The 57,671-nt window shown below is 64.0% G+C and carries 36 protein-coding genes and 1 rRNA gene (1 of these 37 running past the window's edge); 14 read left to right on the top strand and 23 right to left on the bottom strand.

Features of this window, described 5'->3' with window-relative positions:
• The 17 genes from ACQ4W4_RS22150 to ACQ4W4_RS22070 form a co-directional block, all read right to left on the bottom strand.
• On the bottom strand, nt 1-3,607 hold the 5' portion of the coding sequence (locus ACQ4W4_RS22150) for a glutamate synthase-related protein (RefSeq protein ID WP_436543800.1). It extends 1,094 nt beyond the left edge of the window; 3,607 of the gene's 4,701 nt are visible here — the first part of the coding sequence; its start codon is at nt 3,605-3,607; its stop codon lies beyond the left edge, outside the window.
• Between the two features lie 194 nt (nt 3,608-3,801).
• A complete protein-coding gene (locus ACQ4W4_RS22145) occupies nt 3,802-4,509 on the bottom strand; it encodes a transposase (RefSeq protein WP_436543799.1) in 708 nt (235 codons plus the stop codon).
• A 133-nt stretch (nt 4,510-4,642) separates the two neighbouring features.
• Entirely contained in the window at nt 4,643-4,789 is a 147-nt protein-coding gene (locus tag ACQ4W4_RS22140; protein WP_436543798.1) for a hypothetical protein, read from the bottom strand.
• A gap of 18 nt (nt 4,790-4,807) precedes the next feature.
• Complete coding sequence (locus ACQ4W4_RS22135; protein ID WP_034753797.1) at nt 4,808-5,488, bottom strand: response regulator transcription factor; 681 nt, start codon at nt 5,486-5,488, stop codon at nt 4,808-4,810.
• 137 nt (nt 5,489-5,625) lie between these two features.
• Nucleotides 5,626-6,756: a PAS domain-containing sensor histidine kinase gene (locus tag ACQ4W4_RS22130; protein ID WP_436543797.1), complete on the bottom strand. Its 1,131-nt coding sequence runs from the start codon at nt 6,754-6,756 to the stop codon at nt 5,626-5,628.
• Between the two features lie 49 nt (nt 6,757-6,805).
• A complete protein-coding gene (locus ACQ4W4_RS22125; RefSeq protein WP_436543796.1) occupies nt 6,806-9,910 on the bottom strand; it encodes a DEAD/DEAH box helicase in 3,105 nt (1,034 codons plus the stop codon).
• 209 nt (nt 9,911-10,119) lie between these two features.
• On the bottom strand, nt 10,120-10,608 hold the full coding sequence (locus ACQ4W4_RS22120) for a YbjN domain-containing protein (RefSeq protein WP_436543795.1): 489 nt from the start codon (nt 10,606-10,608) through the stop codon (nt 10,120-10,122).
• A 25-nt stretch (nt 10,609-10,633) separates the two neighbouring features.
• Nucleotides 10,634-11,320: a hypothetical protein gene (locus tag ACQ4W4_RS22115; RefSeq protein ID WP_436543794.1), complete on the bottom strand. Its 687-nt coding sequence runs from the start codon at nt 11,318-11,320 to the stop codon at nt 10,634-10,636.
• A 9-nt stretch (nt 11,321-11,329) separates the two neighbouring features.
• Nucleotides 11,330-13,066, bottom strand: coding sequence for a putative porin (locus ACQ4W4_RS22110; RefSeq protein WP_436543793.1), 1,737 nt, complete (start codon nt 13,064-13,066; stop codon nt 11,330-11,332).
• 37 nt (nt 13,067-13,103) lie between these two features.
• Complete coding sequence (locus tag ACQ4W4_RS22105; protein WP_436543792.1) at nt 13,104-13,820, bottom strand: energy transducer TonB family protein; 717 nt, start codon at nt 13,818-13,820, stop codon at nt 13,104-13,106.
• A gap of 10 nt (nt 13,821-13,830) precedes the next feature.
• The gene (locus tag ACQ4W4_RS22100) at nt 13,831-14,241 is read right to left on the bottom strand and encodes an ExbD/TolR family protein (protein ID WP_034753784.1); all 411 of its coding nucleotides are present in this window, start codon (nt 14,239-14,241) and stop codon (nt 13,831-13,833) included.
• 13 nt (nt 14,242-14,254) lie between these two features.
• A complete protein-coding gene (locus tag ACQ4W4_RS22095; RefSeq protein WP_436543791.1) occupies nt 14,255-16,036 on the bottom strand; it encodes a DUF2341 domain-containing protein in 1,782 nt (593 codons plus the stop codon).
• 56 nt (nt 16,037-16,092) lie between these two features.
• Nucleotides 16,093-17,730: a ShlB/FhaC/HecB family hemolysin secretion/activation protein gene (locus ACQ4W4_RS22090; protein WP_436543790.1), complete on the bottom strand. Its 1,638-nt coding sequence runs from the start codon at nt 17,728-17,730 to the stop codon at nt 16,093-16,095.
• Between the two features lie 146 nt (nt 17,731-17,876).
• The gene (locus ACQ4W4_RS22085; protein WP_436543789.1) at nt 17,877-31,526 is read right to left on the bottom strand and encodes a filamentous hemagglutinin family protein; all 13,650 of its coding nucleotides are present in this window, start codon (nt 31,524-31,526) and stop codon (nt 17,877-17,879) included.
• A gap of 180 nt (nt 31,527-31,706) precedes the next feature.
• Nucleotides 31,707-32,654, bottom strand: coding sequence for a FecR family protein (locus ACQ4W4_RS22080; protein WP_436543788.1), 948 nt, complete (start codon nt 32,652-32,654; stop codon nt 31,707-31,709).
• Nucleotides 32,647-33,204, bottom strand: coding sequence for an RNA polymerase sigma factor (locus tag ACQ4W4_RS22075; protein WP_070221741.1), 558 nt, complete (start codon nt 33,202-33,204; stop codon nt 32,647-32,649). The genes ACQ4W4_RS22080 and ACQ4W4_RS22075 overlap by 8 nt, the downstream gene beginning before the upstream one ends.
• A 2-nt stretch (nt 33,205-33,206) precedes the next feature.
• Nucleotides 33,207-33,869, bottom strand: a complete 663-nt coding sequence (locus ACQ4W4_RS22070; protein ID WP_436543787.1) for a secretin and TonB N-terminal domain-containing protein — start codon at nt 33,867-33,869, stop codon at nt 33,207-33,209.
• A gap of 259 nt (nt 33,870-34,128) precedes the next feature.
• Here ACQ4W4_RS22070 and ACQ4W4_RS22065 point away from each other — a divergent pair, with 259 nt between their 5' ends.
• The 6 genes from ACQ4W4_RS22065 (at nt 34,129) to ACQ4W4_RS22040 (ending at nt 38,952) form a co-directional block, all read left to right on the top strand.
• Entirely contained in the window at nt 34,129-34,494 is a 366-nt protein-coding gene (locus tag ACQ4W4_RS22065; RefSeq protein WP_436543786.1) for a hypothetical protein, read from the top strand.
• A gap of 94 nt (nt 34,495-34,588) precedes the next feature.
• A complete protein-coding gene (locus tag ACQ4W4_RS22060; protein ID WP_436543785.1) occupies nt 34,589-36,937 on the top strand; it encodes a Tex family protein in 2,349 nt (782 codons plus the stop codon).
• A 4-nt stretch (nt 36,938-36,941) separates the two neighbouring features.
• Entirely contained in the window at nt 36,942-37,412 is a 471-nt protein-coding gene (locus ACQ4W4_RS22055) for a GNAT family N-acetyltransferase (RefSeq protein WP_436543784.1), read from the top strand.
• Nucleotides 37,413-37,517: 105 nt separating this feature from the next.
• Nucleotides 37,518-37,829 carry a Grx4 family monothiol glutaredoxin gene (grxD, locus tag ACQ4W4_RS22050; RefSeq protein ID WP_034753766.1) on the top strand — a complete coding sequence of 104 codons (312 nt, stop codon included), beginning with the start codon at nt 37,518-37,520 and terminating at the stop codon, nt 37,827-37,829.
• Complete coding sequence (locus tag ACQ4W4_RS22045; RefSeq protein ID WP_436543783.1) at nt 37,822-38,424, top strand: UbiX family flavin prenyltransferase; 603 nt, start codon at nt 37,822-37,824, stop codon at nt 38,422-38,424. The genes grxD and ACQ4W4_RS22045 overlap by 8 nt, the downstream gene beginning before the upstream one ends.
• Before the next feature lie 156 nt (nt 38,425-38,580).
• Nucleotides 38,581-38,952, top strand: a complete 372-nt coding sequence (locus tag ACQ4W4_RS22040; RefSeq protein ID WP_436543857.1) for a hypothetical protein — start codon at nt 38,581-38,583, stop codon at nt 38,950-38,952.
• 62 nt (nt 38,953-39,014) lie between these two features.
• Here ACQ4W4_RS22040 and ACQ4W4_RS22035 read toward each other — a convergent pair whose 3' ends face one another.
• Nucleotides 39,015-39,422 (bottom strand): hypothetical protein, encoded by a 408-nt coding sequence (locus tag ACQ4W4_RS22035; RefSeq protein ID WP_034753756.1) that lies wholly within the window; start codon nt 39,420-39,422, stop codon nt 39,015-39,017.
• 711 nt (nt 39,423-40,133) lie between these two features.
• Here ACQ4W4_RS22035 and ACQ4W4_RS22030 point away from each other — a divergent pair.
• The 6 genes from ACQ4W4_RS22030 to ACQ4W4_RS22005 all read left to right on the top strand — a co-directional run bounded on the left by ACQ4W4_RS22030 (nt 40,134) and on the right by ACQ4W4_RS22005 (nt 46,801).
• Nucleotides 40,134-40,538, top strand: coding sequence for a MerR family transcriptional regulator (locus ACQ4W4_RS22030; protein WP_099761464.1), 405 nt, complete (start codon nt 40,134-40,136; stop codon nt 40,536-40,538).
• Between the two features lie 122 nt (nt 40,539-40,660).
• The gene (locus tag ACQ4W4_RS22025; RefSeq protein WP_076569510.1) at nt 40,661-41,845 is read left to right on the top strand and encodes an isovaleryl-CoA dehydrogenase; all 1,185 of its coding nucleotides are present in this window, start codon (nt 40,661-40,663) and stop codon (nt 41,843-41,845) included.
• A gap of 53 nt (nt 41,846-41,898) precedes the next feature.
• Entirely contained in the window at nt 41,899-43,698 is a 1,800-nt protein-coding gene (aceK, locus tag ACQ4W4_RS22020) for a bifunctional isocitrate dehydrogenase kinase/phosphatase (RefSeq protein WP_436543782.1), read from the top strand.
• Nucleotides 43,695-44,891: an acetyl-CoA C-acyltransferase gene (locus tag ACQ4W4_RS22015; RefSeq protein WP_152285190.1), complete on the top strand. Its 1,197-nt coding sequence runs from the start codon at nt 43,695-43,697 to the stop codon at nt 44,889-44,891. The genes aceK and ACQ4W4_RS22015 overlap by 4 nt, the downstream gene beginning before the upstream one ends.
• 74 nt (nt 44,892-44,965) lie before the next feature.
• Nucleotides 44,966-45,634, top strand: a complete 669-nt coding sequence (locus ACQ4W4_RS22010; RefSeq protein WP_436543781.1) for an SDR family oxidoreductase — start codon at nt 44,966-44,968, stop codon at nt 45,632-45,634.
• A gap of 39 nt (nt 45,635-45,673) precedes the next feature.
• Nucleotides 45,674-46,801 (top strand): acyl-CoA dehydrogenase family protein, encoded by a 1,128-nt coding sequence (locus tag ACQ4W4_RS22005; protein ID WP_436543780.1) that lies wholly within the window; start codon nt 45,674-45,676, stop codon nt 46,799-46,801.
• Nucleotides 46,802-47,279: 478 nt separating this feature from the next.
• On the opposite strand, the gene ACQ4W4_RS22000 is transcribed toward ACQ4W4_RS22005, so the two are convergent.
• The 4 genes from ACQ4W4_RS22000 to ACQ4W4_RS21985 form a co-directional block, all read right to left on the bottom strand.
• Entirely contained in the window at nt 47,280-48,173 is an 894-nt protein-coding gene (locus ACQ4W4_RS22000; protein WP_436543854.1) for a YihY/virulence factor BrkB family protein, read from the bottom strand.
• An 85-nt stretch (nt 48,174-48,258) separates the two neighbouring features.
• The gene (locus ACQ4W4_RS21995) at nt 48,259-49,338 is read right to left on the bottom strand and encodes a S66 peptidase family protein (protein WP_436543779.1); all 1,080 of its coding nucleotides are present in this window, start codon (nt 49,336-49,338) and stop codon (nt 48,259-48,261) included.
• Nucleotides 49,339-49,426: 88 nt separating this feature from the next.
• Nucleotides 49,427-52,219, bottom strand: a complete 2,793-nt coding sequence (locus ACQ4W4_RS21990; RefSeq protein WP_436543778.1) for a TonB-dependent receptor — start codon at nt 52,217-52,219, stop codon at nt 49,427-49,429.
• Nucleotides 52,220-52,437: 218 nt separating this feature from the next.
• The gene (locus ACQ4W4_RS21985) at nt 52,438-54,240 is read right to left on the bottom strand and encodes an ABC transporter substrate-binding protein (protein ID WP_436543853.1); all 1,803 of its coding nucleotides are present in this window, start codon (nt 54,238-54,240) and stop codon (nt 52,438-52,440) included.
• Between the two features lie 217 nt (nt 54,241-54,457).
• Here ACQ4W4_RS21985 and ACQ4W4_RS21980 point away from each other — a divergent pair, with 217 nt between their 5' ends.
• Both ACQ4W4_RS21980 and dacB read left to right on the top strand, forming a co-directional pair.
• A complete protein-coding gene (locus ACQ4W4_RS21980; RefSeq protein WP_436543777.1) occupies nt 54,458-55,696 on the top strand; it encodes a nucleoside recognition domain-containing protein in 1,239 nt (412 codons plus the stop codon).
• An 8-nt stretch (nt 55,697-55,704) separates the two neighbouring features.
• Nucleotides 55,705-57,207 carry a D-alanyl-D-alanine carboxypeptidase/D-alanyl-D-alanine endopeptidase gene (dacB, locus tag ACQ4W4_RS21975; protein ID WP_436543776.1) on the top strand — a complete coding sequence of 501 codons (1,503 nt, stop codon included), beginning with the start codon at nt 55,705-55,707 and terminating at the stop codon, nt 57,205-57,207.
• Between the two features lie 354 nt (nt 57,208-57,561).
• Here the strand turns inward: dacB and rrf are convergent.
• A 5S ribosomal RNA gene (gene rrf, locus ACQ4W4_RS21970) occupies nt 57,562-57,671 on the bottom strand; the annotation flags it as partial.

The raw sequence follows: 57,671 nt of genomic DNA, 5'->3' as shown, positions 1-57,671 counted from the left end.
AGAAGAAGTAGTTGACGACATACTCGGGCTTGCCCGAGAACTTGGCGCGCAGCACCGGATCTTGCGTGGCCACGCCCACCGGGCACGTATTCAAGTGGCATTTGCGCATCATGATGCAGCCTTCGACCACCAGCGGTGCCGTGGCGAAACCGATCTCGTCGGCGCCCAGCAGGGCGGCGATGACCACGTCGCGGCCCGTCTTCATCTGGCCGTCGGCCTGCACGCGGATACGGCTGCGCAAGCCGTTCAAGACCAGGGTTTGTTGCGTTTCGGCCAGACCCAGCTCCCACGGCGTGCCCGCATGTTTCACGGACGACAATGGCGAAGCGCCCGTGCCGCCGTCGTGGCCGGCGACGACCACGTGGTCGGCTTTCGCCTTGGTGACGCCGGCAGCCACAGTGCCGATACCCACTTCCGACACCAGTTTCACGGAAATCGAGGCGCGCGGATTGGCGTTCTTCAAATCATGGATCAGCTGCGCCAGATCTTCGATCGAATAGATGTCATGGTGCGGCGGCGGCGAAATCAGGCCCACGCCCGGCACGGAAAAGCGCAGGCTGGCGATGTATTCCGACACCTTATGGCCCGGCAACTGGCCGCCTTCGCCCGGTTTGGCGCCCTGCGCCATCTTGATCTGGATCTGGTCGGCCGAGTTCAGGTAAGCGGCCGTGACGCCGAAACGTCCCGACGCCACCTGCTTGATGCGCGAGCGCATGGAATCGCCTTCCTGCAGCGGAATATCGACGACGATCTGCTCGGCGCCCACGACGGAAGCCATCGTGTCGCCCTGGCGGATCGGGATGCCCTTCAATTCCTGCGTGTAGCGGTTCGGATCTTCGCCGCCCTCGCCCGTGTTCGACTTGCCGCCGATGCGGTTCATGGCGACCGCAAGCGTTGCGTGCGCTTCCGTGCTGATGGAACCGAGCGACATGGCGCCCGTGGCGAAGCGCTTGACGATTTCCTTGGCCGGTTCCACTTCATCGAGCGGGATGGCCTTGGTCGGGTCGAGCTTGAACTCGAACAGGCCGCGCAGGGTCAGGTGGCGACGGCTCTGGTCGTTGATGATTTGCGCGTACTCCTTATAGCTGGAGAAATTGTTGCTGCGCGTGGAATGCTGCAGCTTCGCAATCGCGTCCGGCGTCCACATGTGGTCTTCGCCGCGCACGCGGAACGCGTACTCGCCGCCCGCGTCGAGCTTATCGATCAGCACGGGATCGTTGCCGAAGGCAAGCGCGTGCAGGCGCAGCGCTTCTTCCGCCACTTCAAACACGCCGATGCCTTCCACGTTCGAGGCCGTGCCCTTGAAGTATTTGTCGACCAGCGACTTGTTCAGGCCGATGGCTTCGAAGATTTGCGCGCCGCAGTAGGACATATACGTCGAAATGCCCATCTTCGACATGACCTTCATCAAGCCCTTGCCCACGGCCTTGGTGTAGTTGTAGATGGCTTTCTCGGCGGACAAATCGCCCGGCAAGCCGTGCGCCATCTCGGCCAGGGTTTCCATGGCCAGATACGGGTGGACGGCTTCCGCGCCATAGCCTGCCAGCAAGGCGAAGTGGTGCGTTTCGCGGGCCGAGCCCGTTTCCACGACGAGGCCGGTGGAGGCGCGCAAGCCCTTGCTCACCAGGTGCTGGTGCACGGTGGAGGTGGCCAGCAGCGCGGGGATCGCCACCTGGTCGGCGCAGATGGCGCGGTCCGAGACGATGAGGATGTTGTGGCCCGACTTGACGGCGTCGACGGCTTCCGCACACAGCGAGGCCAGGCACGCTTCCACGCCTTCCTTGCCCCAGGCCAGCGGGTAGCAGATGTCCAGTTCATACGACTTGAACTTGCCGCCCGTGTGGGCGCTGATGTTGCGCAGGCGCGCCATGTCGTCAAAGCCCAGCACGGGCTGCGCCACTTCCAGGCGCATCGGCGGATTGACGTTGTTGGTGTCGAGCAAGTTCGGTTTCGGGCCGATGAAGGACACGAGCGACATCACCATCGCTTCGCGGATCGGGTCGATCGGCGGATTCGTCACTTGCGCGAACAATTGCTTGAAGTAGTTATACAGCGGCTTCAATTTGTTCGACATGACGGCCAACGGCGAGTCATTGCCCATCGAGCCCGTCGCCTCTTCGCCGGCCAGTGCCATCGGCGCCATGAGGAATTTCAAGTCTTCCTGCGTGTAGCCGAACGCCTGCTGGCGGTCCAGCAACGATGGCTGGGCCTTTTCGCCCTGGGCGCGGTCCTGTTTCGCTTGTCCTTCGGCCAGCTTGATCTCGTCGAGCTTGATGCGCACCGAGTTGATCCACGCTTTATACGGCTTGGCGTTGGCGTAAGTGTTTTTCAGTTCCTGGTCGTCGATGATGCGGCCCGCTTCCAGGTCGATCAGGAACATTTTGCCAGGCTGCAAGCGCCATTTCTGGATGATCTTCGACTCGGGAATCGGCAGCACGCCCGATTCCGACGCCATCACCACCAGGTCGTCGTCCGTGACGATGTAGCGGGCCGGACGCAAGCCGTTGCGGTCCAGGGTGCCGCCGATGTGGCGGCCGTCCGTGAACGCCATGGCGGCGGGGCCATCCCACGGTTCCATCATGGCCGCGTGGTATTCATAGAAGGCGCGGCGGTTGTCATCCATGGTCGTGTGGTTTTCCCACGCTTCCGGAATCATCATCATCATCGCCTGGGCGATCGGGTAGCCGGCCATCAGCAGCAGTTCCAGCGCATTGTCGAAGCACGCCGTGTCGGACTGGCCTTCATAGATCAGAGGAAACAGCTTTTGCAGGTCGTCGCCCAGCACGGCCGACTTCATCACGCCTTCACGGGCGCGCATCCAGTTGAAGTTGCCTTTCACCGTGTTGATCTCGCCGTTATGGGCGATCAGGCGGTACGGGTGGGCCAGCGGCCATTCCGGGAAGGTATTCGTCGAGAAACGCTGGTGCACGAGGGCCAGGGCCGAGATGCAGCGCGCATCCTGCAAGTCCTTGTAGTACACGCCCACCTGGTCGGCCAGCAGCAAGCCTTTATAGACGATGGTACGGGCCGACATCGACGGCACGAAAAATTCCTTGCCGTGCAGCAGTTTCAAGGCCTGGATGGCGTGGCCCGACGATTTGCGGATCACATACAGTTTGCGCTCGAGCGCGTCGGTGACCATGATGTCCGGGCCGCGGCCGATGAAGATCTGGCGGATGACCGGTTCCTTGGCGCGCACGGTGGGCGACATCGGCATATCCGTATCGATGGGCACGTTGCGCCAGCCCAGCACGACTTGGCCCTCGATGCGCACGGCGCGTTCGATTTCCTGTTCGCAAGCGATGCGCGACGCGTGTTCCTTCGGCAGGAAGACCATGCCCACGCCGTATTCGCCAGGCGGCGGCAATTCCACGCCCTGCTTGGCCATTTCTTCGCGGTAGTACTGGTCGGGAATCTGGATCAGGATGCCGGCGCCATCGCCCATCAGCGCATCGGCGCCGACGGCGCCCCGGTGATCGAGGTTTTTCAGAATCAGCAAACCCTGTTCGACGATCGAATGGGTCTTGTTGCCCTTGATATGGGCGACGAAACCGACGCCGCAGGCATCGTGTTCATTGGCTGGGTCGTACAGGCCTTGCGCTTTCATGGGCTTCTCCGCTGCATATGACTATCGAAAAACTAGAGTAGTGCAACGCAACAAAAAACTCAACCAGAACAATTAGGGTCGGAGTCGAATTAAATTCGATTCCGTCGCTCTAAAAATTTAATAGGGACATAGTCGAAGCCATTTCAATAAAACGTCAGAAAGAAACCGTTTTTTGTTTTAAATGCGAATGCCTGTCAATTGGCGTCCGCAGCGGCCACGATTTTGCGGGGACGACCGCGCTTGGCCGGCAACACTTGCCGCTGCATTTTCTGCTCCAGCGCCTGCTTGAACGCGTCGGAACCCAGCGGCCAGCCCTTCAATACAGCCTGTTCCACCACTTTCACCTGGCTGCTGCCCAGGCCTTGCTCGAATAGGCGCAGATACGCCGCCTCGCGGTCGAACGGCGTGTTGCCCAGCGCCCAGTACAGCGCATGGTCGGTGATGACGGGATCGGGCCGCACGCCGGCATGGTGGGCATAGCTGGACCAGCTGTAATCGAGCGCCTGGCCCGCCAGGCCCGTTTGCACGGGCACGCATTCCAGATAGCGGCAGCACGTGAGGAAGAAATTGTCGGGATCGATGACGGAAGTTTTGTAGCGTCCCTGCCACAAGGCACCTTCGCGGCCGTATTTCTGGTTGAAATACGGCACGTAATAGCGTCCCAGCCACTGCATCAGCTGCCCCAGACCCGTCGCATCGGCCGGCGTGGCCAACAAATGTAGTTGATCCGGCAACAAAACATAGGCGTGGATGGCCACCTTGAACATTTTTGCGCCCGTTTTCAGCCAGGACAAACATTGCGCGTAGTCCGCCGCGTCCTGGAATACGGGCTGGCGGTTGCTGCCGCGCTGGATCACGTAATGGGGCAGTGCTGGAATGATGAGGCGGGGCAAACGGGCCATGGCAGAATCGGTAAAAAGAAGGCTAAGGCCTTGATTTTACACAGTATGCGTGCCGGACGCGACTCTGACCCTGTTTTATTTGAAATGCTGGAAAAGGCGGCTGACTCTGTCCCTTAATTTTGCGACAGGGCGTTCATGCGCCTTCACAAACAGCCTGCGGGTAATTCCAGCGGCCGCCCTTGTCGAGGCAGCTGTCGATTTTCCATTCCTGACGTAGCCACAGAGCAGCACAGGACAAGCCAACGATCAACAGCAGCCCAAGCAGAACACGCCATTTCATCAGGACCGCCTCTGCTGGTCAGGACAAATTGAAACTGGCCGACAGGCTGTAGCCCTCGCCATACGCGCTGCGCAGCGGCAAGTCCTGGCCCAGGCCCGTCTTGGCTTTCTTGCGCAGGCGGTACACGAGCATGTCGACCCGGCGGCCCGCATCGGGATCTTCGCCGCCCATGCCGGCCACGATGACGTCGCGCGGCACGGGGCGGGTGTTGATGGTGAGCAGGTGCAGGAAGTTGAATTCTTTTTCAGTCAGGGCGATGACGGCGCCCATCAGTTCAAGTTGGCGAGCGCTTACTTTCAAGGTCCACTTGCCCGGCTCGGGCACGGGATCTTGCGGACCGACGCGGCGGTCGAGCGCCTCGATGTGGGCGGCCAGTTCGGGGAACTTGATCGGCTTGGTCAGATAATGGTCGGCGCCCAGGCGCAAGCCCAGGATGCGGCTGTCGAAGGCGACGCGCCCCGTCAGCACCAGCACGCCGATTTGCGGATACAGCTGGCGCATGCGGGGGATGACGTTGAAGCCGTCCTCATCGGGCAAGCCCAGGTCCAGCACGACCACCCCAACATTGCCATGGCTCAACGCCGTCCACATGCCCCCAGCGGAGCTGGTGATATGAACTTCGTGTTCGAGCTCAACGAGAAACTCCGCCATGTCTTCGGCGTAGTCCAGATTGTCTTCGACGATCAGTATTTTCGTCATTGCAACGCCATTCTTCCATTAGTGAGCTACCGTGGGCAAACCATGCCATTCACTTCTGCACCATGATGGACGGCACAATAGGTTTACGTCAAGGAATTATCACGGTTGGCTTCAGCGGAAGCAAGGCTTTTCCTTGTCTAGACAGGAAGCGGCAGCCAAATCCGGAAAAGCGCCCCACCTTCGGGCAGATTATGCCCCTGTAAACTCCCGCCATGTACGTCCACCACGGCGCGCGCCATGTACAGGCCCAGGCCCGCACCGGGATGCGTGGCATCGATTCCACGGCGTCCTTTCTCGAACAGCTGGGCCAGTTCTTCTTCCCGCAAGCCGGGTCCCGCATCGCGCACGCACAGGGCCACGCCGCCTTCGGGCACCAGCCTGGCCGACACGGTGATGACGCCGCCCGGCGGGCTGAACTTGACGGCGTTGTCGAGCAGGATTTTCAGGCACAGGGCCATGCCGGGCACGTCGCAGCGCAGCCGGGCCGGCAAGTCTTCATCGAGTTCCAGTTGCACGCGGTGGCTGGCCGGCACGGTGGCGGCCGCCTGCTGCAGCAAGGCCAGCGGCGCGATGCCGTCGGCGGCCCGTTCGCGGCCGATAGCCGCCATGCGCTCGGGCGACAGGTAATCGTCGATCATGGCCAGCAGGCGGTCGACGGCCGTCTGGATTTTCACGTAGCGCTTGCGCGTGGCCTCGTCGGCGTCTTGCGACGTCGAGACGAGGCGCTGGATGGCGCCGTCGATGGTGGCGAGCGGCGTGCGGAATTCGTGCGACAGCATCGAAGCGAAGCGCTTCTGCTCCTTTTCCCGCTCGGCTTCCTGCGCGTGGGCGGCGCTGACGTCGCGCACCGTGCCCACGATAGTGACGCCCCGCTCGCTCGCCGATGCGGGCACGATGGTCGAGCTGATTTCCAGCGCCAGCAGGCGGCCGTCGGCGTGCGGCAATTCCACTTCGCGCAGCAGGGTCAAGCGGCTGGTATCGCCGTCGCGCCAGCGCTGCAGCCGGGCCGGCACGTCGGCCGCCAGCTGCGCCGCGTGTTCGCGCAAGGCAGGCACATCATGGCCCGTCAGGCGCTGCGCGGCGGGGCTGATGTAGAGCAATTCGAGGGTGGTGGCGTCGAGCAGGAACGCCGCGTCGCGCCCGTGCTCGGCCAGCAGGCGGAACTGCGCTTCGCCCGCCCGCGCGCGCAGCAGGGCGCGGCGCAACTGGACGAAACGCAGCGCCATGAGGACGGCGCCGGCAAGCAGCAGGAGGAAAATGGGCAGCATGCGTTATACCTGGCAGGAAAGAAGCGCCAAGTATACGCGTGCCACGCCGTTAATCCTCCAGCGGGGCGAAAATCTGCTGCAAGTCTTCCTGCGTGAGCGCCATCTTCTGCGATTCGCCTTCGGCCAGGATCGATTGCGCCAGCTCCGATTTCTTTTGCTGCAGCAACTGGATTTTTTCTTCCAGCGTGCCCTTCGCGATCAATTTGTAGACGAACACGGGCTTGTCCTGGCCGATGCGCCAGGCGCGGTCCGTGGCCTGGTTTTCCGCCGCCGGATTCCACCACGGATCGTAGTGGATGACCGTGTCGGCGGCCGTCAGGTTCAGTCCCACGCCGCCCGCTTTCAGGCTGATCAGGAAGATGGGCACGGCGCCCTGCTGGAAGGCCGCCACCTGCGCGCCCCGGTCCTTCGTCTCGCCCGTCAGCAGGGCATACGGGATGTCGCGCGATTCGAGTTCTTCCTCGATCAATTCCAGCATGCTGGTAAATTGCGAGAAGACGAGTATCTTGCGCCCTTCGTCGAGCAAGTCTTCCACCATCTGCATCAGGTCGAGCAGCTTGGCCGAACCGGCCGACTGCTTCTTCGCCGGCAAGGATTTCACCAGGCGGGGGTCGCAACACACCTGGCGCAGTTTCAGCAGCGCTTCGAGGATGACGATCTGGCTGCGCGCCACGCCCTTCTTGTCGATTTCTTCGCGGACCTTTTGATCCATCGCCAGGCGCACGGTTTCATACAGATCGCGTTGCGGGCCCGTCAGTTCCACCTTGCGCACCATCTCCGTCTTCGGCGGCAGCTCCTTGGCCACATTGTCCTTCGTGCGGCGCAGCAGGAACGGCTTGATGCGGCGGTTCAGCAGCATGCGGCGCAACGGATCGTCCTGGCGCTCGATCGGGTGGCGGAACTGGGTGTTGAAGGTCTTTTCGTCGCCCAGCAAGCCCGGCAGCAGGAAGTGGAATTGCGACCACAGCTCGCCCAGATGATTTTCCAGCGGCGTGCCGGACAGGCACAGGCGATGGCGCGCGCGCAGCAGGCCCGCGCTTTGCGCCGCCTTGCTGCGCGTATTCTTGATGTAATGCGATTCGTCGAGGATGACCAGGTGGAAATCGTGCTCGCGCAAGGTTTCCTCGTCGCGCGGCAGCAGCGCATACGTCGTCAGCACCAGGTCGCACTGGTCGATCTGGTCGAATTGCTGGGCGCGGTCCTTGCCTTGCAGCAGCAACACCTTCAGGCTGGGCGCAAATTTTGCCGCCTCGTCCTGCCAGTTGCCCATCAAGCTAGTCGGTGCGATGACGAGGGCCGGATGCGTGAGACGGCCCGCTTCCTTTTCCACCAGAATATGCGCCAGCGTCTGCACGGTTTTCCCGAGGCCCATGTCATCGGCGAGGATGCCCGCCAGGTCATGGTCGCGCAGGAATTGCATCCACGCCAGGCCGTCGGCCTGGTAGTCGCGCAGGGTCGCCTGCAAGCCCGCGGGTGCCGCCACTTTTTGCACGGAACCGAACTGGCTCAGCTTGCGGCCCATGGCGCGCAGCTGCTCGCCGCCCGTCCACTGCATCTCCAGGCCCCGCGCCAGCTCTTCCAGGCGTGCCGCGTCCAGGGTCGACATGCGCACGGCATGCCTGATCTTGTCGCTGAAATACAGCTCACCCAGCGTGTTCAGGATGGGGCGCACTCTGCCCCACGGCAGGGCGACGCGCGTGCCGTCCGGCAAGGTCGCCAGCATCTGGTCATCGTCCGCATGCGCTTCGATGACTTTCGGATTGAAATCGTTGGGCGCGTTGCGGATCAGCTGCACCAGCACGGGCAGCAGCGGCACGCGCTCGTGGTTGACGACGATGCCCAGCTCCAGCTCGAACCAGGCGTTGCCGCTGTCCGGGTCCTGGTCGTCGATCTCCGCGTACCAGTCGCCCACGTCGCTCACGTCGTAGCGGTACTTGGCCGTCTTTTCCACGATCCAGCCCTGCTCCAGCAAGGCGTCGATCCCGGACTCGGCAAAACGCAGCCATTCCGCCTGGGAAGGCAGCAGCAAGGCGCCCTTCAAGCCGCTCAAGGGAGCGGAGCCCGGCTTCTTGAATTGCAGCTCGGCCAGCGTGGCCAGCGCGCGCGCTTCATCGACCGTGTTTCTCTGGATAATTTCCGTCACCTCGCCCACTTGCCGCACGACGCGCTGCGACGGGTCGAACGAGACTCTTTCGCCATCGTAGTCGTAGGACAGCACGGCGAAATCGCTCCAGCGCTGCGCGCTGCCGTCGGCCAGCATGGCGCTGTCCAGCAGCAACACCGGTTGCGCCGGCACATCCTTGCGCAAGCGCTGCGGCAACGGTTGCGGCAGCGGCATCAAATGCTGCAAGCCTTGCGCCAGCAGCAGTTGCGACACGCGCACCTTGTCGTTCGCATTCAACGGCGGCGCCTGCGCCACCAGCGCCTGCAGGTCGGCCAGGGAAATATCGGAGCCGCCCTGGTTCAGTTCCAGCACGCCGCACGACAGATTGTCGATGTACCACGGCGGATCGGTGGGCAGCATGTAATCGATCTGGTCGGCGCCATGGTGCTTCGCGCCTTCCGGCGGGTCCACTTGCCAGCCCAGACGCATGGTCTTGCCTTCGTCGCGCCAGAACAGGCGCGCCGGGCGCACGGGACCTTCCTTCAACGGATAGACGAGGCCATTGCCGACATCGGCCCAGGAATTGGCCCACAACAATTTATCCTGCTCGGCCAGCATTTTCAGCAGGGCCGCGCCCACCTTGCCCTTCGGCTCCGTGGCGCTGCCCGTCTGCGAATTCTGCCCGCTGCGCATGGCCACGAAGAAGCGCACGAGGTCTTCGTCGGCCGGCGTCAAGAACGTGGGCGGCGCCGACAGCAGGGAAAAGATTTCGCTGATGGGAGACGCCGCCGCCACGTCGCCGTTTGGCCGCAGCCGCGCCTTGTACAGGCACAGCGCCACGTGGCGACCACCGCTGGTGGGCGCCAGCACGTAGATCAGGCGGTGCTGGTTGAGTTTGGGATCGGGCTCGGCAATCGTCAGCACGGCCTTCGGATGGGCGGCAGCCTCCACCCGCTGCAGCCAGGTGGCGACGGCATACGGCAAAGGCGCTCCCGGCGCGCTGGCCGGGGCAACTGGGGTTTCACTGGTCTCGTCGCGGGTAAAATCCATGGGGCGCATTTTTGTGTAAAGGTCGTATCCAAATCGGCAACAGGCAATATTATCCGCCATACAGGCCTTGCTGGCTTGATTCACACACGCTCTTTGAGCAGTTTTCATGCGCGATGCCTAAAAAATAAGTATTTAATACGACACTTGGGACCCGCCAATGGCAAAAAAGGCCCGTCATGGGCCTTTTTTTACCGCCTGTGGATGGCTTATCAGGCCGGCACAGTTTCTTCTTCGGCCACGCTGACGGCCTCGACTACCGGTGCCGTGCTCGTATCGGCCGGCGTAAAGTTGCGCAAAAACAAGAAGAACTGGCCCATCATCTGCGTCCACAGTTGCAGATTGATATTCAGGTACTCCTTGCTGACGCCGCCGGCGACCAGCACATCCATTTCCAGCACGACGAAATCGCCATGCTGGGCCACGCGCGCGAAGCGCTTGCTGCGGTGCCATTCGGCCAGCAAGCCGGCCGGCAAGTCGCCGCCCTGCACGCGCAGCGGGCAGCTCAAGGTCAGGTCCGCATATTGGCCAGGCGCGGCTTCATTACCCCACAGCACCTGGAAACCGATGCCATGGCTGGCGCTGTGCAGGCGCACGACACCGTCGTGTTCAATGCTGGTCACGGCGCAGCCGGCAGCCTTGATGGCCTCGGCCGTTTGTTCCGCATTCAGGGTGGTCAGCAAGTTGTTGGTATTTTCCATCGTCGTTCCATTCATTTCAAAAAAATTATTGGGGGGCCGGCGCGGGCGCGGCAGGTGTTTCTGTTTGACGCGCATCGAAGCGGCCCTGGTACAGCTGGTCGCCGTACTGCTGCGCGATTTGCTCGAGTTTCACTCTGCTTTGCGCGGCGAACGGCTGGCGCGCCTTCATGACGTCCAGCACATTCAACGACTCGTACGCTTGCAGGATTTCCTGCCCGGCCGCATACAGCTGGGCATTCTTGCTTTCGCAGCGCGCCAGGGCGCCGCGCTGGGCCGTCACTTCGCCGTCCAGGCGTGCACGTTCCGCTTCCTGCTGCTTGCCCGTGGCGGCCAGCCGCTCGCTGGCCTGGCGGTACTGCGCCAGGCTGGCGGCGGCCTCCTGTGCGGCAGCCGCGCCGCGCTGCTGCTCGGCTGCCAGCTTTTCCCGCTGCGCGCGTTCCTGCGCCAGCTGCGACTGGCTGCGCGCCAGCTCTTTTTTCAAGCCATCGCTGGCAGGCGCGGCGGCGGCGGGCGCCGCCTTGGCGGCAGGCACGCCCTTGGCTTTGAGCGCGTCCAGCTCGCCGCGCGTCTGCTGCAATTGCGCCGTGACATTGCGCAGCTCGGCACGCAGACGCTCTTCCATGCTCTGGCCCTTCTGTCCCTGCGCCTGGGCGCCGCCGGCCAGCAAGCTCAGCAGCAATAAAGGCAGGCGCATTTTGTTGGATATCAACATCATGGCTCCTTAAAAACGCGCGTTCAATTCGATTTGCAGAGTGTCGATCGACAGCGCCGAACCGAACACTTCGCGGCTCGACGTCCAGCGGCCGTTCAGCCAGGTATTCTTGTCGAGCGCATACGCGCCGCCCAGGTAATACCCGCGCGCATTCGTGCCGCCCAGGTGGAAGGTGGAATCGTTGTAGGCGTCAGGCAAGGCGTCCGGTTCGATGCGCTTGTATCCCAGTAAAACGTTCCAGTCGCCGCGCGCCGCCGGGCTGGCCTTGCCCAGGGTTGCCTGCAGCATGTAGGCATTGCCGCCGCTCCTGAAATCGGCTTGCGAGACGCCGCCCGTGCCGCCGAAGTTGTTCATGATGCCGCCCTTGGCGCGCGCCCACATGGCGTTCTTGTCGTAAGCCATGTTGCGCACATAATCGCCTTCGATGCGCAAGTCCGTGCCGCCGGCCACCTTGCTATCCCAGCGCGCATTCAGGTTTGCCAGGCGGAATTTCGAGGCCAGGCCCACGTACTGCGGCTGCGGTGTATTCGCCGGGTCCAGCGGGTTCAGAGCGATATTGCGCAGCAACATCAAGCTATTGCCCTTTTGCATGCTCGATGGACGCGACCAGTCCGTGCTGCAGCCATCGGCGCCCGCGTACAGCGCGCACGGCTGCGAATACTCGCCGCTGATATTGCGGAAGTTGTAGTAGGCCAGCGCGCCGCGCAACTGATGGTCGCTATTGATCTTCCACGACGCGCCCACTTGCGCGCCCAGCAGCCATTTGTTTTCGCTCGACATTTTTGCCTGGCTGCGGCTAGGCGCATTGTCGGACGAATACTCGAGCGGAATCAGGCCCAGGGTACCGAACACGGTGACGTCCTTGCTCTCGCCCACCGGCTGCTGCACCTTGGCGGCGATGCCGTCGAAATTGAGTTCGCTGGAAAACAATTCGTCGCCGGACACGAACGGATTGTCGAAGCGGCCCGCCGTCAGTTTCAGCCACGAAGCGGGCTGGTAGGACAGCCAGGCCTGGTCCAGCCAGATGTTCTTCTTGCCCAGGCCGCCGCCCAGGGTTTGCGTGGTGGACACCGGGCTGTCGTCATTGCCGCTGGCCAGGCGGATGCCCGCTTGCGTGGTGTCGGAAATGTCGGCCAGGATACCAAGGCGGGCACGGGCGCGCAGCAAGTGCTTGCGGTCTTCGCGCGTGTTCAGCAGCGCCGGCAGGGCCAGGTTGGTGTTCGAATTGACGTCGTAGCCGCTGCCGCTGTTGAGCGAGCGCCAGTCGATCTCGATATTGCTGTTGGCCATGTCGTAATAGCGCGATTCGTAGCGTGCGCGCACGTCGCCTTCGACGCGGATGCGCTTGCTCCAGGCCGGCGTTTCATTCGGCGCCGCCCAGCCGCCCGCCTTCGCCTCGGCCAACACTTGTCCCTTGATCTCGTCGCGGATCTGTTCGCGCACGGTTTGCGAAATATACGGCACGCGCACGTCGCCCGGCTGCACCTGCGCCAGGGCGGCCGGTGCGGCGGCAGGACGGGCTTGCGCCGCGGCCAGCGCTTCGCTCTGCGCCTGCGCCAGCAAGGCTTCGCCGGCATCCTTGTTCAGGGCGCCGCTCTGGATCAGGCCGCGGATCAGCTTGACCATGGTGCTGTCGGCCGGGACGGCCTGCGCCTGTACCGCACCTGCCGCCACACTCAGGGCGAAGGCGGCCAGCGCCAGCGGAAGGCGGCGCAGGCGCTGTGGGGAAGAAAATAAGGAATTCATTGTTTCTCTCGAAAAAAATTAATATGAGTTGGGGGCGCTATGGCCGGCGGCCTTTAATGGAAACGCGGGCCGGGAAACGCAGGGACGCCGGCGGCCGCTCATCGGCGCGGAAGTCGCGCACCATGGCCAGCACTTGCTCATCCGTCTGCGCATTGCCCGTGCCTTGCACAAGGTGGACCTTCGACGTCCGGCCTTCCGTATCTAGCCACAGGTCGACGCGGATGTCGGCAAAGGCCAGCTGGCGCGTGCGCGGATCGCGGGCAAAAGCCAGCTGCAGCGCGTTGGCCACGTAGCGGCCATACGATCCCGCGCCGAGTCCGCCGCCACCGCCGCCGCCCGTCATGCCGCCGCCGCGCCCGGCCTGGATGCCGAACGCGTCGCTGCCGGCCTGCGCCGCGCCGTCGATGGTGACGGGGTCGCCCTTGTCCGGCGACGGGCTTTCCGGCGCGTCATCCATGGGCTTGTCGGCCGGCGTCGGTTCCGGCTCGGACACTTCCGGCACCACCTTGTCGGGCGTCGGTTCCGGCAGTTTTTCCGGTTCCGGCGGCGGTGGCGGCGGCGGTGGCAGCATCAGCATCGGCGGCGCCGCCACTTCGCGCTTGGTGGCCGCCGTATCGGACAGCAAATACCAGACCAGCGCGGCCAGCGCACCGGCCAGCAGCGCGCCGCCGGCCACGCCGCCCCAGCGGCGCCACCACTGCGCCGCGCCTGACGCTTCCGGGGCGGCCGTCTTCATCATGTCGTCACGCTTCACCTTGCGCTCCTCATGCCGGCTTGCCGGTCACCAGGCCCACCTGGTTCAGGTCGATCCGGCGCAGCAAATCGAGCACTTCGACCACTTTCGCGTATTGCACGGCGGCGTCGCCGCGCACGATCACGGGGAAGTCGGGCGTCAGCGCCTTTTCCGTGCGCAAGCGCTCTTCCAGTTCGGGCAAGGTGACGGGATAGGCGTCGAGGAAGACCTGGCCCGCGTTGTCGATGGTGATGGCCTTGGTCTTCGGCTTTTCCAGCGCCATGGCCGAGCTGGCCTTGGGCAGGTCGACCTTGATGCCGGGAATGCTGGCATTGCTGGTCAGGATGAAGATCACCAGCACCACCAGCAGCACGTCGACGAAGGGCGTGATGTTGATGCCGCCGCTACGCTTGCGGGGGGTAAACTTGGCGGAGGTGGCCATGGTTATGCGCCCCTCACGCCTGATGCAGCGCGGGACGCATCTGGCGTCCGTCGCCCTGCTCTTCCGCCAGACGCGTGGCGAATTCATCGACGAAGACAGCCATGTCGGCAACGATGGCGTCCGAACGCGACGACAGCCAGTTGTAGCCGAACAGGGCGGGAATCGCCACGCCCAGGCCGGCAGCCGTACACAGCAGCGCTGCCGCCATGCCCGGCGCCACCGAGTTGATGTCCACGGCGCCGGCCATGGCCGCCACGACGAACACCAGCATGATGCCGATCACGGTACCGAACAGGCCGACGTACGGCGCGCCTTCGATGGTGGTGGATAACCAGATCATGCGCTTGGACATGCGCTCGCTTTCGCGCACCATCACGCCATCCATGGCGGCGCGGATGGCGCCGATCGTCGCGTTCGACACGGCGTTCAGGTCGTAGCCGCGGTCGTGGCGGCGGCGCATCTCGTCGATGGCCACGTCATACAGACGCCACAGCGAGGAATCCGTCTTCACGGAAGCGCTCAGCTTGCCGTTGCGCGCCAAGTGATCGAGCGGCGCGCCGGCCGCTTCGTGGAACGATTGCATGAATTGCGCATTCGCGCGCGAGATGGCGCCATAGCTGCGGCCCTTGCCGATCATGATGATCCACGACAAGACCATCATCAGGCCCAACACGCCGACGACGATCCAGGCGTCGAGCGGCATGGCGGCGATGATGAAGCCGAAATGGCTTTTGCCGGCCTGCTGTTCATCGGCGCCAAACACGGCCAGGCGCGATTCGGAACCTTGCGAGACGGCGTCGGCCAGCAGCAGGGCGTCGGGACGGGCCGTGCGCGACAGGCGCAGCTCGTCGATGGCGCCCGTGAAGTTGGCCAGGGTGGCGGCGCCCGAGGCGACCGGCGCCGCATCGGCGCCTACCGAGGCGGCCGTGGCGAAGGCTGGCAAGGCGGTGGCCAGCGAGACGGCGGGACGGCCGCCCACGTACAGGGCCACGTTGGCTTTATCGGCCTTGACGGCCAGGTGCGACCATTGCGCGGCCTGGATCGGCTGGCCCGGCTTGCTGCGCTGGCCATTCACTTGCACGAAGGGCACGCCCTGGTCCACGCCGATCAGCAATTCATTGGCGCCGTCGCGGCGCGCATACAGCACTTGCTGCGCGCCCAGGTTGTCGGGACGCACCCAGGCGGAAAAGGTGAACGGCGCGCCGGCGGCCAGCGCCAGCGAAGGCGAGGCGGGCAGCATCAGCGGCGTGGTGCCCAGGCGGGCGCCGGCGCCGATGACGGCACCGTCGAGCGCCGGCACGGCCGTCTGGGCATGGTTGCCGTAGGCGGTGCTGTCGCGCGAAGGCACGCCAGGTTCGGTGAAGTGGTACACGAGGCTGTAATCGGGATCGAAGGTGCGCTGGCCGTTGCCGGAAGCAGGCGCCTTCGGATTGCCGTAATACATCCACAGCTGCTGCTGCGTACCGGCCGTCAGGGCCGGCACGTCGACCCAGATCAGGGCGATGCCCAGCAGCGGATTGAATTGCTCGATCTGGTGGTTCAGCACCGTCTTGTCGTCGCCCGCCACGAAGCGCAGGTCGGCGCCGTTGTCGCTGACGCCCTCGAAGTTGAAATTACCCGAATGCAAGCGCAGCAGCACGGGAATGCGGCCCGGATCGCCGCCCACGGCGCCCGCCTTCGGGCCGGCGTCGACGGTGACGGGTTTGCGGTAAGCCCAGTCGGGCTGCCACCAGGCATGCGCCAGGCCGGGAACGAGCGTGCCCAGGATCGTGAGCAGGAAAAGAAAACGTTGCATGACAGTGATTCTCCGAAGAAAAGTCTAAAAAAGTGCAGTGCTGTTGAGCTGGCCCGTCAGTAGCTGGCCGACAGGTTGAAATTGATGCGGCGCACGTGTTTGTGCGTGCGCGGGCCATCGCGCAGCGGATACGAAAAGTCGATGCGGCCGTTCAGGTAGCGCAGGAACTGGAAGCTGCTGCCCACACCCACGGACGCCAGGCCGAACAGGTCTTTCTGCTCGATCATCGGATCGCGCAGGCGCAGGCGCGCGCCATCGGCAAAGGCGAACAGGCGCCAGTTTTCCAGGCGGCTGAAATACGTCAGCTGGGGCGTGCGCCATTCGACGGTGCCGGACACGCCATAGTCGCCCGTCGCTTCGGCCGACAGGTAGCCGCGCACGGAATTGGCGCCGCCGGCCGCCATCTGCTCGCCCGACACGAGCGCCGCGTCGGCCAGCTGGCCCGACATGCGCCCGTGCAGCTGCGCGCCGCTGCCCAGGGTGTAAGTGGCGTTGGCGTCGCCCTTCAGCACGAGGAAGCTGGGCGAAGCCTTGTAGCGCTTGTTGTCGTAGGCGGCGCTGTCGCTGCCGTAGCCGAACGCGGCGCGCGTGCCGGCCACCAGCGACAGGCCCAGGCCGTACGTCGCCGCGTCCGTCTGCGCAAAGCCGTTATACGACACGCTCAGGGGCACGTACTTGAGCGGAATATTGCTGCCCGTGCCATTGAGCTTCAAGGCTTCCTGGTTATCCTTGAAATCGATGCCGGCAGAAAAGCTGTGCCACCAGATGCCGCTGTTGGGCACCGTGTAGTTGAGCTTCATGCCCAGCGCGTGGCCCTTGCCCAGCACGCTGGTGCCGCCCGTGCTGGCCACGTTGCTGTTCGACTGGTATCCCGTCGCTTCCACGCTCCAGCCCTGCGTGCCGATGGGCGCCACGTACGAGGCGGACCACACCTTGGTCTGGTTCAGGTCGCCCGGCGTGCCGAAAAAGCTGATGGTGGCGCTATGCCCCAGCTGCCACAGATTGTCGTGCCCCACCGACATGCTGGTGCGCAGCTTTTTCGTGTCGGCGCTGTAATCGTTGTTCAAGCCCACGCTGGCGCGCCACGGGCTGCTGTCCTCGACTTTCAAGTCCACGTCCATGGTGCCGGGCAGGCTGCCCTGCTTGACCAGCGGCATCACCTGGCGCTTGGGGCCGCGGTTCAAGGCCGTCAGTTCCACTTGCGCCTGGGTAAAGTCCGGCACCTTGCCTTCCGTCAGGGCCGGCACTTGCTGGCGCACATCGAGCGGCGAGTTGTATTGCGCGCCGACCACGCGCAAGCGCCCCACCTTCGTTTCGCTCACCTGCAGCACCACCACACCCTGCTCCACCTGCTGCTCCGGCAAGTCCACGTAGACGGACTGGTAGCCGCGCGCCTGATAGGCCGCAACGAGGGCGTCGCGCGCCCCTTCCACGTCCTTCAGGGTGCGGCCCGGCCCCAGGAAGGGCGTGACCGCCTCTTCGATGGCGCGCGCATCGAGCACGGTATTGCCGCGCACCAGGTATTCCTCGATCGTCACCTGCCGTTCCGGCGCGGCCACGGGAGCGGCCGCCGGGACCGCGTCCTGCGCGCGCGCCATGCCGGGCAGCGCCAGCATGGCCAGGCACAGCATCGTCAAGGCGGTTGCAGGCGCCGCTGGCGGCACGCCCCTGCCCTTGGTTGTCATTTCACGCATCTTCCATTCACCTTAAAATCAAACGGTTGCCCTGTGTTGCGGCGCTGGGCCGGCGTTTTTTTGTTGCTGATGTTCATCTACTGATGCCTAGACAGCCGCCGCGCGCGGCGACTGCCGAATGTCATCAAATGTTCATAAAACTCCGCTCAAGGCTGTAAACCGCGCCGCTCGTTCGGCGTGAGCGCCTGCAGCTGCGGCGCCGTCAAGGGCCCCGCCCCCAGCACCTGCACCACGCCGGCCGGCTGGTAGCTGGACGCCTGCGGCTCGCCCCCCTTGTGCTTGCCGACACCGTCCTCGTCCGCCTGCTCGTTGCCAAAGCCCAGCACCTTCACCGTGAACAGCGATGGCTGCGCCTGGCGGGTGGCGGCCCGTTCGCGCTGCAGCACGTCCTGCGCCGCCGTGACGGCTTGCGAGGCGGCCGCGCTGGCGTTGCTGAGCGCGCCCACGTTGACCGAGGCGATGGTTGGCACGCCCGTGGCCTTGCCCTGTACCTGGATGTTTTCCGCGTTGACCACCTGCAAGGCCGCCAGGTTGACGTTGCCCGACACGCGAATGCCCGCCTCGCCCGCGTCGATGCTGCCCAGCGGGGCGATCAGGTCGATGTCGCCGGGCGGCACCTCGGGGATCGGATTCAGGGTGGCGATGCCGGCGCCCGTGCTTGGCGTGCTCGGCGACAGGCTGACCAGGCCGATGCTGTCGTACGCGCGGCGCTGCGGCGTGTAGACGACGGTGGACTTGGTGCCGCGGCCCGCGTTGATGTCGCCCGTGGCCGACCAGGCCAGGATGTTGCCGCCGAAGGTGGTGAAGATGCGGCTCTGGCCCAGCAGGATGCTGTCTTTCGCATACATCTGGATGTCGCCCTGTCCCTGCGTTAGCACGCCCGAACCTTCGCCCGGCGCATAGCCGCCGTCGACGCCGATCAGCGCGCGCCCGCCCGGCACCGTGATGCCGATGTCGCCGCCGAAATCCGTGTGGATGCCGGCATCGTTGACGATCACGTGCGGCACGTTGACGGTCGGACGCCCCGCCTCGGCCCATTCCTGCGGACTCAGGTAGCGCACGCCCGCGACCGGCCGCTTGGTATAGATGCCGTCGTAGTCGTTGACCGTGTACAGCGCGCTGCTGAACATCGTCAGGTCGCCCTTGTACTCGATCTTCTTGCCCGCCTTGTCCTGCGCCGGGAACAGGGTGGCGATGGCTTCGCGGCCGCGCAGGTAGCTGCCGCGGCGCATGCCGTCCGGATCGTTGTATTCGCGCCCGGCCGCCTTCAGTTCGGCAAAGTAGACATTGCTCAGGTACACCTGCTGCTGTTCCTTCGGCAAGGCGGCAAAGAAGCTGCGCGCATCGGTGGCCGGGTCGTAACGGATGCCCAGGCCGCTGTCGCCACCAAAGCGCGTTGTCAGCCAGTTCACCAGGTGCAACTGGCTGACCTGCGCGTATTCGCGCGCCAGGTCGCGCCGCACGCCGCCCGTTTGCTGGCCGGCCTTTTCCAGTTCCACCTGTTTCGTGCCGAGGAAGGCGGCAGCGCCCGCCTCGTCGCCTTTGTAGCCGAACTGGCCGCGCAGCCAGTCGGCCAGGGTCAGCTTGCCGCCGTAGACATACACGGCGCTGCCGGCCTGGTCGGCCAGCGGACGGCCCGGGTCGGCCAGCTTGGCCGGGTCCAGGTAGCGCGCCGCGAAGGCCGCATAGTCGGGACCGTTGCGGCCCACGCCGGCGGCCACGCTGATGCCGGCGCCATTGCCCCGTTCGGCAGCGCCGACATTCACGATGGAACCGAGGCTGCGCAGCTCGCCCTTGTCGGCCATGTACAGGTCGCGTCCGGCGCTCACATTGAGCTGGCCGGGTCCCGCCACATAGAAGGTGCTGTAGCGGATATCACGCCCGGCGCTGACGACGGAAACGTCATCGGCATGGCGGTGCACGAACAGGTTGCCGCGCGCGGAAGAGCCGCCCGAGACGACCGGCTTGTCCGGAAAATCGGGCCGGCCGACAAAGGCCTGGCTGGTCCATCCCGCCGCGCCGTCCGGCACGCTCTCGACACTGCCGAGCGGCGTGCCCGAGTTGACGATATCGCGTCCGGCGCGCACGGCCACGGCGCCGCCGCCTTCGTACCACAGGCCCAACGCGCCGCTGACGCCCTTCAGGTTGCCCCGGTACACGATGCCGCCCGTGCGCAGACCGACGATGTCGCCGCTGTTGGCATAGAAATGCGCGGGCAGCTGGCCTGCCGGCACATAGTCGGACACCGTCGGCGGCGTCATGCTGAACAGCGGATACAGTTGTTGCCCGGCATCGCTGGCACCGTTCGGGGTCGAGCCGAACCATTTCAGCGCACCGGGCGCCAGCGCATTCGCGCTGACGTTGTGCAGCGGTAGCAGGCCGTACCAGACTTGATCCAGGGCGCCGATGAAGCCCGGATTGAACGGGTTCGGCAGCAGGCGCGGGTCGGCGCCCGATGGGGTGATCGGATAGCCGGCCGCATGGATGGAATCGGCGGCCAGCATTTCCAGCTGGCCCGTGCCCGTCTTGACAAATTGCGGCGCCACCGGCGACGGCGCCAGGATCACGCCGTTTTGCGGCATGTCCACCTTGCCGCCATCACCACCCAGCCTGCCCAGGCTGGCATTGCCGTAGTACAAGCTGCCGCTGGCGGCCACGGCGCGCAGCACGGACGGCATGACGAAGCGTGCATCCGTCGGCGCGTGGTTGTCGCCGATCGTCGCATTGATCCAGGACGAGGTGGGCGTCAAGTTGCCGCCCGCGCTGAACAGGTCGATGGCGGTGGCCGGCGTCCACAGCGAGAACCAGCTCCAGCCTTCGCCGGTGCGCGCCACGCCCTGGTAGTTGAACGGCGAACCGTTGCCCAGCTGCTTCACGCGGCCCGCATCGGCCGTGCCGCCCAGCACCAGGTCGCCGCGCGCATCGATGCGCACGCCGCTGTCGCCCGGCACCAGGACAGGTCCGCCGCTGGCAATCGCCGTGCCCGCCGTATAGGTTTCGTACGGCCGCGATTCCGTCGGATCGGCGCGGTCGAAACGCAGTTCGACGCCGCCTACGGCGCCCGCCTCCATGCGCAGCGCGCCACGCAGGTTGGTGAAAGTGCTGTTGAGCGTGGGATACTGGCGCTCGAAGCGCGTATCGGCATTCGCGAAGTCGCCGTTGCGGTCGAAACTGCGCACCGCGGCGACCGGATTGAGGCCGCCGCCGATGCGGATGTCGAGGTCGCCTCCGCCCGTCAGCAGCAACTTGCCGTCCGGCGTCACCCTGCCCGTGCTGCCCACGGCCACGTTCAGGCCCTGGCTGCGCGGCGCGAATTCGCCGGCCGGATCGGCGCGCGAGGTCAGCATGCCGGCGTCGCCGCCCGCCTGCAGCAGCACATTGCCGCCGCCCAGGGTGCCGATGCCCGTAAAGCCCGACAGCACCGGCAAACCGGCAAACAGGTCGGGACCTTCGGGGCGCGCGACGTAGGTGCCGAAATTGATCCACCACGCCGTCGGCACGCCCGCGCCCGTGCTGCCGCTGCCCTGGCGCCACAGCCAGCTGCCGATATCGCTGGTGTCCTGCTGCGCGTTGAGGAAGCCGATGGCATCCTCGCGGCGTTGCGTGGAGGTGCCCAGGGTATCGCCCTTGACGTCGCCCTGGGTGCGCAGCAGCAGATTGCCGCCGTGCTCGGGATACCAGGCGCGGTACAGGCTCTGGCTGCCGCCATCGACAAACGCTGTAAAGTCCTTGCCCAGCGCACCGAGTAACTGGCCCTTGGCGTTCAGGCCGCGCGGCAAGTTGAACAGATCCTTGCCATCGACCAGCGGCGAGGCCGACTGCGTGCCCGCCGTGTAGACGCCATACAGCGAACGCATGTCGAAGTCGCCCGCGGCCAGCAAGTCGAGGTCGCCCGTGCCCGTGCGCAGCACGCTGAACAGGGGCTGGCGCGCCGGCACCACAGTCGTCACGTAGTCGGGCGGCGTGCCGTCGGCCACCTTGATCACCAGGTAGCCATAGCTTTCCAGCATGTTTGCCTCGTCGCCAAACCAGCTGATGTCAACCTCGCCTTCCGGCCATCCTTCGGCAATCGCCGCCTCGCTGAAGATATATTTGTTTGGCAGACCCGTGCCCGGCACGACGGATTTCACCGTGCCCATGCCGTAATGCGTATCGGCCAGCATCAGATGCGCGTCCTTCGCATGCGGCCGCAGCGCGCGCGTGTCGGCCGCGGCCGTATCGGCGCCGCCCACCAGGCGCAGCGACCACGCTTGCGAACCCTGGGCCAGCATGGGCGCCAGCGCCAGGTTGCGGCCCTGGCTGCCGCTGCCATCCTCGCTGCGCAGCGCCACCATGGTCGCGTCGCCAGGCAGCTTGACCAGCGTGCCGGCTGGCAGCACGCTGCCCTTGTCCAGCGCCAGCGCGGAGGCCAGCACCACGCCATTGATGGAATTGACGCTATCGCCCGTGTCGCGCGGTTGGCCTTCCGGGAAGGGCAAGGCCACATTCGCCGGCCACACCATGGCCGCCACCTTGGCCGCGCCAGGCAGGCGCAGGCCGGCATCGAGCTGCATGCCGCTCGATAAGGTCAGCGCCTTGGGCAAGACGGTGCCGGCCGCGTACAGCACGCTGCCGTCGGCATTGCGCACGGCGCCGCCCAGCACGCTGCCTGCAGGTAAGTTCAACTCCGCAGTCAAGGTGGCGCGCGCCGCCAGCAAGGTGCCGCTGCGCAACTCCATGGCTTTCATCGGCACGGCGAAATTGACGCTCGTGCCCGATTTGAAATACGTGTCCTCGGCCAGGGTCACCAGGCCCGCTTGCGGCACGACGACCTCGCCGCCCCACGGCAGCCGGCCCTTCACCAGCTGCCAGCCCTTGTCATCGACCGTGACGGGCAGCTTGCTGGTATCGAAACCATCGGTGATGCTGCCAAAGACGCTGAGCTTGCCACCGGCGCGCAGCACCAGCGCACCGGCCTCGCCCGAGCCGTACACGCCGCTCAGGCGCGCCAGCGGATTGACGCCGTCGTAGCGGTGGCCGGACAGGTCGATGTCGCCATCGACATGCAGGTCGCCGCCCGGCGTGGCGCTGACGATCTCGACGCCGGGGCGCAGGTGGAAGGCGTTGGCATCGCCGCGCAAGCCGCGCAATTTGTTGTTCATCAAGTTGCCGTTCGCCAGCGCATTGACCATGAAGGCCTGGCTGTCCCCGTGCTTCTCGTCCAGGTAAGCCTGATTGATGCTCTGGTAGCTGCGGCCGTCCGCATCCTTGCCGGCGCCGGCCGGGGCATCCTTGTATTGCCAGAAGGCGTTGACGTTGATCGTACGCGCGCCGGCGATGTTCAGCGCGCCGGCCGCGTCGATGTCGATATCGTCGCCCGTGGCGCCGCCGAGGCGGCGCGCATTCAGGTCGATGCTGCCATAGTTGCCGCCGCCTTTGCCTGCCTCGCCGCTGCGCAGGTCGAAGCGCGCGCCGTTTTCCAGGGTCAGGCGGCCGCCAGGCGACGCCAGTTCGATCACGGCGCGGTTCGGCGCCTCGATCGCCTGGCCATAGCTGTCCGTGCGCAGCACCGTGCCGTGCGCATCGAGCACGGCGCCCGATTGGAGGGTCACGCCGTCGCGGCCGGCCAGGCGGATGCTGCCCACCTGTTCGCCGCTGGCGTCGATGCGGCCGTTCACCGTCAGGCTGCCGCCATCGACGGAGACGCTCACTTCGCGCGCCTTGAGCTCGTCGCCGATGGTCAAATTGCCCTGCTTGAGCTGGAAGCTGCGGCTGCCGTACACCTTGCCCGTGTTCAGGCGCTGGTTCAGGCCGGCGAAGTCGCCGATCCGCTGGGCGCGGATGTCCGCGCCGCCTGCCGCATAGCCTACCTGGGTGCCGCCCGCGTCATAGCTGCCGCTGGCGCCGCCCAGCAAGGTGCCGCGCAAATCGACGCTGCCGGCAGCGTCACCGGTGGCTGTCGCGCTCAGCTTGCCGGCGCGGTTGTTCACGGCCGAGACGTCGATCACGGAAGCGGCCGCCTGGCGCACATCGCCTTCGCGGCTGTCGAGGATCACGTCGCCGCCCCAGCTGTACTTGCTCGTGTCGTAGAAATCGATCTTGCGGCCCGCCAGGTCCAGCTTGGCCTTGTCGCCCAGCAGCACATCGCGCTCGGCCGACAGGGTCAATTTTCCGCTTGGCAAGACCACCGACGTATCCACGCTGACATTGTTGCCGCTCAGCGCCACTTCAGCGCCCAGGGCGCCGGCCAGCGCCGCATTCGTCGGCGGGGCGGCGGCCGCGCCTGCCGGTGCGCTCACCTTCAGGTCGCCGCCCGCCGTGATGCGGTTGACGGAGCCGGCCGCGCCCGTCAGCAGCGGCGTATTGATCAGCAAATCGCCGCCGCTGTAGCGGTAGCCATTGGTGGCCGTATCCCACGCGCTTTGCGACTGGTAGACGGACAGGCTGCCCTTGTTGTTGGCCGTCAGCTGTTCGCTGGCGTTGAGCGCCACCTGGCCGAAGCCCAGCACCAGGCGATCCAGCTTGTGGATGGTGTCGGGACGGCTGTCCGGCGTGAAGCCGAATTCGATGCGCTTGGCATCGACCTGCAGGCGACCGCTGCCCGTGCCGGGGCCATTGGCCACCACGGCGCCAGGCGCATTCGTCGCGCCCTGCCACACGAGGGTGTCCGTGTGGATGCGCGCCAGCGCGTCCGTGCCGCCATAGCCGTAGATGGCCGGCGTATTGAGCACCAGGCGCGACAGTGACGACTTGCCGGTGGCCGCATCGATGGTCGACAGCTGCGACGAATCATAGAAGTTGAAGGAATTGCGCGCCGTCAAACCCAGGTTTTCCAGCGCCGGTGCACCCGTGCTGGTGTCGCCGCGCAGCAGGCGGTCGAGCACGCCCTGGTTCAGCGCCAGGCCGTCCGGCAGGGCGCCGCGGGCGCTGGCGTCCGCCAGGGACGCCTCGCTGCCGACATTGATCGCCCCCATCGCCAGCACCAGGTTGCGCGTGCCGTAGTGCACGTTGTCGCGCAGGGTAAACGCGCGCTCCGTCACGGCGGCGATGGTGCCCTCGGAATACAGCGCGGTGCTGCCGCTGCAGGCGCCGCCCGCCTTCGTGCAGGCGCCGATATCGATGATGCCCGGGCCATACGATTCGGACGACGGCGCTGCGGCCGGCAGCATGTCCAGCCAGCCGTTCGAGACGGCCAGCACGCTGCCCATGGGCAGGTACGCATAGCCGTCGCGCGAGTCCCAGGCCGCCTTGCCGCGGCCCAGCGTATTGATGCCGGAACCCTGCTCGAGGATGATGCCGTCGTCTTTTCTCGCCGTCACCAGGAACACTTCGGCCGCCTTCAGCACGGCGCCGTCGCGCAGCACGATGCCGCCCGCCGATTCCTTGATGGCGGCGATATTGGCGCGCTGATTGCTGCCCGTGCCAAATTCGCTGTAGGTCACGCGCGGCAAGCCGCCGATGCCCACGCGCTGGGCGCCGAAGGCATTGATCTGCGAGGCATGCACGGAGACGCCATTGAAATCGGCCAGCGGCGCCGTGCCGTCGGCCAGCACTTCGTAGCGGGTCGAGACATGGTTTCCCGTGCCCAGCAGAAGGGAGCCGCCGAAGCCGCCCTCGGCCGGCGTGTACAGGGCGCTGCCATCCATCATCAATGGCGTATGGTTATTCTCGACGCTGTGCAGGGACGGAGCGATCAGTTGCAGCCGCACGCCCTTGGCGTCGCGTTCTAGCATGGCGCGCGGCACGCCGTCGCGCGTGGCCTGCGCCATGGCGAAGGCGGCATAGCCCGTTTCATTGTATTGCGAATAGCTGCGCAGCACGTCGGCCGGCGTCAGGATGGCTTGCTGCGCCACCACGTCGCGGAACGCCGTGCCCGCCACGCCCGTCTGCGCCGCCGTGGCAAACGAGCCATTGCGCATGGCGATCGTGCCGCCTGTCTCGACAGCGCCGGCCAGGCCATTCAATTCCACGCGGAAAGCACCGGGCAGCAGGGCGTAATTCGATGGCAGCAGGGTGTAGGTGCCGGCCGCCAGGCCGGGCACGCCCGCGCCGATGGTGATCTGGCGTCCCACGGCGGGCTTGCCCGCGCCCTGCTCGGCCGTCAAGGGCGCCACGTCCGGCTGGACGCCGGGAATGATGGCGTACACGGGATTGGTGTTCAGGCCGGGCAGGGTGAAGCCGCCGTTCGGCTTCATCTGCACCAGCGGGTTGAGGCGCGCGTCGGTGGAGCCGCCGCGTCCGGCCAGGAAGGCCGCGCCCGTCAAGGTGCCGCCGCCAGACAGGTCGAGCACGGCGCCGGCCTGCACGTCGACGGCGGCGCCCGTCAAGGCGATCTCGGGACCGTTGCCCACGCCCTTGAACACGACGTCGTTGCCGTCATACAGGTAGCTCAAGCCATCGAGCGTGCCGCCGTACGGCATCGTCAAGCCTTTCGCACTGACGGACGTCAGGCTGCCCGGCAACAGGTTGACATGGCCCGTATTGGCTTCATAGCCTTCGGCGCCCAGGTTGATCTGGCCCAGCGGCGCGCGCAGCACGCCGTGCTGGTTGATGGTGGGGGCAACCAGGCTCAGGCTGCCAAACACGGAGAACGGCTGGTTCGGCGTGGCGCTGCCGGCGCTGCGCCCGATATCGAGCGTGCGCAGCGGATCGAGCGTGACGCGGATATTCCCGTATTCGTCGATGGCGCTTCTCTGGCCCACCGTGACCATGCCGCTGTCACCCGTGGCCGGGTAGATCTGCGCAGCCACCAGGGTGGCATTGCCCGGCTGGTACAGGGCGGCGCTGTTCGACAGGCGCATGTCGCCGCGGCTGTTGAGGGTCAGCTGCTCGAAGGCATCGCGTTCGACCACCAGGTCGGCGCCGCTGCTCTGCGCGATGGTGCCGCGCGTGCCCATGTTGACCTCGCCCGCGATATCGAGCATGCCCGCATCGATCTGCAGCAGGGAATCCTCGGCCACCAGCGGCACGCCCAGCATGCCGCGTCCCCTGCCCAGGTTTTTCGAGCCTTTCACGGCATTGGGCACGATGTAGTCATCCTTCTGCGCACGCACGGCCGTGCCCAGGCGCACGTACGGCGCCGCCAGGCGCACCTGGCTGGCAAGGCTGCTCGCCTTGTCCTGGCCATCGGGCAAAGGCTGCTGCGCCAGCCCCAGCGAGGTGGCGCTCAGGCGCAGGCTCTGGCCCAGCGACAGGTTGACGTCGCCGTCAAAACTGAGCATGCCATTCACATGCAGGGCCAGGTTGTCAAAGCCGCCGGCCTGCACGCGGTCGGCCCCCAGGCGCGCGCTGCCATAGCACAGCGCCGCATCCTGCTGGCCGGCGCGCAAGTCGACGGGCAAGGCGCTCTCGCCCTGCACCTGCGCCAGCAGCATTTCGCGCGGCACGCGCACCGCGTTGTCCACGTTGCCGCCTTGCAAGTTGTAGCGGTCGACCTTGCCATAATTGGGCGTGTCCAGCGCCAGCGCCAGGGTGCCGCCGGCCGCACCGGCGCCTCCGGCCGCGGCGCGCAGGGTGCCGTCGGCAAAGATGCCGTTGTACGAACTGAGCGAAATCAAACCGCCGTTGCCCGCCACGTTGACGGCGCCCTGGTTCGGCAAGTCCAGTGCGGCTTGCGCGCCGCTGGCGTCGAGCAGGGCGCCAGGACGCACGACGACGAAGGCATCGGCCGCGTCGACGCTGGCGGCGTCAGCCTTGTAGCGGGCGCCGATTTCGATGCTGCCGCCCTGGTCCGCACGGCCATAGCGACCGCCGCGCATGTCGGTGGCGACCGTGGCGCGCCCCGCCACGTCCAGCACGGCCTTGTCGCCGATCCAGATCGACGTCGCTTGCCCCTTGCCGTTCGGCAGGTCCACATCATTGCCCGTGCCAAACGTGCCTGGCAGGACGGCGATCTTGCCGCCCCAGGCGTCGAGGCGGCCATCGACGGTGATCTGGTCATTGCCCGTCAGGCTGATCTGGCGGCCCGGATCGACCTGGATGACGGCGCCCTGGGCCACCGCCAGGACGCCTTTCACGTGCGGGCTGCCGGCCGTCAGCGACAGGTTGGCGCCGGCGCGCTGCGTCAGGCGGGCCTTGCGCGCGTCTTCCTGGTACAGCTCCGGCGTCCACAGTTCCAGCGCGGCGCCAGGATCGGTGCCGCCCGCCACCGTATGGCCCGTGGCGGGATTGAAGCGCAGCACCGGCATCCTGACATCGATATGCGCATCCTTGACCACCGCGACGCCATCGCGGCCCGTGATGGCGTAGTCGGCAAAACCGCTCTGGAACAGGCTCGCGTCCAGCGCCAGCAGCGGCTTGACGGCCGCGTCGCGCCCCAGCACGATGCCGGCCGGCAGCACCAGACCAGGCGGCGCGCGCAATTCTTCGGTGGCGATGCTGCCCGCCGCGTACCGCGTCGTCACCGGTACGATAGGCAAGCCCTGCGGAAAGGCCGCCGCCGACACCACGAAGCCGGCATTCAGGCCATTGATGACCGTCAGCACGCTGCCGGCTGGAACGGTGGAGCCCTCCCTGACATACGTCGCGTTGTTGATGACGACGTGCGCGCCAGGCGGCAACAGCAGGTCGGCCCCCAGGACCAGCGGTTTTTGCACCGACACATCCACCACCACGGGTTTGCTCAAGGCCTGGCCCGGCTTGATCACGCTGGTGGTCAAGGTGAAAGCCAGGGGGATCGTCTCGCCCTTGGCGATCAGCAATTCATCGGCCAGGCGCAGGCTCACGGGGGCGCTGCTGCCGCCTGGCAGCACGTCGCCACCCTGCAGCGTGCCGCCGATGCTGACGGCCGCGCCGCTGTCGATCACCAGGCGTCCGCCGCCTTTCACGCCATGGCCGCGCAATTCGCCGTCGAGCTTGAGCATGGCGCCGGTCGGGGCCTTCTCCGTCGGCAGATCGACCGCCAGGGTGATGTCGCCGCCGCGCCCGCCTTGCAGGCTGCCATTGCCCATCAGGGCCGCGCCGGACGAGACGTCGATGACGCTGCCGCGCGTCAGGTCGATGCCGCCCGAGCTTTTCAGGCTGACCTTGCCCCCATTGATATACGGCAAGCCGGCGACCGCGCCCGGCTCGAGTTCCAGGTTGCTCCACAGGCCGCGCGCATCGAGGCGCACGCCGGGCGCCACGCGCACGCCGGCCGTTCCCGTGGGACGGTTGTCCGGCACCAGCTTGCCATCGGCCCATACCGCCCCCGCATTCGCCAGGTAGCGCGAGATGATGTCGCCGGCGGCGATGCTGCCGCCGCGCGCGCTCACGTTCGCTTTCAGCGCCACGTCGGTGGCGTGCAGGGCGATGTCGCCGCCATCGGCCACGCGCACGTCGGCATTGACGTCGAGCTTGTCGTAGGCGTAGATATTCAGCGCGCCCAATTCCAGCCCGTTGAGCCAGTCGGCATCGAGCTGCAAGGCCTGGCTGCGCGCGGCCGGCAAGGCAGCGTCCAGCAGCTGGCCATCGGCGATACCGGCCACCTTGCCGATTTGCACCTTGTCCAGCACGGCTTGCGGGCTGTCGCGCAGCTGACCCGTCTTGGTATCGAAGACGGGTGTCATTTTACCCACGATCAGCTGACCGGCGCGCGCCGCCGATGTCTGCGCCTGCTTGTAGCTATCGATGCCGTCGTCGCGCTTGCGCTGCTGGCGCTCGCCCTGGAACACGGACGTATCGATATCGCCTTCCAGCACGGCCGCGCCCGTGGAAACGATCAGGCGGCCCGCATCGCGGCCCACCGTATAGCCGTTTTCCAGGCGTTCGCGCGGACCGATCAAGGCATTCGCAAAGGTTTCCGTCGTGTTCGCGCCCCAGCGCGCATGCGTGCTTTCATGGCCGCGGTACAAGCCCGTGTACAGGTTGTCGCCGGGCGCCGTGCTCAGTTTATACATCGCGCCATCAGCGCCCTTCAGCCACGTCTGCTTGACCATGCCCGTCTGCACGTCGAGCGAGCCGCCGGCGATATTGATGCGCGAACCGGCCTGCGTCACCACTTCGCCGCCGCCAAAGCCGACGGTGCCGCCCTGGGCCGCCCATTCACCGATGCCGTGGCCGCTGGTGTTCAGGTAGCCGCTCACTTCCAGCAAGCCGCCGGCCGTGTACCAGCGGTCCGTGGCGTAGCCATTCGTGCCGGCCGGCACCAGCACCAGGTCGCGGCGGTCGACCCACACATCGCTGTTGTTGAGGTATTTGGCGTCGCGGCTGCCGGGCGCGTCGCGCTGCTCGTTGCCCTGCACGTTGATCAGCACATTGTTGCTGCTCATGTCGACCTTCACGCCGACGGCGCCGGAGACGTCGATGACGGCGTCGCGCGCCACATGGCTGCGGCGGGCCGCGTCGACCAGCACCTGGCCGCCCGTGGCCAGGGTCAGCGAATCGCCTTCGAACTCCACATTGCCGGCCGAAACGATGCGCACCAGCGACTGGTCGCGCCGGTCCTGCGGCGTGTCCGTTCCCTTGCCCGTATCTTTCAGCAAGGTGTCGCGCTGCACATCGAGCGCCGTGGCGCCGTTATCGTCGATGACAATGGCGCTGACGCTGCCGCGTCCCATGGTGACCTTGGCATCCTCGCCCGCCGCCGCCAGGTGGATGGCGCCGCGTCCGTTGACGGAGGTGCTCGACAGCAGCACGCCGTCCTGGCGCAGCGTGTTGCCGCTTAGCGTGATGTCGCCGCCGGCCGACTGGATCACCCCGCAGTTGACGACGGCGCCGGCGTCGCTGCCGGCCGCGCGCAGCATCCCGACTTCATTGCCGCGCGTGCTCGCATACTGGTTCTTGTCCGTGCCCTGGCCCGGACGCACGACGATGGCGTCGCCGGCGGCCAGGATGGTCTGGCCATTCGGCGTGGTGATGGCGCCCGCATTGTCGACGCCGCGGCCGGCCAGCAGCACATAGCCGCCGCCCTCCGTCACCGTCTGCGGCTTGCGCGTGTCGATGCGCGCGCCGGCGGCGACGACGACATCGGCCTCGGCCTTGCCATGCTTGAAGGTATTCTGGTCCAGCAACAAGTCATTCGCAAAGGTCGGCACGGCGCCCGTGCCCTGCACCTTGCCGTACAGGCCGCTCTTGAACTGGCTGTCGCTCATGCCCATGGCGGCCGCCGCCAGATTGCGCGTGTCGACCTGGCTGCTGCCCGTAAACACGATGCCGTTGCGGTTGACGATCATCACCGTGCCGTCGGCCTTGATCTGGCCCTGGATCTGGCTGGGGCGCGCCAGCGGATCATTGACGCGGTTCAACACGGCCCAGTTCGATTTCTGGTCGAACTGCAAGGTGGTGTTCTTGCCGACGTTAAAACTTTCCCAGTTCAGTATCGCCTTGTCGTCCGTCTGCACGACCTTCACGACGGTCTTGCCGTCGGCCTGGGTCTGCACCGGCCCCTGGGCATTGAGCCAGCCGGCCGTCAGGCTGTTGCTGTCGACCTGCAAGCCGCCCTTGACCAGGCCATCGGGAGCGCCGCCCGCCGCCAGCGCCGCCTGGCGCGCGGCCGCCTGCAGCGCCTGCTCGGCGGCGATGCCGCGCGCGGCCTGCAACAGGTTATTCAGCGATTGCTGCAGCTTGCCTTCGGCCTTCTGCTGCTGCAGCAAAGGATTGTTCAGCGAGGTGACCGGCTGGCCATTCGGCAAGCGTCCCGTGCTGGCGGCCGTGCCCTGCTGCGCGCCCTTGCCGGCGAACCAGGCGCCGCTGAACGGCTGCTGCGCCTGCGCGCCGCCCGCCTGCAGTAGCATGGCGATGGCCAGCGCCAGCGGTTTCAGGCGCACCGGGCGTCCGGCCTGACTGCCCGCCATGGCGGAGGAGGATGCGTGTTTCGTGACCGACTTGCTTCGCTGCATGGCGACATTCCCTTTTCATGTTCCGTTGCTGACCGATATCGCGAAGCGGCGCGCGGCACGCACGGGGCGGGCGGCAGGCACTGATTCGCGGCTTCCAGCAGCATTGACAGGGAACAAGGTCCGGGACTGCAAAAGGTCATGAAAATGTCATAATTGGCGGCATGCCATCGGCGTGCATCGCTAGCCGAACAGCACGATGCCGCCCGGCAACCGCGTTACGCGCGCACCATACGCATCCTGGATCAGGGCGATCACGTCATCGAGGCGGTCGAGCGAAAAACTCGCTTGCACGCGCGTGTGTTTCAAGGCGTCGCCATTGAGGATCAGCTTGCCGGGACGGTAGCGGTTCACCTCGTCCACCACCTCGGCCAGGGTGCTTTGCTTGAACACCAGCAGCCGGTGGCGCCATGCGCTGACGTCGCTTTTTGCCACCGCGCGCGCGATGCCGAAATGCTCGGGCCGGTAACGCAGCTGCTGGCCGGCCGCCAGCTCCGCATCGTTGCCGGCCTGCGCCACGCGCAAGCGGCCCGCCAGGCACGTCACGCACACTTCCTGGCCGAACAGGCGGATATTGAAGCGGGCGCTGCCGGCCGACACCGTGCCGTCGCCCGCCTGCACGCGCACCCGCGCCGCGCCGCGCAGGCCGGCCTGGAATTCCGCCTCGCCCGCCAGCAGCACCAGCGACGCGGCGCCGTCCTGCACGGGCGCCGCGTCGAGGCGCGTCTGCGTATTCATCTGCACCAGCACGCCGCCATCGAGCGCCACTTCGCGCTGCTCGCCCGTGCCCGTGGCGTAGTCGGCGGCCAGGCCCGCCACGGCCGGCCACAGGTCCGCCGGCGGGCGCAGCACCAGCAAGCCCAGCGAGGCCGCCACGGCGCCACCGAGCCAGGCGCGCCGCGCCGTATTCACTGGCGCCTGCGCCCGCTTGACGGCGCGCGCGGCCGGCGCCATGGCGCTCCACACGGCGCGCGCCTCGGCAAACGCCGTCGCATGTCTGCGGCTGCGCGCGCACCAGTGGCGAAACACTTGCGCATCGCGCTCGCTGACCTGGCCCGAGGCCAGGCGCACGACCCATGCCTGCGCTTCCTTCTGGATGACACCCATGTCGTCTTCCGCTTGTTCAATCATGATGTTTAGACGTTTTTCCCGCCCCGGGACCGAAGCGCTGGATGAAATCGCGTCCCATGCGCTCGCAGCAATGTTCGAGGCCGGCGCGCAATTCCTTCTCCACCGTGCGGGCGGAAATGCCGAAGCGCTCCGCGATGTCGCGGTGCGGCAACTGGTCGACGCGGGCGGCGATGACGATGGCGCGCCGGCGTTTCGGCAACTCCTGCAAGGCCCGCTCCAGTTCTTCCAGTTCGGCGCGCGCGCTGAAGGTGCGGGCCGGGTCGGCCAGCTCGTCGGCCATCTCGTACAAGTCGTCGATATCGGGCAGGCTGAGCAGGCGCGCATTGTCGCGGCGTTGATCTTCCGCAATGTTGATGGCGATGCGCATCAGATACGCGGACGGATAGCTGATCGCTTCAGGCGCGGTCATCTTTTCCACTCTTAAATATGTTTCATGCAGCGCGTCGTTGGCCAGGTCTTCCGAGCCCAGGCGGCGCTGCAGGTGGCGGCGAAACTGTCCATAGCGTTCCAGGAACAGCTTGCGCAAGGTGGCTTTCAGCAAATCCGACATGCTCAAGTCGCTCCGGCCGACAGGTAGGGCGCGCAATCGGCAGCTGGGTCGGGCCGCGGCGTCAGTAAGATCGTCAGCGGCTGCGGCAAGCCCGCCGGCGGCGCGCCATCCATCAGCAGGCTGCGCAAGCGCTGCAGCACGGCGCGGTCGCGCTGTTCCACGCCGCTCGCTTCGAGCACGTGCACGTCGCGCACCTTGCCCCGTTCATCGAGCCACAGCTGGAAGGCCAGGCGGTAGCGGCCGAAGGCGTCCGGATGCAAGCGGCACAGGGCGCGCGTGAGCGAGCGCTGCAGGATGACCGCATAGCCCTGCAACGGTGGCGCGGCAGGAGCGGCCTCGGCCGACACGGGCGCCGGCGCCAATGGGGCGTCGGCCAGCGCCAGCAAGGTAAACGCATTGCTGCCGCTGAAGCGCGCGCCCAGCTGCGTGCCGACGAGCAAACGCTGCAGCGCTTCGGCCGGCGTGTAGTCGCCGCGCACGGGCGAGGCCACTCTGCCGGCCGCCAGCTGGCTGCTGACGAGCACGGAATACCCGGTCACTTCGCCAAACGCCACCAGGGCCGCATCGAGCGGCTGGGCGGGCAAGTCGAAGCGCAGGGTGGCGTGCGCGCTGGCATCAGCGCCATCCGCACTGGCAGCGGGCCGCGCGAATGTCATGAATGTCATCAATGTCATCAGCAAGCAGGCGGACAGGGCATTGCCCGTTGCGGCGCGGCGGTGGCTTAGTGTCATTTTCCAGGGGAATCAACGAAAAATCCTGCTCATGAAGTGTCTTGACTGCAATGTTGTCTGCAGAATGGCAGGATGGTAGCTTCATAAAATGACAACTGCATGACATGGCGCCAGCCCGCATCCCGGCCTGTGTCATCGCCGCGACACATGACCTTGCTATGCTGGCCGCTTATTCACCGCTCCGGGAGCCGCCATGGCACGCCTGTTATCACTGTTGCTCTTGATCTGCGCCGCCTTGCCCGCGCAGGCGGACGAGCATACCGTCGTCGTGCAGGCCGCCGCGCCGCAGAAGGGCTGCGTGGAAGTGGAAGTCAATGGCCGGCGCGCGCAGTCGATGTCTTGCTTGAATGAAAAATTATTGCCGAATAGCAACACCGTGAACCGGCCGCCGCCCGCCCTGTCCGGCGCCGAAGCGATCTTGCAGCGGCCATCGAACCAACTGGGGCTGTACAACCGCGCCGCCCTCGAACACCGCATGGGCAATGCCTTTGGCAAATCCGTCACGCCGCAGAGACCGCCAACTCCCGCGCCCGCCAGCCCGCTGCTGCCCGCCCGCTAGGCCGCTTGTCAACGCACAGTCCATTTGCGCTGTCAAGATTGCGCAATCGCGCCGATTGCGTATCATTCCAGGCTTGATCGCTCTGGAAACAACCATGCTGCCCACTATCGAACAACGTCTTGCCCTTGAACTTGCCGCCAAACCGGTGCAGGTTGCCGCCGCCATCGAACTGCTCGACGAAGGCGCCACCGTGCCCTTCATCGCCCGTTACCGCAAGGAAGCGACCGGTGGCCTCGACGATATCCAGTTGCGCCTGCTCGAAGAGCGTTTGCGCTACCTGCGCGAACTGGAAGAGCGGCGCGCCGCCATCGTGGCGTCGATCACGGAACAGAACAAGATGACGCCCGAGCTGCTCGACGCCGTCATGCACGCGGAAGACAAGACGCGCCTGGAAGATTTGTATCTGCCGTACAAGCAGAAGCGCCGCACGAAGGCGCAGATCGCCATCGAAGCGGGCCTGATGCCGCTGGCCGACGGCTTGCTGGAAAACCCGGAACTGACGCCGGAAATGGAAGCGGGCAAGTTCCTGCGCGAGGCGTTTACGAGTGCCGACGGCAACAACCCTGGCGTGGCCGACACCAAGGCGGCCCTCGACGGCGCGCGCCAGATTCTGATGGAACGTTTCGCCGAAGACGCGACCTTGCTGCAAACCTTGCGCGAATACGTGCAGGAACACGGCATCGTGGAATCGAAAGTGGTGGAAGGCAAGCAGGACGAAGGCGAAAAATTCGCCGATTATTTCGATTACTCGGAAACCATTTCCACCGTCCCCTCGCACCGCGCGCTGGCGCTGCTGCGCGGCCGCCGCGAAGGCATCCTCGACGTCACCCTGCGCCTGGACACGGAAGTGGAAAAACCGAAATGGGATGCGCCGCATAATCCGTGCGAAGGCCGCATCGCCGCCCGCTTCGGCATCAAGCAACAGGGCCGCCCGGCCGACAAATGGCTGGCCGACACGGCGCGCTGGACCTGGCGCGTGAAAAGCTTCATGCACCTGGAAACGGAACTGATGGGCGCGCTGCGCGAACGCTCGGAACTCGACGCCATCAACGTGTTTGCCACCAACCTGAAAGCGCTGCTGCTGGCCGCGCCGGCCGGCCAGCGCGCCACCATGGGCCTCGATCCTGGCCTGCGCACGGGCGTCAAGGTCGCCGTGGTCGACGCCACCGGCAAAGTGGTCGACACGGCCGTGATCTACCCGCACCAGCCGAAGAACGACTGGGATGGTTCGCTGCATACTCTGGGCCGCCTGGCCGCCAAGCACAATGTGTCGCTCATTTCCATCGGCAACGGCACGGCCTCGCGCGAGACGGATAAACTGGCGCAGGATTTGATCAAGCAGCACCCGGAAGCGAAGATGACGAAGATCGTCGTCTCGGAAGCGGGCGCGTCGGTGTATTCGGCGTCCGAATTCGCCTCGAAAGAGTTGCCGGACATGGATGTGTCGCTGCGCGGCGCCGTGTCGATCGCCCGCCGCCTGCAAGACCCGCTGGCCGAGCTGGTCAAGATCGACCCGAAATCGATCGGCGTGGGGCAGTACCAGCACGACGTGAGCCAAAGCCAGCTGGCACGCTCGCTCGATGCCGTGGTGGAAGATTGCGTGAACGCCGTGGGCGTGGACGTGAACACGGCGTCGGCGCCGCTGCTGGCGCGCGTCTCCGGCCTGTCGGCCAGCGTGGCGCAAAGCATCGTCACCTACCGCGACATGAAGGGCGCGTTCACCTCGCGCGCGGCCTTGAAGGCCGTACCGCGCCTGGGCGACAAGACCTACGAGCAGGCGGCGGGCTTCCTGCGCGTGATGGGCGGCGAGAACCCGCTGGACGCCTCGGCCGTCCACCCGGAATCGTACCCGCTGGTGGAAAAGATCCTGGCCGATATCAAGAAGGATATCAAGGCCGTCATCGGCGAAACGGCGCTGCTGAAAACCTTGAGCCCGGCAAAATATGCGGATGAAACGTTTGGCGTGCCGACCATTTCCGACATTTTGAAGGAACTGGAAAAGCCGGGCCGCGACCCGCGTCCGGAATTCACGACGGCCACCTTCAAGGAAGGCGTGGAAGAAATCCGCGACCTGCGCCCGGACATGATTCTCGAAGGCGTCGTCACCAACGTGGCCGCCTTTGGCGCCTTCGTCGACATCGGCGTGCACCAGGATGGCCTCGTGCATATCTCGGCTCTGTCGAACACCTTCGTCAAGGACCCGCACACGGTGGTCAAAGCCGGGCAAGTCGTGCGCGTCAAAGTGCTGGAAGTCGATGAAAAACGCAAGCGCATCGCGCTGACCATGCGTTTGACGGACAGCGCACCGCAGGCGGGCAGCAAACCGGAGCAGCGTGGCGACCGCAACGACCGCCGCAGCATGGCGCAGCACCAGTCGCAGTCGCGCAACGCGCCCGAGCCGGCCGGCAGCATGGCCGCCGCCTTCGCCAAGCTGCGCGGTTAAGCCCGTGGCCGCCGGGCAGGACATCACCATCCTGGCGGCGGACGCGGCCGGCCCGGATGCGCAGCTGCTGCTCGACGCATTGTCGGACGCGCTGCTGCGCATCAATGGCGACAGTGGCCGCTCCTCCTTCGACGTGGAAGCGGCCACGCCGCGCGGCGGCTTTTATATTGCCCGCGATGGCGCCGGTGAACTGCTGGGCTGCGCCGCCCTGCGGCCGCTGGGCGAGCCGGACAGCACCACGGCGGAGCTCAAGCGCATGTATGCGCGCCCGGGCAGCAATGGCGTGGGCGCGGCCCTGCTGGCCCATGTGGAGGCGCAGGCGCGCCGGCATGGCTACCGGGCCCTGCACCTGTCCACCCGCGTGGCCAATGCCCGCGCCGTGGCGTTTTATGCCAAACACGGCTATGCACCAGTCATTGCCTGGGGCAAATACGTGGGCGCGGCACAATCGACCTGCCTGGGCAAGTCCTTATAAGCGTTAACGTGGCTGACTTGCCCGATTTATGACCTGAGCGCATACCCGTGCCGTCGTTTTCTTATAAAATGACGGCATCTATTTATTTACCCATCAGAGGCAGCTATGAGCGACGTACAAACCTGGATCAAAGAAACCGTGACGAACACGCCAGTCGTGCTGTTCATGAAGGGCACGGCCCAGTTCCCGCAGTGCGGCTTTTCCGGCCGCGCCATCCAGATCCTGAAAGCGTGCGGCGTGGAAAACATCGCCACCGTCAACGTGCTGGATGACCCGGAAGTTCGCCAAGGCATCAAGGATTACTCGAACTGGCCAACCATTCCGCAGCTGTATGTCAAAGGCGAGTTCATCGGTGGTTCCGATATCATGAATGAAATGTTTGAATCGGGCGAACTGAAGTCCCTGCTCGATGCCTGATAGCCAAACGCAGCGGCCGCGCCGTGTCGTCGTGGCCATCACGGGCGCCACGGGCGCCGTGTATGGCTTGCGGCTGCTGCAATTGCTCGGCGCCATCCCCGGCGTCGAGACGCATCTGGTCCTGTCCGATGCCGCTATTTTGACCCTGCACCAGGAAACGGGCGTAGGGCGCAAGGACATCGAAGCGCAGGCGCACGTGGTGCACAAGCTGCGCGACATCGGCGCGAGCATCGCCAGCGGTTCGTTTCAATCGGATGGCATGGTCGTCGCGCCGTGCTCGATGAAGACCCTGGCGGCCGTCGCGCACGGCTTGTCGGATAATCTGATCACGCGGGCCGCCGACGTGGTGCTCAAGGAGCGCCGCCGCCTGATCCTGATGGTGCGCGAAACGCCGTTCAACCTGGCGCACCTGCGCAACATGACCGCCGTGACCGAAATGGGCGGCATCATCTTCCCCCCACTACCCAGCTTCTATCACCACCCGCAGAGCATCGCGGAGATGGTCGACCATACGGTGGCGCGCGTCATCGACCTGCTCGGCATCGAGCACAGCCTGGCACCGCGGTGGAATGGTCTTAAAGCGTCAGAAACCTGACATCACCAACGCAATCAACTTATAAGCGGGGAAACCCCTACCAAGTCACGATGCCTGACAAAAGCGTAGCGAGCGGAAGGAAGAGCTAGTCGAGAAGCGCAACCGTACTCTAGTACGGTGAGCATCGCAGGCTAGCTATGCCGACGCGCAGTAGCTTTGGTCAAGCATCCACCACTAGCGTTTTTCGAACTGCATGGCGCTGGCCTGCTTCAAATCCCTGGCTTCTTCAACCATCCTGCGGTGGGCGATCCGTTTGCGCATCACTTCCGCATGTTGCGCGGCAGTCATGGGGGGCACGGTCATCAAGTCCTTCAGCTGCGCGGTATTGCTGTAGTTACTTTTCATAAGACGGCTCAAATGCTCGGCTCCGTAGTGGATGAACTGGCTGCTTCTGATGTGATTATGCGCTGGTATTGGCCGCTGCGCCGCTGCGTACGGGATTATTCTCAAATAATTCCGCTGCAGCGCAACATGCGAGGTCTTATTGTGCGGCAAAATCATGTCTCCAGTATGACGCTGCGCAAATAAAAGGACAGGGGAGCGCCGTCAGCGTAAGGCGGACGGCGCCGGCCGGGGGCGGGCCTGAATGCTTACTTTTGGTAGTTGACTCTCACCAGCATGCGAATAAATTCTCGCGCGATTTGACGATGATGTTCATCTAATCTTTGCAAATCGGCAATTAATTTGACATCGGCGGACTCAAAGCGCGATAAAGCGCTACCCGCTTCGCCATTCGGCGTGGCGCTTTCCGGGCCGCCAAAACGCAACCATTCGGCCGGAACGCCCAACCATTGGGCAATCATGCGCAATTTCTCTTGCGTGGGAATTGCTTCACCTACTAACCATTTCCTAGCTGCATGCACAGTAATCGGGCGTCCGTCGAAACGGATATTGAATTCCCGGGCCAGTCTGGTCGGGCTGTCTGGAGAGTAATGGGCGTTTTTGAGAGCCAACTGAAGTCGCTGGCTGAAGCTTTCGCGTTCGTTAGAAGAATTCATAGGTGTACTATTTCATGTTGTAACATGAAAGTCAGTTTCTTGAATGACCATACAAAATGTTACATTTGAAAAGAGTATCAATTAACAATTAACACTCCGGCCGGGCTTTTGAGGTCAAAAAGTGGGCCGAATTTTCTCTTGCGATTCTGCGTGGCTTCGGGTCAAATTCGCGGCTAGCCTTGATTTTCGCACTGCAGCACGATTCAAAGCCTCGGTTTGGCATTACAACGTACGGTATCGGATAATGCCCTCCTCTACCGAGATACGCAATGCCTATGCCATACAATTTCTTGTAGACAAAGTTTTCAGAAGGGCCATTTTGTTTTCAATATGGAAACGACATGAACAACGTGCTCATAATGAAACGTTGTTTTTTGATCGTACCCACCAGAAAGAATCAGCGCCCAAAAATTTTACTGCCATCGCAGCGAAAAGAATGTCGCCGTTATGCCAGGAAAGCTCTTTTTGGTGTCATCTTGGCCACCAACTCTCGATCTTAAGCGCGTTTGTGCAAGAAGAATCAATTTATTTTCAGTAATTGTTGTCTGATTCGCCAAATTCTCCCTTCACGCCTTCTTTTTTCTTTGTTGCAGCACGGGCAGGGCACGCTACAATAGTATTGACGTTGACGTAAACGGCACTTTGCCACCACCTGCCTCGCCGCCCCCATCTGACGACCGACCACCCATGCAACCGACACCGCCCGCCCCCATGACGACCTATACCATTACCGAACTGGCGCGGGAATTCGACATCACGGCGCGCGCCATCCGTTTCTATGAAGACCAGGGCTTGCTCAGCCCGAAACGCGAAGGCGCGGGCGGGCGCAGCCGCGTCTACACGCCGCGCGACCGCACCCGATTGAAACTGACCCTACGCGGCAAGCGCCTGGGCCTGGCACTGTCGGAGATCAAGAGCCTGGTCGACATGTACGAGTCGCCGAAGGATACGCGCGCGCAGATGGACCGCTTCCTGGGCGTGCTGGCGCAGCACCGGCAGACCCTGGAGCAGCAGCGCATCGATATCGAAATGGCGCTGGCGGAAATCAGCGCGCATGAGGACGCCTGCGCGCGCATGCTGGCGGACCTGAACCTTGATCAGGCGCAAGCCAACTAGGCATCGATGCGGCGGCGCTTGCCGCGCACATCACTTGACGTTTACGTAAACGTCACAACTGAGTATCATAGCTTTACTGACCCGGCATCCATGACCGCCACACATATAACGACGAGGACGACATGCTCCATCTCCCAGGCTTGACCTTTGACCACGGCGAAGACATCGCCTCCCTGCGCGAAGCGATCCAACAATTCGCCGCCGCGGAAATCGCTCCGCGCGCGGCCGACATCGACCGCACGGACCAGTTCCCCATGGACCTGTGGCGCAAGATGGGCGACATGGGCTTGCTCGGCATCACCGTCAGCGAAGAATACGGCGGCGCCGGCATGGGCTACCTGGCGCACATCATCGCGATGGAAGAGATTTCGCGCGCCTCGGCCTCCGTCGGCCTGTCCTACGGCGCCCACTCGAACCTGTGCGTGAACCAGATCAAGCGCAACGGCACGGCCGAGCAAAAAGCCAAATACCTGCCAAAGCTGATCACGGGCGAGCACATCGGCGCCCTGGCCATGTCGGAACCGAACGCGGGCTCGGACGTCGTCAGCATGAAGCTGCGCGCCGACTTCAAGGGCGACCGCTGGGTCTTGAACGGCACCAAGATGTGGATCACCAATGGCCCCGACGCGGACGTGCTGGTGGTGTACGCGAAAAACGACCTGGAAGCGGGTCCGCGCGGCATGACGGCGTTCCTGATCGAAAAGAATTTCAAGGGCTTTTCCATCGCGCAAAAACTCGACAAGCTGGGCATGCGCGGCTCGCACACGGGCGAACTGGTCTTCCAGGATTGCGAAGTGCCGGCCGAAAACGTGCTGGGCGGCCTGGGCAAGGGCGTCAACGTGCTGATGTCGGGCCTCGATTTCGAGCGCACCGTGCTGTCCGGCGGCCCGCTGGGCATCATGCAGGCGTGCATGGACCTGGTCGTGCCTTACGTACATGATCGCAAGCAATTCGGCCAGCCCATCGGCGAATTCCAATTGATGCAGGGAAAACTGGCCGACATGTATTCGACCATGATGGCGTGCAAGGCCTATGTGTATGCGGTAGGCCAGGCTTGCGACCGCGCCACCACGCCGGAAGCCGTGCGCCAGTTGCGCAAGGATGCGGCCGGCGCCATTCTGTATAGTGCGGAAAAGGCGACGTGGATGGCAGGTGAAGCGATCCAGGCCCTGGGCGGCAACGGCTACATCAACGAGTTTCCGGCCGGCCGCCTGTGGCGCGATGCCAAGCTGTATGAAATCGGCGCCGGGACCAGCGAAATCCGCCGCATGCTGATAGGCCGCGAACTGTTTGCGGAAACCAAGTAAGCACGGGCGCGCGACTATCGACTGGGTGATGAGCTATTTATGCGAGCACAGCTATGACGCAAATTGCCTTCCCCAAATTGCTTTCTTCCCAGATTGCATTCGATATCGCGCGCACCATCCGCGACGGCTTTGACAAGCATTACCGTCTGTTCCGCGAAACCAGCCAGCAAGCCAAGCGGTATTTCGAGCAAGGCGCCTGGGCCGCGGCGCAGACGGCGGCCCGCGAACGCATCGACTTCTATGACAAGCGCGTGCAGGAATGCGTGCAGATGCTCGAAGATGAGTACGAAGAGTCGGAGTTGAGCGACGAAGTGTGGCGCGAACTCAAGCTGCACTACATCGGCATGCTGACGGAACACAAGCAGCCTGAACTGGCGGAAACCTTCTTTAATTCCGTCTGCTGCAACATCCTGCACCGCACGTATTTCAATAACGACTATATTTTCGTGCGCCCCGTCGTTTCCACGGAATACATTGAAACGCAAGACCCGGCGCCCACCTACCGCGTGTATTACCCTGGCAAGGATGGCTTGCGCCACACCCTGACGCGCATGGTGAACAACTTCCAGCTGGACTGCGCATTTGCCAACCTGGAACGCGACGTGGCCCAGGTGGAAGCGCGGCTGCAGCAGCTGTTCGGCGGCGACAAGCTGGAGCCGAACCACCAGATCCAGGTCTTGACCAGTTTGTTCTACCGCAACAAGGGCGCCTACCTGGTCGGCAAGGGCATCAACGGCAACCGCGAATACCCGTTTGTCGTGCCCATCCTGCACAACCGTCATGGCAAGCTGGTGCTCGACACGGTGCTGTTCGAGCAGCAGCAGATCGCCGTGCTGTTTTCATTTACGCGCGCCTATTTCCTGGTCGATATGGAAGTGCCGTCGGCCTATGTGCAATTTTTGCGCAGCTTGCTGCCGCGCAAACCGCGCAGCGAAATCTATACGATACTGGGCCTGCAAAAACAGGGCAAGACGCTGTTTTACCGCGACTATCTGCAACATTTGAAACACTCGTCGGACCACTTTGAAAGCGCGCCCGGCATCCGCGGCCTGGTGATGCTGGTGTTTGCCCTGCCGTCGTTTCCGTATGTCTTCAAGGTCATCAAGGATTTCTTCCCGCCGCCCAAGGAAACCACGCGCGCGCAGGTCCAGCAAAAGTATTTGCTGGTGAAACACCACGACAGGGTGGGCCGCATGGCCGACACGCTCGAGTATTCCAACGTGGCCTTTCCCCGCGCCCGCTTTGCCGCGGAACTGCTGGCCGAACTGAAACAGTTCGCCCCCTCGCTGATCGAGGAAGACCACGAGCAGATCATCATCCGCCACCTGTACATCGAGCGGCGCATGGTGCCGCTGAACATGTGGCTGAGCAATGCCGAGAAGGAAGGCCGCGCTGACCTGGTCGAACACGCCATCGTCGAGTACGGCAACGCCATCAAGGAACTGGTGGCGGCGAATATTTTTCCTGGCGACATGCTGTATAAAAATTTTGGCGTGACCCGTCATCAGCGTGTCGTTTTTTACGATTACGATGAAATCGAGTACATCACCGATTGCCAGTTCCGCGTCATCCCGCAAGCCCGCACGGAGGAGGAAGAAATGTCGGCCGAACCGTGGTATCCCATCGGCAAGCACGATGTGTTTCCCGAACAATTCGGCACCTTCCTGCTGGGCAATCCCCGCATCCGCAGCTATTTCATGCAGCACCATGCCGACCTGCTGACGGCGCAATATTGGCAGGCGCGCAAGCAGCGCATCGAGGACGGCCATATCGAGGACGTCTTCCCTTACCCGCAGCACCTGCGTTTTTGTATGCAGTCACCCTCCCCACCCTTAACCGGAGATCCAACATGAATGATCCAGTCGTAATCGTCGGTGCCGCGCGCACCCCCATGGGCGCCTTCCAGGGCGACTTTGCCAACGTCACCGCCAGCGACCTGGGCGCCGTGGCCATCCGCGCCGCCGTCGAACGGGCCGGCGTGGCGCCCGATGCCGTTGAACACGTGTTTTTCGGCAATTGCCTGATGGCCGGCCAGGGCCAGGCGCCCGCGCGCCAAGCCTTGCGCAAGGCGGGCTTGCCCGATTCCACGGGCGCCGTGACCCTGTCGAAAATGTGCGGCTCGGCCATGCAGACGACCATGTTCGCGCATGACACCTTGCTCGCCGGCAGCGCCGACGTGGTGGTGGCGGGCGGCATGGAATCGATGACCAACGCCCCCTACCTGGTACCCAAGGCGCGCGGCGGCTACCGCATCGGCCACGGCATGATCTATGACCACATGATGATGGATGGCCTGGAAGACGCCTACAGCCGCGACGAAAAGGGCAATGCCCGCTCGATGGGCACGTTTGCCGAAGAGTGCGCCAGCCAATATCACTTCACGCGCGAAGCGCAGGATGCCTTCGCCATCGAATCCGTGAAACGCGCGCAAGCGGCCACCAAGGATGGCAGTTTCGAATGGGAAATCGTGCCCGTGACGGTCTCCGGCCGCGGCGGCGACACCGTCGTCAGCATCGATGAAGGCCCGCAAAAAGCCCGACTGGAAAAAATCCCGACCTTGAAGGCCGCCTTCAAGAAGGATGGCACCATCACGGCCGCCTCGTCCTCGTCGATCAACGACGGCGCGGCAGCTTTGGTGCTGATGCGTGAATCGACGGCGAAAAAACTCGGCTGCACCGTCATCGCGAAGATCCACGGCCACGCCACCCATGCGCAGGCGCCGAACGAATTCACCACGGCCCCCATCGGCGCAGTGAAAAAGCTGTACGCGAAAACAGGCTGGAGCAGCAGCAATGTGGACTTGTTCGAGATCAATGAAGCGTTCGCGGCCGTGCCCATGGCCGCCATGCACGACCTCGACATTCCGCATAGCAAGATCAACATCCATGGCGGCGCGTGCGCGCTGGGCCACCCGATCGGCGCCTCGGGCGCGCGCATCATCGTCACCCTGCTGGGCGCCCTGAAGAAAACCGGCGGCAAGCGCGGCGTAGCGGCCCTGTGCATCGGCGGCGGCGAAGCGACGGCGATGGCGATCGAACTGGTATAAGCTCTTCCTGAGCACGGGCGCGCACCGCGGTTCACGGTGCGCGCCCTTTCATTTTATTTTCAGGGAGAACACATATGCCTACCGCATTGATCATCGGCGCCTCGCGCGGCATCGGCCACGAGCTCGTCCGTCAGTACCGCCACGATGGCTGGCGTGTCATCGCCACGGCCCGCACACCCGACGCTTGCGACGCTCTCAAGCAACTGGGCGCGGAAGCGCACCAGCTGGACGTGACGGACGTGGAAGGCTGCGCCGGCCTGGGCTGGAAGCTCGACGATGAAAAACTCGACGTGGCCATCCTCAACGCGGGCGTGTACGGCCCCCGCCACGACGGTTTCCCCGCGCAAGCCGATTTCGACCTCGTCATGCACACCAACGTGCTGGCGGCCATGCGGCTGCTGCCGATCCTGGCGCCGCTGGTGGCGAATGCAAAAGGCAAGCTGGCCGTGCTGTCCTCGCACATGGGTTCCCTGAGCGAACGGGGCAACCCCAGCGGTTCGCTGTACCGCGCCAGCAAGGCGGCCCTGAATTCCGTGCTGATCGACACGGCCCTCGTGCATGGCCCGCAAGGCGTCAGCTGCGTGGCTTTCCACCCGGGCTGGGTCCGCACGGACATGGGCGGCGCCGGCGCCGATATTTCGCCTGAGGAAAGCGCCGCCGGCATCCGCGCCACCCTGGCCAGCCTGCCCGCCACGGACAAAGCCGTGTTCCGCAACTACGACGGCAAGCCCATCGCCTGGTAATTCCCCCACACACCATAAAAACAAACGAGACGACGTCCCATGATACTCAACGAAGAACAGACCATGATCCAGGAAGCGCTGCGCAGTTTTTCGCGCGAGCGCCTGGCGCCCAACGCGGCCCGCTGGGACAAGGAACATCATTTCCCGAAAGAAGAATTGCGGGAGCTGGCCGCCCTGGGCGCCTTTGGCGTGGCCGTGCCGGAAGCGCTCGGTGGAGCCGGTCTCGACTATGTGTCCCTGGCCCTGGTGCTGGAAGAAATCGCCGCCGGCGATGGCGGCACGTCGACCATCATTTCCGTCAACAATTGCCCCGTGTGCAGCATCGCCATGATGTACGCCAACGATGCACAGAAGGAACAATGGCTGCGTCCGCTGGCGCAAGGGACCATGCTGGGTGCGTTTTGCCTGACGGAACCGCACACGGGCAGCGACGCCTCGGCCCTGCGCACGACGGCCACGCGCGACGGCAATGACTACGTCATCAACGGAACCAAGCAGTTCATTACCAGCGGCAAGTATGCGGACGTCGCCATCGTCATGGCCGTGACCGACAAGGCGGCCGGCAAGCGCGGCATCAGCGCCTTCTGGGTGCCGACGAACACGCCTGGCTACATCGTGGCGGGACTGGAACAGAAGATGGGCCAGCATTCATCGGACACGGCGCAAATCCTGTTCGAGAATTGCCGCATCCCGGCGGAAAATCTGATCGGCGAAGAGGGACAAGGCTACAAGATCGCCCTGTCCGGCCTGGAAGGCGGACGCATCGGCATCGCCTCGCAAGCCGTGGGCATGGCGCGCGCCGCGTATGAAGCGGCGTTAAGTTATGCGCGCGAGCGCGAGAGTTTCGGCAAGCCCATCTATGAACACCAGGCCGTGCAATTCCGCCTGGCCGACATGGCGACCCAGATCGAAGCGGCGCGGCAACTGATACGCCACGCGGCGGCCATGAAGGATGCGGGCTTGCCCTGCCTGAAAGAAGCGGCCATGGCCAAGCTGTTCGCATCGGAAATGGCGGAAAAAGTGTGCTCGGACGCCATCCAGGTGCACGGCGGCTATGGCTATGTGTCCGACTTCCCCGTCGAACGCATCTACCGCGACGTGCGCGTGTGCCAGATTTATGAGGGGACCAGCGATATTCAGAAGATACTCATCGCTAGAGCTTTATAAGCAAGGAAAGAAGGCGCGTGAAGCGGTAAAAGTCTCGGCGCCTTGAGCAACCGTAGCGAGCAAGCTCGATATCGGCTGGAGTAACGCAGCCGTACTGAAGTACGGCGAGTAACGCCGAGTCGAGAGCGGGCTGCGCAGTAGGTTGCTCAACGCGCCAGCCACAGACGAAAAAAAAGCCCGCTAGCGCGGGCTTCGTTCCAATGTATTACCAATGCTTTAATCGTGTCATGGACGCCAGTGCTATCTGCAAAGTGCCTCCTGATTTTCGGACTCCCATGCTATCTGCATGGTGACTCCAAGTGTAAATCGACCATCGTATCCGGAATTACAAAATCCATTTCTTCACACTGTCACGCCATCGACATTACACCTGTCGGTCGCCGCGCTGAAACTGGATGGTGAGATAATTTGCTGCCAAATCTCAATCACTGAACGGAGTATAGCACAGCTTTTTGTGCGGTGCAATAATCTTTTTAAATCAAGTCCTTAGCGCCAGCGGCTTGTCTTCTTCGCCGCCACGGGCCACTCTTTCATATTCGGAAATCACTTGCGCGCCCAGCAGCAACAGGGTGGCGCCGATTTCCAGGCTGAACATGACGACGATGGCCGTCGTCATCGAGCCATACACGACATTGACCTGCGACAAGGTGGAAAAATACCAGACCAGCACATGGCGGGCGATTTCCCACAGCAAGGCCGCCGTCACGCCGCCGATCAGCGCATGCGTGATCGACAGCCGTCCGACCGGCATGACCAGGTAGATCGAGCTCAGCACGAGAATTTCGCCCCCCAGCCCCAGCAGATACAGCAGCACGCCGGAGACGCCTTCCAGACCCCAGTCGTGGCGCAAAAAGCGCACGCTTTCCTCGCCCATCACCTGCAGGCCGCCCGCCACCAGCGTGATCAGCAAAATACCGATGCCCAGGCACAGGATGTAGCAGTACGGCAGCACGGCGGAAATGAGGAAATGGCGGCGGCGGATGGCAACGCGGTGGATAAAAATCACGCTCATGGCGTTTTCCAGCACGGTAAACGCCAGCGAACTGAAGAACAGCATGGTCAACAGCAGCAGCCAGCCGATCACGCCGCGGTTGTCGAGGAAATGCGCGATCTCGCCCACGATAGCCTTCGATTGTCCCGGCACCAGCCATTCCAGGTAATGGCCAATTGTTTGCAGCAATTCATCCTGCGCGATCACGTGCGACAGGGCCACCACCACCAGCATCAGCAAGGGCACGATGGACAGCAGCGAGTAATACGCGACGGCGCCCGCCAGCAGCAAGCCCTGGTTGGCGCGAAAACCCTTGAGCACCTGCAGCGCGAAGGCCAGCGGATGGCTGAGGATATAGGTACTGGCGTGGCGGTTGATCATGTCGGGTGCGGTGAGGAAGGCGGCGCGGCCTCGTGCCACGCCTTATCACACTAGCATACTGACAATCGCCCCGCTGCACCGTACGCTAGCAGACGGCCGGCTCCAGCAAGGTCAAGGTTTGCCGGTCCGCATCGAGCGTGGCGAGGATGCCCATCGGTATCGTGAACTGGTGGCGGATGTGGCCAAACGAATAACCGCTGACGGCCGGCATGCTCAAGGGCAACAAATGCTGGTCGAGGGTGGCATCGAGGCTCAGCGCCGTATCTCCCTCGGCCGCTTCGCAATGCTCGAAGATGCCCAGCATCAGCGCCGCCGCGTGCTTGAAACCGATGGACAGGTCGAGCTGGCACAACATCCTGTCGATGCGGTAGGGCACTTCATTGATTTCTTCAAGGAACAGAATGTGCTCGCGGAAATCGGCCGCATATGGCGTGCCGGCCAGCGCGCTGACCATGCACAGGTTGCCGCCCGTCAAACGTCCCGTGGCCTGGCCGCCATGCACGGTGCGGATGGCGAAATTCGGCTGCGTCTGCGCGCGGCGGTGGTTGTCCAGCGCCATCGGGATCGTGTAGTTATCCTGCGGCGTCATCAGCACATTGCGCAGCTGCGTCACCGTGTAGTCGGAAAACATCGATGAAGCCACGGGGCCGTGGAACGTCACCAGGCCCGTCTGGCGGGCGATGGCCAGGTGCAGGGCCGTGATGTCGGAATAGCCGATCAGCACTTTCGGGTTGCGCCGGATCAAGGCATAGTCAAGCAGCGCCAGCAGCGAGATGCAGCCGGAACCGCCGCGGATGGCCCACACCGCCTTGACCTCGGGGTCGGCGAAGGCCCCGTGCAGGTCGTCGAGGCGCTGCTGCACCGTGCCCGCATAGTTGCCGTGCACGGCGCGGATATTGGCGCCCAGGCTGGCGCGCAATCCCAGCGATTCGATATTGCGCTGGGCCTTGGCGATGGCGTCTTCATCCGTAAAACCGCCCGGTGCGATGATGGCCACCAAGTCGCCCGGCTGCAGGCGCGCCGGCTTGATCAATGCGTGTTGCTGTTGCATGCGTTTGCCCTTCCCTTGCGTGGCCGCCGCCCATGCCGGTGTGCCTGCCGCCCCCAGGGTGGCAGCCAGCAAGCCGCCGAAGCGGCGCCGGCTGAGATTGGTCTGACTGGACATGCGGCCCTTTCCTGGAATAAAAACGGCGACGCCAGGCGCCGCCGCACGAGGTTAGCATGCCGACGGGATCGCCGCCGGCATGGCTGCCTTACATGAACTTGTACTTCAGCTGGAACGACAGCGAACGGCCGCGCGGGTCGGCCACGCGCGGATCCCAGCCGGCGCCCACCACTTCATCCACGTTGTGCGCGGTAAACGGCGGATCGCGGTCGAACAAGTTCTGGATACCCACGGTGATGGTGGTATTTTTGAAGCCCGTGTACGTGCCCGACAAGTTATACGTCGTGTAGCTGGACACGTCCGATTTGAAGCCCGGTGGCGGCGCGCCCTTGCCGCCGTTCGGCAACTGGTCCTTGTAGCCCGACGAGTAGCTCTGGATCAACAAGCCGCTCCAGTCGCCGCGCGACACGCCGAAGCTGGCATTGTGTTTCCAGCGCAGGTACAGATCGCGCGTATAAAACTTGCCGACCAGCTCCTGGTATTCCTGGCCTTGATATTCCGCAAACTTGAAGCTGTCCATATACGTGCCGTCCAGGGTGGCCGTCCATTTCGCGTCCCGGATCTTGCCTTCGCCGCGCAAGCCCACGTCCAGGCCGCGCACGCGGCTACCTGCCGCATTGATCCAGCCCGCCTGCACGTACTCGATGGTGCCGTCCGGATTGCGGTGGATGTACTGGTTCAGCGCCTGGTAATTGGTCAACACGATTTGCGGCGTGCGGTTCAGGATGCGGTCCTTGGTGTTGATGGCCCAGTAGTCGAACGAAGCGGAATAGCCCTTCACCGGTTCGATGACAAAACCGACGCTGCCCTGCTTCGACGTTTCCGGTTTCAGGTTGGTATTGCCGCCCGTCTTGTAGTCAAGGCGGTCGATGGCGCAGTATTCGGGCACGCCAGGATGCTTGGCGCAACCTTCCTGGTCGATCACGCCGTTCGGCAATTCCTGGCTCAGCGAACCGGAATACAGTTGCTGGAAGCTTGGCGCGAGGAAACCCTTGCTGGCCGAACCGCGGAACAGCAGGAAGTCCGTCGGCTGGTAGCGGAAGGCCACTTTCGGATTCGTCGTCGCACCCACCAGGCTGTAATCGTCGCGGCGGATGGCCAGCTGCATTTCCAGGTCCTTCGTGACCGGCACCAGCAATTCCGCATACACGGCCTTGACGGTACGGCTGGCATCTTTCAATGCGGCATTGCCCGGCGCCAGCAGGATCTGCATGGCATCGACGTCTTGCCCGAAGCTGTAGCCTTCGCGGCGCAAGTCAAAACCGGCTGCCATGGCCAGCGCACCGGCCGGCAGCTGGAACAGTTCGCCCGAAACGGAACCATCGATCTGCGTCAGGGTTGTCTTGCCGTGCTGAAAGTCGCCACGGAACTTGGTCGACTCGATCAATTGCTTGGCCGCATCCGTCTGGCTCTGGCCGGCGCCCACCCACGGATTGATGATGCCGCTGGCCAGCGCCGCGTACAGCTTATCCGTATAGGAATAGCCATCCGTCAGCTTGGTCTTGGTGCTGCTTTCGGCGCGCGAAATGCCCGCCTTGTAATCCCACTTGCCGAAGTTGCCTTCGAAGCCCACCAGCACGCGGGCATTGTCGGTGGTGTTTTCCTGCGTGCGGTTGCCTACGTCATTCGCGCGCCATTTGTAGGAAATCGGCTTGCTCTTGTCGAACGTAGGGATGTAGGCCGACAGGTCCTGGTAATACGCGCCGCCCACCGGATACAAATTCTTGTTGGCGACGGTCGCCTGCACCTGCATCGGCGTCAGGATGGCCGTGGCCTTGGTGCGCGAACCGAGCACTTCGACAAACATGCGGTGGTCGGGCGCCAGCTGGAAGGTGCCGCGCGACAGCAGATTGGCCCGTTCAACGGGGAATTGCAGCACATAGTCGGCGCCATAGTCGTAGGCGCACGAATACCTGGTGCGCAGCGGCGAGGTCACGTCTTTCCACAATTCCGTCTGGTACTGCGACATGCCGGCGATGGTGTCGCACTTGCCCTGGAAGCTCAGCGGATTGGCTTGCAGATACACCGTCGGGTCGCCAGGCAAGGTGTAACCGCCAATAAACGTCCCTGGTTTTTTCGGATCAGGATTGGGGATTTGCAGTGCCGTGCCGGTCCCTGCCATCTGGTTGGCGAACGGCGTGCCCGTGGTATCGGGCGACAGGCCGCGTTCCGGCTGGAAGCCGTTGACGAAGGAGCGGTCACGGCCATTGAGCTGTTGCGCCTTATCAACCGTCAGGCTGGCCATGATGTTGTAGCGGTCCGAGTCCAGCGAGCCCGTGCCTGCCAGCAAGGAGGCGCGGCGCGTGGCGCCGCCGCCTGCCTGGGTATCGTTGGTGGAAACGGACGCTTCCACGCCGCTGTAATTGGTTTTCAGAATGAAATTGATCACGCCGCCGATGGCATCCGTGCCATAGATGGCCGAGGCGCCATCCTTGAGGATTTCCACGCGCGAAATCGCGCCGAGCGGGATCGAATTCAGGTCGACCGACTTGCCACTGGCACCGTGCGTGGCGATGCGGCGGCCGTTCAACAGCACCAGGGTGCTCGACGGTCCCAGGCCGCGCAGCGAGGCGAACGAGGCGCCGCCGCTGACCCGGTCGGCATCGGCGCCAAACACGTTATTGCCCGACGTCATGTTATCGGCGCCCGTGCCGTTCGCCGACAGGGTGCGCACCAGTTGCTCGGTCGTCGTGATGCCCTGCTTTTCGATCTGGTCAAACGAGATGACTTGCACCGGCAGCGCGCCTTCCTTGGCGACACGCTTGATGCTGCTGCCCGTCACTTCGACCCGTTGCATCGCTGGCGCTGCCGCTTCCTGTGCCATCACCGGCCCCACCACCCCCATCAATGCCACCAACTGCGCTAGCTTCTTCAATTTCACAGGTCTTCTCCTTGTTGGGCAATCGAAACTTGAGTTCTCAAGTCAGGCTGTTTTTTCACGTCGCAGCTGTCTGTCTCGCGGTACATTTTTTTATGACATTTGCGCATGACTTTATTTGTTTTCATTTTCAGAGTAGCGCGATGCATCTGCGGCCAGCCAATGAAAAATGCTTTCCTAACCATAACTTTTTGGAATGAATGCCCTTTTCAGCGACAAGGTCACTTGCCTGCGGGGCTACCCCTGGCTTTATCCACGTCCAGGTAGCGCCAGGACGTGAATTCCACGGGGTGGCGCCTGTAGTTTTTTAGCCACGGCTGTTGCAAATCGGCAGAGATGGGATGCGTCAGCAGCACCCACGGCGTGTAAGCGTGGATCAGCTGAAACAGGTCGAAGTACAGACTGCGTCGGCGCGGCGTATCGGATAGCAGGCGCGCCTCCTCATAGCGTTTATTGTAATCGGGCAAGTTGAAGCGGGCATAGTTGGCGCGGCCAACGTTGCCGCCATACAACAATTGCATAAAGTTATCGCCATCGGGGAAGTCGGCGATCCAGTTGCTCTCGAACATCTGCACCTTGCCCAAACGCGAGGCCTTGATGATTTCCGTCTTCTTGTCGCTTTTAAATTCCACGTGCAGGCCGATAGCGTTCAGGTTGCGGCGCCACAATTCATCGCGCAGCCGGCCCACCGTGCTCGGCTCCGTGTGCATGGTGAGCAGCAAGGGCGTGCCATCCGGCTGCGTGCGGAAACCGTCGGCGCCCGCCTTGTAACCGAAGCGGTCCAGCAGCGCGCGCGCCAGCACGGGATCGTAGCCGACGGGGCTGCGGTAATTCTTGTCGTAACCGAGCACATTGGGCGGCAGCGGCGACTGCGCGGGCAAGGCCAGCCCCTTCTTCAATAGCGCGATGTCTTCGCGGCTGTTGTAGCTGAGGGCGATGGCGCGCCGCAGGGCCAGCTTGTCTTTCGTATAGCCGCCCAGCACGGGGTCGTCCATGTTCATCCACATGTAATACGTCTGCAGCACGGGAAAGCGCGTCAGCTGCAAGCCCTTGGCGGCCAGCGCCGGCTTCAGCGCGCCGTTTTGCAGCACCATGTCCGTCATCGATTCCGGCACTTGCTCCAGGTAATCGAATTCGCCTTTCAGAAAGCCCAGCATGCGCGATTGATATTCCTCGACGATGCGCACCTCGATGCGCTCGACCAGCGGTAAGCGCTTGCCTTCCAGCGCGGTCGCAATGGCGCGCGCATCTTCCGGCAAGGCGGCCAGCGCCTTGGCCTCCGTATGGAACATGGTGGCACGGAACGTCGGGTTGGCTTGCAGCACGATCTTGTCGCTGCGTTTCCACTCCTTCACCAGGAACGGCCCCGTGCCCACGGGGTGGTTGCCGATCTGCCCTGCCGCCGGATACGCTTCGGCCACTTCGCGCGCCACCACGGCTGTCGCCGGCATGGCCAGGTAAAACAGGAAGTTCGGATCGACACCGTTCAGGCGGATGCGCAAGGTGTATTTGTCCAGCGCCTGCAAGCCGGCGATCGGCGTGTCGTAGCTGAATTTAGTTTTCAGGGCCGCATCGCCCACCAGCTTGTCTTCCAGCAAGAACAGCCACGGCGACTTCAGGCTGGGGTCATACAACCGCGTCAGGCTATACACATAATCCTGCGCCGTCACTTCGCGCGGCTTGCCTTTAAAAGCGGGATCGGGTGTGAAGAAGATGCCGGGCTGCAAGTGAAAGGTGTACGTGCGCCCGCCATCTTCCACCATCGGCATGGCGCGCGCCGTATTGCCCTGCAGCTGCACGGGGCGCGCCAGGTAGTCGTAGCGCAGCAGCGGGTCAAAGATGTTTTCCATCAAATTTAAACTGGCCAAGTCCGAGGCCACGGCCGGGTCCAGGCCCGTCTCGCTGGTGCTCAAAAACAGGTGCAGGGTCTTGTTCGCGCGGGCATCGGCGGCGGCATGCGCGGGCGCAGTGAAAAGCGTCAACAGGGCCAGGCCGGCGGCGCAGGCGGTTTTGCGTAAAAACATCATCAGTGATCCAGTACAGACAAGGGAAACGAACAGCGATAAGCGACAGGCATCCGCCACACTACGCGGGCGAGCGACGGGGCGCCAATGAAAACAGGCTGCCAGCTTATAACTTTTTGGCATGCGATTGCTGCATTCTTTCATCAACTCGTATCGGACTGCCCCTATACTTTGTTTGCAGACATTTTTCACTCCCGACACACAGAACTGATCGCATATGGCACTTAATTACATCTGGTCCGGCTTTTTCCTCGTTGGCTTCCTGGCCGCAGTGCTGCAGTGGCTGTTTCTCGGCGATACCGATATCTTCAAGCGCATCATCGATGGCACGTTCGAAACGGCGCGCATGGGCGTGATGGATATCGCCCTGCCGCTGGCGGGCGTGATGACCCTGTGGCTGGGGATCATGAACATCGGCGAAAAAGCGGGCATCGTCGGCTGGCTGGCGAAAGTGATCGCCCCCTTCTTTTCGCGCATCTTCCCGGAAATTCCGAAAGACCACCCGGCCACGGGCCACATGGTGATGAATTTCTCGGCCAACCTGCTGGGTCTGGACAATGCGGCCACGCCCTTCGGTTTAAAAGCCATGGAAAGCCTGCAAACCTTGAATCCGAACAAGGAAGAGGCGACGAATGCGCAAATCATGTTTTTGGTGCTGCACACCTCGGGCCTGACCCTGATTCCGCTGGCCATCATGGCGCAGCGCTCGATTCTCGGTGCGGCCGACCCGTCCGACATCTTTATTCCCTGCATGATCGCCACCTATGTCGCCACCGTAGTCGGCATCATCACGGTATCCATCAAGCAGCGCATCAACTTGCTCAACCGGGTCGTGCTGGGCTGGATGGGCGGCATGACGAGCGCCATCGTCGCCATGATCTGGTACTTCACGCAATACCTGACGAAGCAGGAAATCGAGCTGGTCTCGAAAGTGGTGAGCAACCTGGTGTTGATCAGCGTGATTGCCATCTTCATCATCGGCGCCCTGCGCAAGAAGGTGAACGTGTATGACGCCTTCATCGAGGGCGCGAAGGGCGGCATCCAGACCTCGATCACCGTGATTCCCTACCTGGTCGGCATGCTGGTGGCCATCAGCGTGATCCGCAACGCGGGCGTGTTCAATTTCCTGATGAGCGGCATGAACTGGTTCTTTGCCAACCTGGGCATCAATACGGACTTCGTGCCCGCCCTGCCGACGGCCATGATGAAGCCGCTCAGCGGCTCCGGCTCGAAAGCCATGATGATCGACGCCATGAACACCTACGGCGTCGACTCCTTCGTCGGCCGCCTGGCCTGCGTGTTCCAGGGCTCTGCCGACACCACCTTCTATATTGTGGCCCTGTATTTCGGTTCCGTCGGCATCCGCAAGACACGCTATGCCATCACGGCCGGCCTGATCGCCGATCTTGCCGGCGTCGTCACCGCCGTCTTCGTTGCCTACGTCTTTTTCCACTAAGGAGCACCATGTTACGTCCTGTTCTGATGGCGGCGCTGTTGGCTGGTCTTGGCCTGTCGACGGCCCACGCGCAATTGCCCGAATCCGTCAGCCTGCTGCTGCGCAGCGCGAATATCCCCGAAGACGCCATGGGCGCCATCGTCTTGCGCGGCAACTCTACCTTGCTGTCGCATGGCGCCGAGCGCAGCATGCAGCCAGCCTCTACCATGAAGCTGGTGACGACGGCCGTGGGCCTGGAGCAGCTCGGTCCCATCTTCCGCGGCCGCACGGAACTGCGCACCAGCGCCGACGTCATCAATGGCGTGCTGAAGGGTGATTTGATCCTGCGCGGCGGCGCCGACACGGATTTCAATGCGGACGTGCTCGCGCACATGCTGCAGACCCTGCGCACGCAGGGCATCCATAAAATCAAGGGCGATCTGATCCTCGACCGCCAGCTGTTCCAGCCGGCCCGGCCCGACATCGGCACCCTGCCGTTCGACGAGTCGGCCGAGTTCCGCTACAACGTCATTCCCGATGCCTTATTGCTGAACACCAATCTGATCGACATCAATGTGAGTTCGACGGAGCGGCAATTGAATCTGCAAATGCAGCCGGAACTGGAGAATGTCAGCATCACGAGCGACATGAAGCTCGTCAAGGGCAGCTGCGCCCGCTGGGAAGACGGCTGGCGCCCGCCCGAATACCGGCGCGATGCGAGCGGCAAGCTGCAGGTGATCCTGCACGGCACCTTCCCGCAAAACTGCAGCAAGGCCACCAGCATCAATGTGCTCGACCGCAACGATTATGCGGACCGCCTGTTCCGTGCGACCTGGAAACGCCTGGGCGGCACGATCACAGGCACGGTGCGCGAAGCGCCGTTGACGGGGCTGCCTCCGACGGCCGAACCGGTCGGCACGCGCATGCTGGCCGACCACGTGGCGCGCGCCTTGCCGGAAGTCTTGCGCGATATCAACAAGACGTCCGACAACACCCTGGCCCGCACCTTGTTCCTCAGTCTGGGCAGCCTGCAAAGCGATGGCTGGCTGGGCAGCCGCCCCGTCGCCATGGCGGCGCCGGAAGATACGGCGACGCGCGCGCGGCTAGTCATCCAGGAATGGTTCCAGCGGCACCATATCGACACCCAGGGCATGCTGGTCGACAACGGTTCCGGCCTGTCGCGCACGGGACGCATTGCACCCGCGCAAATGGCCGGCGTGCTGCAAGCGATGCAGCAAAGCCCGTGGGCGCCCGAGTTCCAGTCCAGCCTGCCCATCGTGGCGCTGGACGGCACCATGCGCAAACGCCTGTTGAACAGCCCTGCTGCCGCGCGCGCGCGCATCAAGACGGGAACCTTGAAGAATGTGGTGGCCATCGCCGGCTACGTGCCCGATGCGAATAATCAACAGTGCGTAGTGGTCGCCATGATCAATAGCGACCTGGTGGGCAATGGCAACGGCCGCGCGGCAGTCGATGCGCTGATCGAGTGGGTGGCCAGGAGCGGCACGGTACCGGTGGTTACCGGTCCGTAAAAGGAAAGCAGAGACAGAAAGGCAGCGCGCAGCGCTGCCTTTTTTTTCGTCTGTTGCATTGGCAGCGGATGAACCGCCGGGGTCAGCCTCCTCGCACTGACCGTCGGTCGGCGGATCGGTGCAGGCCGGTGCAGCTCGGTGCAGCTCGGCGTAGGTCGGCGTAGGTCGGCGTAGGTCGGCGTAGGTCGGCTTAGGTCGGCTTAGGTCGGCTTAGGTCGGCTTAGGTCGGCTTAGCGCTGCGCGCGTAAGCCGACAGCACCACAGGCCCCCACAGCACCACCGCCCCTCTGAATCGCCAGACGAAAAAAAACCCGCCAATTGCTTGACGGGTTTTTTCTTTACTGCGTATAACAAGCCTGACGATAACCTACTTTCACACTGGTTGCAGCACTATCATCGGCGCAAAGTTGTTTCACGGTCCTGTTCGGGATGGGAAGGGGTGGGACCAACTTGCTATGGTCATC

Origin of the sequence: Janthinobacterium glycogeni (assembly GCF_051380725.1) — a bacterium.
Lineage (GTDB): Bacteria > Pseudomonadota > Gammaproteobacteria > Burkholderiales > Burkholderiaceae_D > Janthinobacterium.
This window is presented reverse-complemented; position numbering and strand designations above follow the sequence as displayed.

Excerpts from the sequence above, each read along its gene's own strand:
- ACQ4W4_RS22145 (WP_436543799.1), bottom strand. The coding sequence starts at position 4,509 with ATGGCCCGTTTGCCCCGCCTCATCATTCCAGCACTGCCCCATTACGTG.
- ACQ4W4_RS22140 (WP_436543798.1), bottom strand. The coding sequence starts at position 4,789 with ATGAAATGGCGTGTTCTGCTTGGGCTGCTGTTGATCGTTGGCTTGTCC.
- ACQ4W4_RS22135 (WP_034753797.1), bottom strand. The coding sequence starts at position 5,488 with ATGACGAAAATACTGATCGTCGAAGACAATCTGGACTACGCCGAAGAC.
- ACQ4W4_RS22130 (WP_436543797.1), bottom strand. The coding sequence starts at position 6,756 with ATGCTGCCCATTTTCCTCCTGCTGCTTGCCGGCGCCGTCCTCATGGCG.
- ACQ4W4_RS22125 (WP_436543796.1), bottom strand. The coding sequence starts at position 9,910 with ATGGATTTTACCCGCGACGAGACCAGTGAAACCCCAGTTGCCCCGGCC.
- ACQ4W4_RS22120 (WP_436543795.1), bottom strand. The coding sequence starts at position 10,608 with ATGGAAAATACCAACAACTTGCTGACCACCCTGAATGCGGAACAAACG.
- ACQ4W4_RS22115 (WP_436543794.1), bottom strand. The coding sequence starts at position 11,320 with ATGTTGATATCCAACAAAATGCGCCTGCCTTTATTGCTGCTGAGCTTG.
- ACQ4W4_RS22110 (WP_436543793.1), bottom strand. The coding sequence starts at position 13,066 with ATGAATTCCTTATTTTCTTCCCCACAGCGCCTGCGCCGCCTTCCGCTG.
- ACQ4W4_RS22100 (WP_034753784.1), bottom strand. The coding sequence starts at position 14,241 with ATGGCCACCTCCGCCAAGTTTACCCCCCGCAAGCGTAGCGGCGGCATC.
- ACQ4W4_RS22095 (WP_436543791.1), bottom strand. The coding sequence starts at position 16,036 with ATGCAACGTTTTCTTTTCCTGCTCACGATCCTGGGCACGCTCGTTCCC.
- ACQ4W4_RS22090 (WP_436543790.1), bottom strand. The coding sequence starts at position 17,730 with ATGCGTGAAATGACAACCAAGGGCAGGGGCGTGCCGCCAGCGGCGCCT.
- ACQ4W4_RS22085 (WP_436543789.1), bottom strand. The coding sequence starts at position 31,526 with ATGCAGCGAAGCAAGTCGGTCACGAAACACGCATCCTCCTCCGCCATG.
- ACQ4W4_RS22080 (WP_436543788.1), bottom strand. The coding sequence starts at position 32,654 with ATGATTGAACAAGCGGAAGACGACATGGGTGTCATCCAGAAGGAAGCG.
- ACQ4W4_RS22075 (WP_070221741.1), bottom strand. The coding sequence starts at position 33,204 with ATGTCGGATTTGCTGAAAGCCACCTTGCGCAAGCTGTTCCTGGAACGC.
- ACQ4W4_RS22070 (WP_436543787.1), bottom strand. The coding sequence starts at position 33,869 with ATGACATTCATGACATTCGCGCGGCCCGCTGCCAGTGCGGATGGCGCT.
- ACQ4W4_RS22065 (WP_436543786.1), top strand. The coding sequence starts at position 34,129 with ATGGCACGCCTGTTATCACTGTTGCTCTTGATCTGCGCCGCCTTGCCC.
- ACQ4W4_RS22060 (WP_436543785.1), top strand. The coding sequence starts at position 34,589 with ATGCTGCCCACTATCGAACAACGTCTTGCCCTTGAACTTGCCGCCAAA.
- grxD (WP_034753766.1), top strand. The coding sequence starts at position 37,518 with ATGAGCGACGTACAAACCTGGATCAAAGAAACCGTGACGAACACGCCA.
- ACQ4W4_RS22045 (WP_436543783.1), top strand. The coding sequence starts at position 37,822 with ATGCCTGATAGCCAAACGCAGCGGCCGCGCCGTGTCGTCGTGGCCATC.
- ACQ4W4_RS22035 (WP_034753756.1), bottom strand. The coding sequence starts at position 39,422 with ATGAATTCTTCTAACGAACGCGAAAGCTTCAGCCAGCGACTTCAGTTG.
- ACQ4W4_RS22030 (WP_099761464.1), top strand. The coding sequence starts at position 40,134 with ATGACGACCTATACCATTACCGAACTGGCGCGGGAATTCGACATCACG.
- ACQ4W4_RS22025 (WP_076569510.1), top strand. The coding sequence starts at position 40,661 with ATGCTCCATCTCCCAGGCTTGACCTTTGACCACGGCGAAGACATCGCC.
- aceK (WP_436543782.1), top strand. The coding sequence starts at position 41,899 with ATGACGCAAATTGCCTTCCCCAAATTGCTTTCTTCCCAGATTGCATTC.
- ACQ4W4_RS22015 (WP_152285190.1), top strand. The coding sequence starts at position 43,695 with ATGAATGATCCAGTCGTAATCGTCGGTGCCGCGCGCACCCCCATGGGC.
- ACQ4W4_RS22010 (WP_436543781.1), top strand. The coding sequence starts at position 44,966 with ATGCCTACCGCATTGATCATCGGCGCCTCGCGCGGCATCGGCCACGAG.
- ACQ4W4_RS22005 (WP_436543780.1), top strand. The coding sequence starts at position 45,674 with ATGATACTCAACGAAGAACAGACCATGATCCAGGAAGCGCTGCGCAGT.
- ACQ4W4_RS22000 (WP_436543854.1), bottom strand. The coding sequence starts at position 48,173 with ATGATCAACCGCCACGCCAGTACCTATATCCTCAGCCATCCGCTGGCC.
- ACQ4W4_RS21995 (WP_436543779.1), bottom strand. The coding sequence starts at position 49,338 with ATGTCCAGTCAGACCAATCTCAGCCGGCGCCGCTTCGGCGGCTTGCTG.
- ACQ4W4_RS21985 (WP_436543853.1), bottom strand. The coding sequence starts at position 54,240 with ATGTTTTTACGCAAAACCGCCTGCGCCGCCGGCCTGGCCCTGTTGACG.
- ACQ4W4_RS21980 (WP_436543777.1), top strand. The coding sequence starts at position 54,458 with ATGGCACTTAATTACATCTGGTCCGGCTTTTTCCTCGTTGGCTTCCTG.
- dacB (WP_436543776.1), top strand. The coding sequence starts at position 55,705 with ATGTTACGTCCTGTTCTGATGGCGGCGCTGTTGGCTGGTCTTGGCCTG.